Genomic DNA, 52,514 nt, shown 5'->3' on the forward strand with positions numbered 1-52,514 from the left:
GGGGTGAGGTTAGAAATCTATCAGGCGCTAATCGTGGCTGTTGGACTAGTCTTAGCCGCAATAATTGTCGTCTATTACAGTCCCTTTCGTACCTGCTTAAGGGCAATAGAAATAGAGTTCGAAGGTAAAAGGGACCTAAAGCCTCTCGAAGCACTCGATTTTTGTGAGGGTTACTGATCTATGGAATTTCTATTTGTTCGATCAATACGGGCATCGGCTTTTGGACTGCGTAGGGTGGGTGAAACCCACTTCCCCTGCGATAAAGTACACGCGGGTTTCACCCACCCTACGCAATTATGAAACGCCTCATCAAACACGGCCTCATGTTCGGCAATCTCTTCCATGTGGACTCGCCTGCGCTGGTCGACCGCTATAACCGTGCGCTGCATCATCTGACGGGCAAGCGTACCGAACAAACAGATTTCCACGTCGATATTTCTGGCTACTCGCCCGAGGTTGGCGATGAGTTGAGTGACCACCTCTACCTCAACCACGCAGGCGTGAACCGGCAGTTTATTTTGCTGAGCATGGAGCAGTGCACCGCACCGCTGCTCAACACCAAATTCTCGACCTCGCGGGGTATTTTGCAGCAGTTTTTCAAAGAGAACGAAGCGCAACTGTTTGCCCTGACGGCACGCGATGCGGTGGCGGGGGAATTGGTGAATTCGGTTTATGATGTGTCCACGCCAAAGCGGCTGTTTGACATAAGACGGATCAAGGTTGAGGCGGATACGACGGCGGGCACGGTACGTGACGCGGCCAAGCTGGGCGATCTGGTGGACCGATTCAAGACGGAACCCGATGGCTGGTTCGACGATGTACTGATTGCCGAGATGATCACGCTGGCGGGCAAGACCGGGGATGTGGTGCGCAATCCTGTAAAGCTGAAGCAAATGACCTTTGATCAGCGCAATTTCTGGACGGCACATTTTGGCGGGCTGTATCTTTTTCAGGACGTGGAACACCCGGCGTTGATTGCGCCAGCGGGTAAGGATGGGTTGGATGATCTGCCGATCAAATATGTGTTTGACGCAAGCAACCGAAACCAGATTGCCAAGTTTTTCGAATATAACGGGTTGACCGAAGCCATCACTGAGGCGCGTGGGATCAATGCCGCCGCGATCCTGCGGCAAAAGATGGATTTCATTCTGGTAGATGCGGTGGCCGATCAAGGCGTGGACCTGACCGGGGCCACGCGGGCCGATATGCGGCGGCTGGCGCGGGACCATGGCGACAAGCTGCCTGCCGAATTTCACGCGCTGGCAGCCTTGGTGAACTGGGCAGAGAATGGTGGGGCTTGGCCACGTATTTCATCGGACCATCCGGCGTATTTCTATACCTTGCGGGCATCTGATACAAAGGACGCAGCACTGGTGAACATGCTGCTGGCGGAACTTGCGCCCAAAGACGCACGGCAGATGTTCATCTGTCACAAGGAACTCTTTTACCGCACCTATGCGGGTTGGCCGGATAACAAGCGCGCCTATGTTGCTGATTTCCTTGTGGCCGAGTATCAGGTGGACAAAGCGGGCGCGCGCAGGGCGCTTTTTGGTCATGATGCGCCGCTCGAAGAACCAATACCTGCAAAACCGGACCCGGTGTCGGATATGATTGCCCGGGTTGGTCCGTGGGGCGCGGTGAGGGGGAAATAGGCGATGCTTGCACTGGCACGATTGGTGGTAATGGGGTTCGTCGTTCTGACGGTGATCTTTGTCTGCTTGTCACTTTATTCGCGTGCCGTCAGGCGCGGCAAGTTGCGCAAGAAATGGGAGGATGGCCCACGGAAGGTAGACCGGGAGACGTTTGTGCGGCGCGGCCTTGAAAGATACGATGACTCGATCCGTCGTAAATTGATTTGGGGTGTTTATATTGTACCTGTGGTGCTGATCAGCGTGATCATCTATCTGACCAATTTTTCGTAAGAAGGAACCTCGTGATGGCGATAGTTAAATGGGTCTTCTGGATCACAGTCTGGGTGCTGATTGGGGCGTTCTTTCATTACACGCTGCCGCAGGTCGATATTGTGCGGGTGACCGACACTTATGAAAAGCGGATCGATTTTGGTGAGAATTCGATTTTCTGGGCGCAAGCCGATATTGGAACGGACGGTGCCGCGGTCAACCGCGATGTGTTCTTTATCCAGACACGGCGGGCCAAAGGTGACGTCATGGTCTATCGCAACGAGGATACCGGCTGGGGCTGGCCGCCCTATTTCAAATTTGACACCTCAAACTTGCAGGCTGAGGCGGCGGACGCCAAATCAACCACCGGGGCACCGACCTATGTGGCGCTCAAGCATTATGGCTGGCGCAATGAATTTCTGACGATTTTTCCCAATGCGATTTCGATCCAAGCGGTGGAGGGGCCAGATTCGTCCAAGGGAATTCCGTGGCTCAACATCATCATACTGACGCTGTTTTTCGCGATTGTTTACGCGATCTGGGTGCGGTGGCGCAGATTCAGAATGGCCCGGATTGACCCGACGCTTGAAGCGATTGAGGATGATTTTGCCGAAAAAAGCGGACGGTTTTCCCGCTGGTTGGGGACGTGGCGCAAGAAGCCCTGAAGGAAGAAATCTGGCGTCAGTGGTTTATGCCGCGCGACTTCTTGGTCTGCGCCGCACTTCAATCCGCAAAGAGGTAATCCGTTGACGCAATCTCTCGGGCCTTTTCATGCGGTATTGCCAAGAATTGGCTCAGCATTTCCGCGTTCTGGTCCTCTGACGCGTTTTCGCGCAAACGCAGGTGGTTTTCGAAACCAGAATCTCTGATCTGGTCACTTTCATGCACCATGTCGTTGCGGATGGTGGGCAAGAGGCGTTCCAAAGTGTCTTGGGATGTCTGTTCCCCTGCAAGGCCCACACGCATTGCATGGCCGATCAAATAATCATCGGAAAACTGGCATTCGATTTCAAGCATGCGCGTCACGGACCGGTCCGACGCAAAATCATTCAGCAGGTCCAGATTTTCCGGATCCATGCACACAATGAGGCGGTCGGTTTCAAAATAATCAAACAACATCCGCATCAGCGCACGGCGGTGGCGCGTCCGTTTTTCCAGAGTGTTTTGAATGCCACCCAAATCGGGCAAAGGCGTGTCTTGTTCGTTAAAGATGTATTCGATTGCCGGAACATTGGTGACCTGGCGGATCCGGTCGAGCACGCGTTTGGCCACATGCCATTTCTTGCAGATTACGATCAGCAATTCTCGTTCGCGACCCAAGGTGCTTTCGGTTTCCCAGAACCGAGTGGCAAAGCGGCGCCCAATACGGCCCCGCCCCGACAAGAATTTGAACAGGCTGCGCCCTTCGTTGCTGATCTGAAAATGGACACCTTCGGCCGCATAAAGCAGTCCCAGACGCCGCTTGAGATCCTGCGCTTCCGCGCTGATCTTGCGGGCGAACAGGTAATCCTGTGCCATGAGCAGGTCATAGTGATCGTTGTAGAACGTGACCGGCATCCCGTAGTCGGTGAACATGAGAAAAGTCAGCGTGCGGGTGCGTATTTCATCCTCGGGCACGAGGTGGCGTACCAATGTTTGAAAAAATGTCTCATCCGGGATCCAGGTCGTGCGGAAAAAGCGGACGACATCCTTGCGCTGCTTTACGAAGTGCAAAAGCCATTCGACGGTGCGGCGGCGCAAGCACCACCATTGGCTGCCGATCTGGATCTGCAAATCTGCCGGAATTTCTCGGGTCAGGCCCAGCCGTTTTTGCACTTCGAACATGGCGTAGAACAGTCTTTTGTGGGCGCGCTCGTTCACCCAATGTCGGTAAATCAGGCGTTCCTCTTTCCAGCCTGTTTTGATCCAGTCACTTTCGAAATAGTCGAAGCTTTCGATGAAATCGGCATCGTTTTCATCCAGATACTGATGGGTGTATTCGGCCGATTTGATCGCCATGCAATCGCCAGACAGCATGTAGAAATGTGTGGCACGCGGAAAGGTTTTGGCGGCGGATTCAACGGCGTAAAGTGTGGCTTGAACCAGCGACCATTCTCCCCATCCGCATTTGATCCGCTTATGGGCAAATGTGACGTTTGGATTGTTCGCGAGGGCCGCCTTAATCTTTTTGAAATGCTCAGGATTTGCAGAGGCATCAAAGTGGATCGACATATAATCGCCGACCGCCGTCAAACGTTCCGCCTGCCGAATAATGGCGACCGGATCCTTGTGACAAAGCAGAATGTAGGCGATTTTTGCCATTTTGGAAACGAACTGACCCTTTACCTTGGTTTGTTTACCTAGATAATGATGAAGACCGATTGAATAAACACCATTTATTTGCTTTTTTGTAGCAGAGCCAAACTGTTGCCAAAAACAGTCAGGGCCAGCAGGAGGCGAATGAGCATGGGTTTCCCCGGAACGTGGATGACAGAGAGCGAAAGCGTGGTTTACCGCGTGGTGCCGAAATGCGCCTGTTCCAGCATCGGACAGATTATGTTTTATTCTGACCATGGTGGTTTTTTTGATGGTGATATTCACGATGCCAAGGCTGGTTTACACAAATGGGCGCTGGATGGTTCGCAAGAGCCGATCACCCAGAATGTGATCAACCACAAGTCTTACGCGTTCACCTGTGTGCGTAATCCCTACACGCGTATCCTGTCGTCATTCTTCGACAAAATCTGCGGGATTCAGCGTAACGGGAAGCGTTACCGCGGCAATTTGGTGCCGTTGCTGATCCAAAAGTATGGGATCGAGGTCGGTGGCGAGGATGGTAAACAGGAATTTGACCAGATCGCATCATTCCGGCGGTTTTTGCTGTTTGCCCGTGACACCATCCGCTGGCGCCGTCCCATGGACCCTGACATTCATTGGTCAGCGCAGTCGGGGCATGTGAGTACTTTCATCATCAATGGCGGTACCTATGACAAGATCGTCTGGACCGAAAGTTTCAACGAGGGGATGCAGGACGTCATGGACGCCATCGAAACACCGCACAAGGTGACCCTCGCCGACATCCCCCGCTTTAACGAAAGCGAAGGGCATGGACCCAAGCGGGCGCATCCTGTTGAGGATTATTTTGATGATCTGTCGATGCATCTGGTGCGCGAAATTTATAAGCGTGATTTTGACTTGTTCAAATATGACTTTGAGAATCCGGGCAACAAGATGCCCGTCGGTGAGATTGACTTGGCCGAGGTGCACGCAAAATTGGGCGACTGAAGTCCCCGGCGGGCTTATGACGGGTTCGGCTGAATGACGGACAGCACCCTACGCGCAGCGGCTGCACTGCCTTTGGGTGACGGGTGGATCATATCAAGGGCGTGAAAACTTGCGTCGCCGAAAGGCACCATGTCGGCCAGCGAGACAAACGTAATGTCACTGTCCAGCGCAGCCAATTTTGCGATGCGCGCTTCGAGTTTGTCCCCCAATGGCTTACATGCCTCGATTGGGGATCCTCTGCCGGGGCTGCGCAAGTATCCGACGTAGATGACCTTTGCACCATCCCGGCGGGCGCGCGCAATTGAATTAGGTATCGCCCCTTTGCGCCCATCGCTGGATATCAGCTTTTCCATTTTGCGGGTGCATTTGCCGCATCCGCAGCCCATCCAAAGGTCATTGCCGCCCCCGTTCATCACCACATAATCCCATTTTCCGGGGCGGTATTGTTTGGAAATATTCATCCCCAATCCACCCGAGATTGGCAGCGCATAAAGATGCCGAGCCCCTGCCACAGCTCTGCTTTTGACTTTGGTGCGCAGCAGGCCGGACAACACGTGTGGGAGCGATTTTTTGGCGGAACTATTTGAGGTCATGAACGAATCCCCCATCACCAGAACCCGCATCGGGCTTTCTCCTGTGGCGGGGGTGGTTATCATTAAACAAAGGGCCAGTGCGGCGCACAGGCGAACGAGCAGCATTACGTTTATCCTTTTTGACGCAGCAGCGCTTGATGCGCGGGCAGGTGCGTGTGTGGCAGACTTAGATTCTGTCAAAATTAGTACAATTTCGTGGCAAAAATGTGGCGAAGAGTGTTGAGTCCTGGTTGGGCAAAGATGGCAATTGCCTTGTAAAGCAGCCTTGCGCGAAGTGCCATGGCGGCCTAGATCAACACTATGAGTCAAGTAAAATCATCCTCCAAATCTGATCCCAATTACAAGGTGATCGCTGAAAACCGCCGGGCGCGGTATGACTATGCAATTGAGGATGATCTTGAATGTGGGATCATGCTGGAAGGGTCGGAGGTTAAATCCCTGCGCATGGGCGGGGCCAATATCGCTGAGAGCTATGCTGCGGTTGAGGATGGCGAGCTGTGGCTGGTGAATGGGTATATTGCACCCTACGCGCAGGCCAAGACCTTTTCGCACGAGGAGCGCCGCCGTCGCAAACTGCTCGTCTCGCGCAAACAATTGTCGCGGCTTTGGAATGAGACCCAGCGCAAGGGGATGACGCTGGTACCGCTGGTGATGTATTTTAACCATCGCGGCAAAGCCAAGATCAAAATTGGCATCGCCAAGGGCAAGAAAAACCATGACAAGCGCGATACAAGCGCCAAGCGTGATTGGTCACGGCAAAAGGCACGTTTACTCAAAGATCATGGATGATCGGCTTACTCTGATCGGCTTTCGGTATAGCGTTTGCACGCGCATTTTGCGGATGGAATTTTTGGAACTTGGACTTGAAGCCGCCTATGTTGAGGCCAATCCTTTTGCCGCAGAACCTGATGCTGAGCTGTCTCGTCATACGGCGTTTGGTCGGGTTCCTGTTTTGCGGCACGGGGCGTTTGCGCTGACAGAAACAGCCGCGATTATTTGGTATCTTGATGATTTGACTGCCGGCCAGGCATTGCGGCCCGAAGATGCCCAAGCCACCGCGCGGATGCTGCAGGTGATCGGTATCATTGATGCCTATGGCTATCAACCGATGGTAAAAGAGGTGTTTTCGCACGGTTTTTAGCGGCCACATTTGGGCGAAGAGTTTGACCCGGACAAAGTTGTCACAGGATTGGAGCGGTCTCGGCCTTGTTTGCAGACGTTGGACTTGATCGCCGCGGAAGGGCTGCAACTCAATGGCAACGACATAAGCCTGGCAGATATCCATCTGTCACCAATGATCGCCTATTTCGCAAAGGTTCCTAAGGCCGCAGATTTATTGAGCAAGCACCCTACTCTGTCAGCTTGGTGGGCACAGCTGTGCAACCGCCCCTCTTTGACCGCAACCGATCCCTTTGTGATGCGGTAAATGCGTTAACGGCACCTTTTTTCCCCTTTGTCACATCATCCGCCCGCCCTAGTGCTGAATGCGCTGCAAGCTGGGGCCACATGCGGCATCATAAAAATACGGCCCCAAAGGGAATGGAAATATGGAACTTGTTATTGGTCTCCTTTCGGGCGCTGTTGGTGGTAATGTTGTTGGTAAAACTCTGGGTCAGCTCGACCAAGGTACTTTGATCAACTCAATCTCGGGCGTCGTGGGCGGTGGTCTGGGTGCGGCGATCCTTGGTGGTCTGGGTGCAGGTGCCGCAGATGGTGGGCTGAATATCGGCAGTATCATCAGTCAGGTTGCTGGCGGCGGCGTCGGAGGTGCCGTTGTTTTGGCGATTGTTGGCATCGTTAAAAACATGATGGAGAAATAAGTGACTTTGGGCGGCGCGACAGCGTCACCCGGACTTGCCAGCCTGAACTAGCGGCGGTAGGCAATAGGAAACCTGACAAAAGAGGGCTTCCTGTGACCGATGATCCCAAAACACTGGTTTCAACTGACTGGTTGGCCAAGCATCTCAAAGACCCGGATCTGCGTTTGCTGGACGCATCGTGGTACCTGCCTGATACGGACCGGGATGCAAAAGCGGAATATGACGCGGCGCATATCCCAGGCGCGCGGTTTTTCGACATTGATGATATTTCAGATGCACGGTCAGATTTGCCCCACATGGCCCCGCCGGTTGAAAAGTTTATGTCGCGCATGCGCGCCATGGGGGTTGGTGACGGCCATCAGGTCGTTGTCTATGACGGCGATGGTTTGTTTTCTGCGGCGCGCGTGTGGTGGCTGTTCAAGTTGATGGGACAGAACAACGTTGCTGTTCTGGATGGTGGCCTGCCAAAGTGGATCGCAGAAGGGTATGCGACCGAAGATATGCCGCCGATCCCGCGTGATCGCCATATGACGGTGCGTTTGCAAAACCATCTGGTGCGCGATGTCACGCAGGTCGCCCATGCGTCAAAGCTTGGCGATCCGCAGATTGTTGATGCCCGCGCTGCAGCACGGTTCCGCGGTGATGCGCCTGAGCCCCGCGAGGGTCTGCGCGCAGGGCACATTCCCGGTGCGCGCAATGTGCCATACACCGAGCTGTTGAACGACGACAAAACGATGAAGTCCCCCGATGCCACGCGCGCAGCTTTCGAGGCGGCGGGTGTTGATCTGGGCAAACCCGTTATCACTTCATGCGGATCCGGCGTGACGGCGGCCATTCTGGCGTTGGCACTGGAACGTATGGGGCATGCGAATTGGTCCCTTTATGACGGCTCTTGGTCCGAATGGGGCATGTTTCCCACAGTGCCCGTCGCAACCGGAGAAGCATAATGTTCGAGACGCTCAAGGCGCAGCCTGCTGACAAAATTCTGACGCTTATGCAGATGTACAAAGACGACCCTCGTGCCACGAAGGTGGACCTGGGGGTTGGCGTTTACAAAGACGCGACTGGCCTGACACCAGTGATGCGCGCGGTAAAGGCGGCAGAACACCAGTTGTGGGAAACTCAGAACTCCAAGGTGTATACGGGTCTAGCGGGTGATCCGGCGTTTGCGGATGCGATGATTGCGCTGATACTGGACGATGCAGTGCCCCGTAACACCATTGCTGCGGCCGCCACGCCGGGGGGCACTGGGGCGGTGCGTCAGGGGTTTGAGATGATTCAGATGGCGCGGCCAGAGGCGCGGGTATTTGTGTCTGATCCTACCTGGCCCAACCACTTGTCGATCCTGAAGTATCTTGGGATTGAGGCGGTACCCTATCGCTATTTCGACGATGAAACACGTGGCGTTGATTTTGACGGTTTGATCGCAGACCTGAAAACGGCAGAGAAAGGCGACGTCGTCTTGCTGCACGGGTGCTGCCACAACCCGACCGGTGCCAATCTCAATGCGTCCGAATGGGATGCGGTGATCAAGGTGCTGCTTGAAACCGGGGCCACCCCGATGATCGACATTGCCTATCAGGGTTTTGGCGATGGATTGGAAGAAGACGCCGCCGCCACGCGCAAGGTTGTGGCTGCTGTGCCAGAATGCCTGATTGCAGCAAGCTGTTCCAAAAACTTTGGTATTTACCGCGAACGCACCGGGCTTTTGCTGGCCATCGCTGCGGATGCGTCAGCGCATGACCTGAACCAAGCGACGTTGGCGTTTTTGAACCGCCAGAACTTTAGTTTTCCGCCTGATCACGGGGCGCGGATTGTCACGATGATCCTGAATGACGACGTGTTGCGCAGTGATTGGATGGCAGAGTTGGAAGATGTCCGTACCGCCATGCTTGGTCTGCGCACACAGCTTGCGGGTGAATTGCAGCGTTTGTCTGGGTCAGATCGGTTTGGCTTTCTCGCGCAGCACCGTGGCATGTTCTCGCGCCTTGGCACGACACCGGAAAAGGTTGAAGAACTGCGCAGCAAACACGGAATTTACATGATCGGTGACAGCCGCATGAACATCGCGGGTTTGAACAGCGAAACGGTGCCAATTCTGGCGAAAGCAATCCTCGACGTTGGTATCTAGGCGTGGCGCGCCTATTACCCAGATGCAAAAAAGCCCGGACATAACGTCCGGGCTTTTTCATGTCTCATGTTGGCTCATCAGCCTTTTGAGAATTCAGGATAGGCTTCCATGCCCAGCTCTGACATGTCCAATCCGTTGATCTCTGCCTCTTCGCTGACGCGGATACCCACCGTGGCTTTCAGGATCGTCCAGACTATAAAGCTGACGATGAACACAAAACCACCCACTGCACCAAAGCCAATGATCTGTGTCACGAAGGACGTGTCGGCGGTATAGACCGGTACCACCAAGGTGCCCCAGAAACCCGCGATCAGGTGAACCGGAATCGCACCGACCACATCGTCGATCTTGAGCTTGTCGAGGAAGGGTACGGCGAAGACAACGATCACCCCGCCCACAGCACCAATCCAAAGCGCCCCAAACAGCGTCGGGTCAAGTGGACCGGCAGTGATTGACACCAGACCTGCAAGCGCACCGTTCAGCACCATGGTAAGGTCGACCTTGCCATAAAGCATCTGTGTCAGGATCAGCGCGGCAACGGCACCAGCGGCGGCAGCCATGTTTGTATTGGCAAAGATCTGTGCGACGGCGTCCACATCAGAGATTGTACCCATTGCGAGCTGGGATGCGCCGTTAAAGCCGAACCAGCCGAGCCACAAAATGAACGTACCCAGTGTCGCAAGGGCGAGGTTTGAACCCGGCATCGGTATCACACGGCCTTCCTTGTTGTATTTACCAAGGCGCGGCCCCAGCACAATCGCACCCGCAAGCGCGGCAAAGCCACCAGCCGCGTGTACCAGCGTAGAACCGGCAAAGTCGCTGAAGCCCATGTTGGCAAGGAAACCTGCACCCCACTGCCAGCTTGCTTCGATCGGGTAAATCACGCCTGTCAGCACAACAACGAAGATCAGGAAGGGCCAGAGTTTGATGCGTTCGGCCAATGTGCCGGACACGATGGAGGCTGTGGTTGCACAGAACATCAACTGGAAAAAGAAGTCAGATGCGTTGGAATAGCCGCCAGCATCAATCTCGGACTTGATATCCTTTGTGCCAATGCTGCCAAAAACATCCTGAATGATCCAGTTGCCGTCGCCGGGATACATGATGTTATAGCCGATGAGCCAATACATGATCGCAGCAATCGCAAACAACGCGATGTTCTTGGTCAACTGGGTCGTCACGTTCTTGGATCTGACGAGGCCGGCCTCAAGCATTGCAAAACCTGCAGCCATCCAAAAAACCAGAAAGCCACCGATCAAAAAGAGCAGCGTGTTAAAGATAAAGGTTGTATCGGCCAGCGTTGCAAATTCTGCATCCTGCGCTGCCCCCAGTGTCGGTACCAGTGCAAGCGCCGTGACCATGGGAATGATGTATCGTTTTTTCATGGATATATTCTTTCTTAATGCAGAGGGGTCAGATGGCGTCATCGCCGGTTTCGCCTGTGCGCACGCGGACGGCCTGTTCCACATCGATGACAAAGATTTTTCCGTCACCGATCTTGCCGGTTTTTGCCGTGCGGCTGATCACTTCGATCATCTGATCGGCAACTCCATCCGAGACGACCAATTCCAATTTGACCTTGGGAACAAAGTTCACGACGTATTCGGCACCGCGATAAATTTCGGTATGGCCTGACTGTGCGCCAAAGCCCTTGATTTCGGTCACCATCAACCCGCGCACGCCAGCGTCTGTCAGCGCCTCACGTACTTCTTCCAGTTTGAATGGTTTAATAGTTGCAATGATGAGTTTCACCTTCTGGATACCTCTTCCGGTTGGCAGGAGCGCCCTGCATTGTGCAGGTGCAGCAAAACCTGGCAGGACCTGAATTTGAAAGCGGTGGGTGGCCAAAACATGCCCAAAGTTGGCATGGCGTGCTTAAATATTAGACACACTTGTGGATGTGATTAAAAAATAGTCGAAAAATTGACGCTGTTTGTTCAATGGGACGCTAAACAATCGCGCTGGGTCAGGTTAGGATGCCGTAAAAATCAGGCCGGGCAGGCAATTTCATGAGTGATTCATCCAAGCGTAAGCGCCCTTTGGTGGCGGACAAGCGGTATCCTGGAAAAGGATCGGCTGTTCCGAAAAAGGCACCAAAAGGCAAAGCACCGGCGAAACGTAAACCGGCACGGGCCAAACGGCCAAAACGCAGCGGTATCATTGGTCTGCTCAACGCTTTTGTGGGCTGGGTATTCGGACTGATCTGGAAGATTACATGGCGGCTTACTGCGATTGGCATGGTCGTTCTGGCGGTTGCGATTGGATATTTTTATACAACTCTGCCCGCGCTTGATGACCTGTTGGATGGCCGTGCGCGTGGATCGGTCACAATGCTGGATCGAAACGGTGATGTCTTTGCGTGGCGGGGTGATCAATTCGGCGGTGTTGTAACCGCTGACAGCGTATCCAAACACCTGAAGAACGCGGTGGTCGCCACCGAGGACAAAAGGTTCTATCGGCATCTCGGGATCAGCCCGCGTGGTATCGCGTCGGCGATCCGCATCAACCTCAGCGAAGGGCGCGGTCCGTTGTCTGGCCATGGCGGGTCCACCATCACACAGCAGGTCGCCAAGCTCATTTGTTTCGGGGAGCCGTTCGACCCGTCCTCCGGTCAGACAGAAGCGGAATATGAGCGCAGTTGCCGCGCGGGCAACATCCAGCGCAAGGCCAAAGAAGCGCTTTATGCCATGGCGATGGAGGCAAAGTATTCCAAGGACGATATCCTGTCGATTTATCTAAATCGAGCCTATATGGGTGGCGGTGCCTACGGCGCTGAGGCCGCGGCGCAGCGGTTCTTTGGCAAGCCAGCCGCAGCGGTGAATGCAGCCGAAGCAGCCATGCTTGCCGGTCTGCTGACCGCGCCTAGCAGTTTTTCCCCAACATCCGACCTTGATCGTTCGCAAAACCGCGCTGCCACGGTCATTCGGTTGATGCGCGAGCAGGGCTATCTGACACAACCAGAGGCGGACGCGGCCCAAGCCAATCCGGCCGAATTGTCAGAGGCTGCCGAGGCCAAGGCGGGCGGGTATTTCGCCGATTGGGTCATGTCGACGGGTCCTGAATTCTTTACCCGCAACACCACCGAAGATGTGATCATCAAAACCACCCTTGATCAGCGTATCCAGCGCGCCGCCGAGGATGGGTTGAAGTGGGTTTTCGAGAATAAGGTGCGCGAAGGGTCAAAGGCGCAGGCCGCCATCGTCGTCATGTCGGCAGACGGTGCCGTGCGCGCCATGGTCGGTGGTCGCAAAAGCAAGGTGGCAGGTGCGTTCAACCGCGCGACGCAGGCCCTGCGCCAGACAGGCTCCGCATTCAAACCGTTTGTCTATGCCGCAGCGCTTGATCTGGGGTATTCACCAAATGATCTAATTGATGATGAACCGTATTGTTTGAACATTCCCGGTTCTGGCAAGTGGTGCCCACGAAACTATACCAATAATTTCAAAGGTTTGGTGACGCTTACCGACGCCCTCAAGAATTCGCTGAACATTCCTGCCGTCAAAGTTTCTGAAAGCGTTGGGCGTGAATTGGTCAGTCAGGTTGCCCTTCAGTTTGGCATAAAGAATGACCTGGCCGCAGGACCGGCGTTGGCGCTTGGTGCATCCGAAAGTACCTTGATTGAAATGACGGGGGCATATGCCGGTATCCTGAACGGGGGGTCATCAGTTACGCCATACGGTCTGATTGATTTGCGACTGATGGGCGATAATGAGCCTTTGATGGGAACCGGTGGCGGCATCGGTGAACGTGTGATTCAGGAAGAGGCCGCGCGCCAATTGGTTTACATGATGGAAAAGGTCATTTCCAAAGGCACTGGCCAACGCGGTCAATTTGGCGGACGCCAACTGGCAGGGAAAACGGGAACGACCTCAGCCGCCAAAGATGCCTGGTTTATCGGATTTTCAGCGGATTATGTTGCCGGGGTGTGGATGGGTTATGACGACAACACACCCCTCAAGGGCGTGACAGGTGGTGGTCTGCCAACTGAGATATGGCGTGAAACGATGAGCCGTGTGCACGAGGGTGTCCCGCTCAGCGATCTGCCAATGAGCCTGCCGAGCCCTGCAAGTGGCCAAGGCGAACAGCAAGTCGCCTCTGATCCCATTCCAGTCGGCAATGGCAGGGGCACACTGATCGATCAGGTGCTGCGCGAGATATTTGGTCCCTCTTCTGGGGGTGGGGGTCAAAAAAACACGCCGGTGCGTGGTGAAGACCGCTGAGCATCACAAATTGTGATTGAACGCCGCACATACGGTCGTTTTTGATTGGATGGTGTTTGTGTCATCAGGGGATTGTTCAGAAAATGAGGTCCCCCATGACACCCCTTCGCATCGCATCTTTTTCGTCAGACGGCAGCGGCGGCAATCCCGCCGGCGTTGTCATTTCAGACCACCTGCCTGACCCCGATCAGATGCAATCTATCGCTGCAGAGCTTGGGTTTTCCGAGACCGCGTTCGCCACCCCAGAGGGCGATGCCTGGCGCGTCAGGTATTATGCGCCTGTCGGTGAGGTCGCTTTTTGCGGCCACGCCACAATCGCACTGGGGGCCGCGCTGGGTGCGCAAAAGGGGGCAGGACAGTTTGATTTGAACCTGCGGGACGCAAAGATCACCGTTGAGGCGATAGAGAAAAACGGTACTTGGCAGGCTGCGCTCCAGTCACCTGAAACATGGTCAAGGCAATTGGATGACAAATTGGGTGTGCAGTTGCTATCGCTCTTTGCTCTGACGGGTGAGGACCTTGATCCCATGTTGCCACCAACATTGGCCTTTGCAGGGGTCAAACACGCCATTCTTACCCTGAAGGACCGCACCAAGCTTGGGCAGATGTCCTATCCATTTGAAGCGATGCGCGCGCTGATGGCCGAACATGCTCTGGTTACCGTTAGTTTGCTTTACATCGACGGGCCGCGTCTTTTTGAGGCGCGCAATGCGTTCGCCAGCGGTGGGGTGGTCGAGGACCCTGCAACCGGCGCTGCCGCTGCCGCTTTGGGCGGCGCGTTGGTTGACATTAATTGGGATGGATTGCGCACAGGCGGTTCATTCGAGATCAGTCAGGGAATGGATATGGGTGCCCCATCAAGGTTGACGGTGAATGTGACAGGAACGCCCGGGGCGTCTGTTCGTGTGAGTGGCGCTGTCAGGTGGATGTGACCGGCAACCATATGTCCCGGCAAGTGGACTGACTTAAATTTTTCGAAAAAAATCCAGATACTAATCGAAAGCGCAATGAAGATTTAACACCCATCGCACTATCCCCTTATGCGGACATGTGCGCTGACAGATGACAGATGACAGCGAGTTGTTGACCGCCACTTAATGAAGGTTCCAATGCGCGACGAGGTCATCAAACGTGGGCAGAGTGAGTTGCGCAATGTGTGCAGCCGCAGCTGGACGTTGTTTTGGGTGGTCGGTCTGTTCAGCTTGTTTGCAAACCTGTTGATGCTGACGGGACCGCTGTACATGCTGCAAGTCTATGACCGAGTTCTGGGTTCTGGTTCACAAGAGACGTTGATCGCGCTGTCGATTCTGGTCGTGTTTCTGTATGGTTCGATGGGCATTCTGGATCATACGCGCGGCCGGATCATGGCGCGGGTAGGTGCGCGCTTTCAGGCTGATCTGGATCGCCGCGTATTTGATGCTGTCGTGCGCAAATCTGCGGTGGCACCGGATGTTAAAACCGACGCGGGTCTGGCCGATCTGGAAGCAGTGCAGCGGTTGATCACATCCCCAGTGCTTATGGCGGCCTTTGATATTCCGTGGTCGCCAATTTTCTTTGCGACGATCTTTGTGTTCCATCCGTTCTTGGGATGGATGGCGTTGGGTGGTGCCGCGATATTAATTCTGATTACGGTTGCAAATCAGGGGTTGTCGAGTAGCAGCCAGGCCAGGGCGGGCATCGCCAGTCAGACGGCTGTCGCTATTTCGGATCAGATCAGGTCCGAAGCGGAAATGGTGCAGGCCATGGGCATGCGCACTGCCGCTTTTGACCGCTGGCAAAAGTCGCGTCGCGAGGCATTGGAACAACACGTTCGTGCCACGGATGTTACTGGCACATTTACGTCAATGAGCAAGACACTACGCCTGTTTTTGCAGTCCGCCATGTTGGGGCTGGGCGCATGGCTGGTGCTGCAAGACCAGATGACACCGGGCGCGATGATTGCAGGGTCAATCTTGTTGGGTCGCGCGCTGGCCCCTGTTGAGATGGCGCTTAACCAATGGCCTGTTGTGCAAAGAGGGCGTATCGGGTGGGAAAACCTTGTGCTGCTTTTGGGGATGGTTGCCCTTGAGGCGACGCGCACTGCATTGCCGCAGCCACGTGCCAAGCTGACTGCCAAGGGGCTGACCGTGGTTCCACCAGGTGAAAAACAGGCATCGCTCAAGTCGGTCAATTTCGAGGTTGAGCCGGGTCAGGCTGTCGGTGTGATCGGGCCATCCGGTTCTGGCAAATCGACCCTGGCGCGGGCTTTGATGGGAGTCTGGCTTCCTGCTGGTGGATCTGTCCGATTGGATGGTGCAGCGCTGGATCAATACGGGCCAGAAACCTTGGGACGTCACATCGGGTATCTGCCGCAACGCATTCAGCTTTTTGATGGCAGCATTGCCGAAAATATCGCCCGGCTCTCCGACACGCCCGATGATACGAAAGTTGTTGCCGCGGCCAAAATGGCCGCAGCACACGAGATGATCCTTGAGCTGCCGCAAGGCTATGACACTCAGATACGATCGGGTCAGGTGCGCCTGTCTGGTGGCCAAATGCAGCGGATCGGCCTCGCCCGTGCACTGTATGGCGATCCCATGATTGTGGTGCTGGATGAACCTAATTCAAATCTCGATAACATTGGGTCACAGGCTCTGAACCAAGCGATCCGGCAGATGAAAGCGAACAAGCGGTCGGTTTTGATCATGGCACACCGACCTGCGGCCATTCAGGAATGTGACACGCTGTTGGTCCTAGACAACGGGATGCGCATGGCCTTTGGACCCAAAGATGAGGTTCTGGCAGGCATGGTCAAGAACCATCAACAGCTCAAACAGGCACCCGTTGATGCGGGAGGCGTGACATGAACGAAACACCTGACGAACGCTGGTCTGCAAAACGCCAGGTCATGATCGGTCTGTTGTGCTTGGCGCTGCTATTCGGTGGTTTTGGTACCTGGGCTATGATGACTGAGATCGCTGGCGCAATTGTCGCATCCGGCAAGATTGAGGTCGACCGGAACCGTCAGATTGTTCAGCACGAAAAGGGCGGTGTCGTGGCGGCAATTCTGGTGGATGAGGGCGACAGTGTGGCGGCCGGTGACCTGTTGATCCAGCTTGATCCACAAACTTTGGCCTCGCAATTGGCCATTACGGAAGGCCAATTGTTTGAACTGATGGCCCGACGAGGACGCCTTGAGGCACAGCGCGATGAATCGGACGTCATGGTTTTTGAAAAAGAGCTGATCGCCGTCGGCGCGATAAACTCGGATGTGCAGGAACTGATGGGGGGGCAGCGCAATTTGTTTGAGGCGCGCCGCGCATCCGTTGTGCAAGAGATTGATCAACTGGGCAAGCGCCGTGATCAAATCGGCTCGCAGGTTGCCGGTATTCATGCGCAAGAGGCGTCGATTGCCCGTCAGCTTGAGTTGATTGAAGAAGAGTTGAGCAATCAGCAATCGCTGTTGGACCGCGGCTTGGCCCAGGCATCGGTTGTGTTGTCGTTGCAGCGTGAACAAGCAAGATTGGAAGGACGGATTGGCGAATTGTCGGCCAGCAAGGCAGAAGCGCAAGGGCGGGCCACTGAAATTGTTATAGAGGTATTAAAACTTGGCGCTGCGGGCCGCGAAGAAGCGATCACTCGGCTGCGCGATCTTCGCTATCGCGAGCTGGAATTGGTGGAACAGCGTAGCGCGCTCAAGGCAGAGATCGATCAGCTTGATATTCGTGCGCCCGTGTCGGGCATCGTGTACGCGATGCAGGTCCAGACGCCGCGTTCCGTCGTGCGCCCGGCAGATCCGGTGTTGTATCTGGTCCCCCAAGACCGCCCGCTGGTTATCGCGGCGCGTGTCAGCCCGACCAACATCGATCAGATTGCAATCGGTCAGCAAGTAAAACTGCGCATGTCCGCGCTGGACCAAAGAACCACGCCAGAGCTCTTGGGGCAGGTCATGCAAATCTCTGCTGATGCGATAGAAGAGGAACAAACTGGGTTATCATATTATCGGGCGGAAATCACGTTGAACCCCGGTGAGATGGAAAAGCTGGCCGCGGGTATCATTCTGCTGCCCGGTATGCCAGTTGAAGCGTTCATTCGGACGGGGGACAGATCGCCTATGGCTTACCTGATCAAGCCGATGGCAGATTATTTTGCGCGCGCTTTTCGCGAAAGTTGATCCTGCCTCTTTCTCATCTCGCCTATCCCGGATAGCGTCTGATAAACCTCAAACCGCTAAGGAAATACGCCATGAACATCACCGCACGTCTGACCGAATTGGGTGTCACTTTGCCCGATGCACCTGCACCCGCTGCGAATTATGTACCGTTCGTGACGGTGGGTAATATCGTCTATGTCTCGGGGCAGATATCAAATGGCCCGAATGGGTTCATCACGGGCAAGTTGGGCGAGAATATGGACGTTGATGCTGGGGCAGCGGCAGCAAAATCCTGTGTGATCAGTTTGCTTGCGCAGGTCAAAGCAGCCTGTGGCGGCGATATTGAGCAGTTGGTCCGGGTGATCAAGCTGACCGGTTTTGTGAATTCCACAGCTGAGTTCACCGACCAGCCCAAAGTGATTAATGGCGCTTCTGATTTTTTGGTCGAGGCGCTGGGCGACAAGGGGCGTCATTCCCGTTCGGCGGTTTCTGCCGCGTCCTTGCCATTTGGCGTTGCAGTTGAAATTGAAGGCATTTTTGAGATCAAATGAGTTTGCCGCATGCGTTTTATGATCGACCGTTGGCTCATCGCGCATTGCACGACGTGCGTGATGGACGTCCCGAGAACAGCCGCGCTGCCGTTCGGGCTGCGATTGCGGCCGGATATGGTATTGAGATCGATGTTCAACTCAGCGCGGATGGCGCGGCGATGGTGTTTCACGACTATTCGCTGGACCGGCTGACAGGCGCAAAAGGTACCATACGGTCGTGTCGTGCTGATGAACTGGCCCAGATCCACCTGACCGGTGGCGAAGAGGGTGTTCCGACCTTGCCAGAAGTGCTTGATCTGGTCGCAGGCCGCGTCCCCTTGGTGATCGAAATAAAGGACCAGGACGGCGATATGGGCCCCGCGATCGGTCCGCTTGAAGAAGCAACTGCTGCGGCCGTGCGGGGATACGAGGGCGACGTGGCCGTGATGTCATTCAACCCTCATGCGGTTGCAAGAATGGCTGAACTGGTGCCGGATGTGCCGCGCGGTTTGGTCACAAGCGCCTACCGTTACGACGAATGGCCGTTGTCCAAGACGACTTGCGACCGTTTGCGTGGCATTCCCGATTATGATCGGGTCGGCGCATCTTTTATCAGCCACGAGGTCGATGATCTGACGCGCGCACGCGTTTCCGAATTAAAAGCACTGGGCGCAATGATCTGTTGCTGGACCGTTCGGACAGTTGAAGAAGAAAAGATCGCGCGCCAGATCGCCGACAATATTACCTTTGAGGGCTACCGCGCCGCCCTTACCGCTTGATCCTGCGCGGGTAAGCCACAGATAAGGCACGAAGGCAGGAAATAATATGAGTGCGCAGGACGTAGAGATTAGGGTGGTGCCTGAGCTTGCCGATATCGGGCAGGCCGATTGGGATGCCTGCGCATGCCCCGAGGCGCAGAGTGGCGCGCGCGCGCGCGATCCATTTACCACCTTTCGATTTCTTGCGGCACTTCAGAAAAGTGGCAGCGTCGGCCCCGGTACGGGGTGGCAGCCACAATATCTGACTGCCACGGTTGCGGGTCAGGTTATTGCAGTGGCCCCGATGTACGTCAAATCGCATTCGCAGGGTGAGTATATCTTTGACCATAACTGGGCGCATGCCTATGAGCGCGCGGGGGGACGGTATTATCCAAAGCTGCAAATCGCGGTGCCACATACACCCGTGACAGGTCGGCGTTTTCTTACCCGTCCCGGGTTTGAAGAAACCGGGATGGCAGCGCTTGTTCAAGGTGCCATTCAGCTTACGGAATCAAACAATTTGTCGTCTTTGCATGTAACCTTTTGCACCGAAGATGAAGTTGAAGTCGCCAAAGAACTGGGGTTGATGCCGCGCAAGAGCCAGCAATTTCACTGGCGCAATGATGGTTATGTCAACTTTGATGGCTTTCTGAGCAGCCTTAACTCGCGCAAAAGAAAGAACATTCGCAAAGAACGCATGACGGCCCAAAGCTTTGGGGGACACATTCGGGTCCTTACCGGTGATCAGATCAAACCGGAGCATTGGGATGCTTTTTGGCGGTTTTATCAGGACACGGGCGCGCGAAAATGGGGGACGCCTTATCTGACGCGGTCGTTTTTTGATATCGCCCATGAAACACTGCGTGACGATATCGTTTTGGTTCTGGCAAAGCGTGACGGTGAATATGTGGCGGGGGCCCTGAACTTTATCGGTGCTGATGCGTTGTATGGTCGGTATTGGGGCTGCTCTGAGCATCATCCCTGCCTGCATTTCGAGCTGTGTTACTATCAGGCGATAGATATTGCCATCGCATACAAGCTCAAAACGGTTGAAGCTGGTGCGCAGGGCGAGCACAAACTGGCGCGAGGCTATTTGCCAACGCCGACCTGGTCGCTGCATTGGATGCGGGACGCGGGGTTTGCCAATGCGATTGGTGATTATCTGGCGGCAGAACGTGCAGCCGTTGACGAAGAGATTGAGATTTTGACAGATTATGGGCCATTTAGACGCGCCCAAGTTGAGGAGCAGGAATGACAGAACGATTAAGCGACGAAACCCGAAACACGTTACTACAGCCGCTTTTTGACACTGGCTGGGAGATGGAAGAGGGGCGTGATGCCATCCACAAAACGTTTAAGTTTCCCGATTTTGCAGATGCGTTTGGCTGGATGACCCGTGTGGCGATATGGTCGGAAAAATGGAACCATCATCCAGAATGGATCAATGTCTATAACAAGGTGAACGTGACCTTGATTACCCATGATGTTGATGGCTTAAGCACGCTTGACGTCAAGTTGGCGCGCAAAATGGACGGCTTGTTCGAGGCCAAGAAAGACTGACGGAATACACATGCAAAATCTAATGAATACTGAGCTTTGGCAGGGCAAGACCCTTGGCGATCTTTTGACACTTGAATTCTTGGCCGGCGCAGTGGGGTCGGTCCTTGCAGCCATTGCGATCCTGCTGGTGGGTTGGATCGTGTCAGCCTGGCTGCAACGTCGTGTGCAGCACCTTGGAAAGAAACACAAACATCTGGATGAGATGTTGTTCGATTTTCTTGCGTCCATCGTGCGGTATGTCGTGCTGGGATTCGCGGTGCTGTTTGTGCTGAACACTTTTGGTGTTCAAACGACATCAGTTGTAGCGCTTATCGGTGCGGCAGGTTTGGCAATTGGTCTGGCCCTGCAAGGCACGCTTTCAAATGTCGCAGCGGGTGTGATGCTGATCATGTTCCGGCCCATCAAAATCGGCGATTTTGTGGATATCGGCGGAGAAATGGGAACGGTCAAACAGATCAACCTCAACTTTACCGAATTGGCAGATCTCAGCAATGTTCAGGTGATTGTGCCAAATTCCAAGGTTTGGGGGAACGTCATCACCAACTATTCCGTGAACGAAACGCGGCGCGCTGAATGGACGTTTGGCGTTGGCTATGGGGCCAATCTGAAAAGCGCGGAGGAGATAATTCGCAAAACCATTATGGCCGATGCGCGCGCACATGCCGACCCCGATCCGTTTATTCAGGTTACAAATCTTGGCGACAGTTCTGTCGATTTTCTGGTGCGTGTCTGGTGTGACGCGGGGGATTATTTTGCGTTCAAGGCGGATATGACGCGGCAGGTCAAAGAAGCGTTGGATGCGGGGGGCGTCGACATTCCGTTCCCCACCCGCACGATCGTTCAGGCGGCAGAGTAGCGTATTGGTGTAAGGCGGCAGGCCATCGCATTGGCCTGCCGCGTTTGTATTACATGCTGGCCAGCAGCGCTTCACCGCCGGAAACGTCACAGACGCCGGGGGTTTCTTCGGCTTGGAACAGCGTCACTTTGCCGTCGTCCACCAACATCGCATAGCGTTTCGAACGTGCCATCAACCCGGCAGGGGGTGCGTCAAAATCCATGCCGATGGCACGGGTGAATTCGGATGACGCATCGGCCAGCATGGTGATGCCTGCCGCAGTTGCACCCGTCGCTTCGCCCCATGCTTTCATCACGAAAGGATCGTTGCAGGACACGCAGATGATCTCATCCACGCCTTTGGCATCAAACTGATCCTTGGTGCGCACAAAACTGGGTACATGCGCGGAATGGCACGTCGGTGTAAATGCACCAGGCACCGCGAATACAACCACTTTGCGGCCTTTGAGTTTGTCTGACATTTTAACTGGCGATGGTCCGTCAGCGCCCAATTCGACCAGAGTCGCGTCGGGCAGAATGTCCCCTTGGGATATTGTCATAGGCTACACCTTTCATGTCATTGCGTTTGTCCTGAGCAAGCATATAGGTTTTGTCATAGGTACGACCAGTAATATCGGGGAAAATTGGCTATGCGGCATGTGGTTGTGATCGGGGCGGGGCAGGCGGGGTCGTCCTGTGTGGCCAAGCTGCGCAATGGTGGTTTTGAAGGTCGCGTGACGTTGATTGGTGCAGAACCCGTGCCCCCATATCAGCGGCCGCCCCTGTCCAAGGCATACCTGATGGGTGACATGGCACTTGAACGCCTGTTTCTGCGCCCTGAGGCGTTTTATGCAGAGCACGATATCGATCTCATGATGGGCGCGCATGTCGATGCGATTGACACAGCCGCGCAACGCATCTCGGTGCAGGGCAAGACGGTGCAGTATCATGATCTGGTCCTGACCACGGGATCAGAGCCGCGTCATTTACCGGCCAGCATAGGTGGTGATCTGGACGGAGTGCATGTTGTGCGCGATCTGGCGGATGTGGATGCGATGGCCCCAAGTTTTGTCAAAGATGCGAAGGTGCTCATTGTTGGCGGGGGTTATATTGGGCTAGAGGCTGCATCGGTTGCCGCCAAGCTGGGCCTGCGCGTCACGCTTGTTGAAATGGCAGATCGCATTTTGCAGCGCGTTGCCGCACCCGAAACAAGCGACTTCTTCCGTAATCTGCATCAAGAGCATGGGGTCGATATCCGTGAGGGTATCGGCCTTGAACGGCTGTTGGGTGATGGGGCTGTGCGTGGTGCGCGCCTGTCTGACGGGGCTGAGGTTGATGCGGATTTCGTAATTGTCGGTGTCGGGATAGCGCCGTGTACGGCCTTGGCCGAGGTGGCAGGGATCGAGATCGACAATGGCATCAAGGTTGATGCGCAGGGCCGGACCTCAGCGCCGCATGTATGGGCGGCGGGTGATTGTACGTCGTTTCCCTATCGCGGTGGGCGCATTCGGCTGGAGTCCGTTCCCAACGCCATTGATCAGTCAGAATGCGTGGCTGAGAATATCATGGGTGGAAACAAAGACTATGTTGCGAAGCCATGGTTCTGGTCCGATCAATACGATGTGAAGCTGCAGATCGCCGGGCTGAACACAGGCTATGACCGGGTGATCACACGGCGCACGGATGCCGATAGCGTGGCGTTCTGGTACTTTCGCGGGTCCGAATTGTTGGCGGTTGATGCCATGAATGATCCGCGCGGATTCATGGTTGGCAAGCGCTTGATTGAGGCTGGAAAATCGCCAGACGCTGCGGTAATCGAAAACCCGGAAACGGATTTGAAATCGTTGCTAAAGCTGTGAGGATCATCGCCGGAAAATACCGTGGATCGGTGTTGGCCGATGTGGGCGAAGGCGACGTGGGCGCGCACCTGAGGCCCACGTCTGACCGGGTGCGAGAAAGCCTGTTCTCGATGCTGACACATCACGATGTGATCATCGGCGCAAGGGTGCTTGATCTGTTCGCGGGGACCGGCGCGCTGGGGTTGGAGGCGTTATCCCGCGGTGCGGAAGACGTATGTTTTGTTGAGAATGGCCGTGTCGCGCAACGCCTGATCACTCAGAATATCGAGAAATTGAGAGCAACAGCTGAGACCACGTTGATGCGCAATGATGCGACCGGTTTGGGTGCGTGGATTGCGGCACCTTTCGATCTGGTCTTTCTAGATCCCCCCTACGGTAAAGGGCTGGGGCAGCTGGCGTTGACAACTGCACGAGACGGCGGATGGTTCGCACCGGATGCCATGATTGTCTGGGAAGAAAACGCACCGATGAACGCGCCAGACGGGTTTAAGCGGATTGATAAACGCAAGTATGCCGATACCCATGTGACCTTGCTGTGCAGAACGGTTTAGGCCGCCGCCCGAATAAGCGCTGCCAAACGTTTGATGCCTTCATCGATTTTGGCATCATCTGCCAATGAATATGCAAGGCGCAGGGTGTTTGCCCCGGATCCATCGGCAAAAAAGGCCTGACCTGGAACAAAGGCGACCTTTTGCGTTTCAAGCGATTGCAGCAACAGATCACCGCAATCCAGATGTTTTGGCAGTGTGACCCAGACAAACATCCCGCCTTCGGGTTTGGTCCAGACCACGCCATCGGGCATATGGGTCTCCAGGGCATGCAGCATCGCATCACGGCGCGCGCCGTAGACTTTGCGCAGTTTGGCGGTGTGTTCGCCAAAAATCTGCTGCGCCACGGTGGCGATTGCCATTTGGTTAAGCGTTGATGAATGCAGATCGGATGCCTGTTTCATCAGCACCAGCTGGGAAATGACGGGTGTCGCGCCACACACCCAACCAACCCGCAAACCCGGTGCTAGTGACTTGGAAAAGCTGCCGCAATACAGCGTCCGACAGGCGTCGATACTGCCTTTGCGTTCAATTTCCAGCGCCAGTACGGGTGGGATCGGGGTGCCATCATAGCGCAGTGCCTGATAGGCCGCGTCCTCGATCACCGCGATGTCCATCTCATCTGCAAGATCAAGGATATTTTTGCGCGCCGCCAGATCAAGCGTCTCGCCCGTGGGATTGGCAAAATCAACCGACATATAGGCAAACTTTACCTGCCCGCCTTTTTGAGCAGCAGCGTCTGCATAATCAGCGGCAGACCGATTGCCGCGGGGGATCAGGCGATCATAATTTGGTTCATAGGCATTGAAGGCACCCAATGCACCCAGGTACGTGGGCCACCCCAAAAGTGCCGTATCGCCCGGTGACAGCATCAGTTTGCCTAAATAATCCAGCGCTTGTTGCGATCCGGAGGTGATCAGCACGTTATCACGGGTGCATGGGATACCGATTGCATCCATTTGCCCGACGATCCAATCGCGCAAGGGACCGTGGCCTTCGGAAACGGAGTATTGCAGCGCCGTGGCTTGTTTGGTCGGGGAAAGGGCATCCGCCAATGCCACCTGAAACGCTTCGGTTGGGAACAGAGCGGGGTCAGGAATGCCACCTGCAAAGGAAATGATATCGGGCTGATCCAAGAGCTTGAGCAGCTCGCGAATTTCGCTGGCTTTCATGCGTTGCATGCGCGTCGCGAATATCTGTTCCCAATGCATGCTGTTGTCCCCCTTGGTTTGGCGACAACAGCACGAATCTAAATGTATGGCAATACTTCTTACCTATTTGTACGTAAATTGGGCTGCATGCGCGAACCTTCTTTAAGTTTGGTAGGTGGGGTGAAAGATATTGGCGGGCGACAGGGTGAATATCTCACATCCGGTTTCCGTAACCCCTACGGAATGTTCAAATTGCGCTGACAAGGATTTGTCACGGGTCACAGCCGTCCAGTCATCGGAGAGCGTCTTGGTTTCTGCCCGTCCAAGGTTCACCATCGGCTCAATTGTGAAGAACATGCCAGGCTCCAGAACAGCGCCGGTACCGGGGCGGCCGTAATGAAGGACGTTCGGTGGTGCATGGAATACACGCCCCAACCCGTGTCCACAGAAGTCTGTGACCACGCTCATCCGATGGCCTTCGACATAGGTCTGGATTGCATGGCCAATGTCGCCAAAAGTATTGCCGGGTTTTACGGCCTCAATTCCCCGCATCAGGCTGTCGTGTGTGACTTGGATCAGACGTTCAGCTTTGCGGGACAGTTTGCCTGCCACATACATGCGTGATGTATCGCCAAACCAACCATCAACGATCACGGTAACATCGACGTTCAGGATATCCCCATCTTTCAGCTTCTTGTCGCCGGGGATACCGTGGCAAACAACGTGATTCACCGATATGCAGCTCGCGTGTTTATAGCCCTTGTACCCGATCGTCGCTGATTTCGCCCCGGCTGCTGTCACCTTTTCCTCAATGATGCGGTCAATCTCTTTGGTAGTTTGACCAACAAAGACGTGTTCGGCGATTTCGTCCAGAATGGCTGCGGCCAACCGGCCAGCGGCGTGCATGCCGGCAAAATCAGAAGGATCGTAAATGCGAATGCCGTCTTTGGTCTGACGGCCACGGTGTTCTGTATTCACCGGGTTCTCCAATATCTTTTGTTTGGCCCTACTTAGCGTGCGGGGCGGCCAAGGGCCAGAGGGGCGGCGAGGCTCACTTCCAAAGGGCTGATGTGGGTGCCAATGGCCAGGGTTTCCAGACCAGAGGCGGTTGCCGCGTGGTGGGCCGAGGCATAAGCGGGGTCAATGTCGTCGGCAATTGTGACATGGCTACAATCGGTGCGTTGCACAAGGTAGAGCAGAATGGCCCGGTGCCCTGCGGCTGCCATCCTGGCCAATTCGCCCAGGTGTTTTACGCCTCGGGCGGTCACGGAATCAGGGAATTCGGCCAAACCGGGTTTCCGGGAGAGCGTGACAGATTTCACTTCGACAAAGGCATCTGGCAAACCCGGTTCGCTCAGCAAAAAGTCTATGCGGGAGTTTTCGCCGTATTTCACTTCTGGTTTTACAGTTCCATAGGCGGCAAGCGGTGCTAATTCACGGGCTTCAAGAGCGGCCCGCACCGCGCGGTTCGGAAGCGCGGTGTCGACACCGGTGAAATGACCATTCTCGTGATCAACCAACCGCCAGCCGTACTTCAGCTTTTTCTTGGGGTCATCATTTGGTTCAAGCCAGATTCGCATCCCCGGTTCTGCCAATCCCATCATTGAGCCTGGGTTCGCACAATGTGCCGTTACCTCGCGCCCATCCTCAAGCATACAATCGGCCAAAAACCGTTTGTAGCGGCGGATCAGGCGGGCGGGGACAAGTTCGGTTTGAAAGCGCATGGGGCGCGGCCTATACCGTAGTGTAAGCAACCTCAAGGATACAAGCATATGCTCAACCCCACCGCCGCGATGCTGGTCATCGGAGACGAAATTCTGTCAGGTCGCACCCGCGATTCAAATATGCATTATCTTGCGGGACAACTGAATGATATCGGTATCGACCTAAAAGAAGTGCGCGTCGTCGGTGATGAGAACGGCAGAATTATCGCGGCGGTTCAGGCGCTGTCAGCCGCGTATAAATACGTGTTTACCAGTGGTGGCATCGGACCAACCCATGATGACATTACGGCCGACTGCATTGCAGCAGCGTTCGACCGAAACATAGATGTGCGCGATGATGCCCGTGCCATTTTGGCAGAACATTATGAAAAATCAGGGACAGAGCTGAACGCATCGCGGCTGCGCATGGCGCGGATTCCGGATGATGCGACCCTGATTGAAAATCCGGTATCGGCGGCCCCCGGTTTCAAACTGGAAAATGTGCATGTCATGGCAGGGGTGCCGTCGGTCTTTCAGGCGATGGTCGCCTCCGTGATCCCGACACTGACCGGGGGGTCGGCGCTGATCAGTAAAACAACCAGAATTGACCGGGGTGAGGGCGATATTGCGGGGCCGTTGGGCGATTTGGCGGCGGCGTTTCCGGCACTGGTGATGGGGTCTTATCCGTTTCAAAAAGATGGAAAATACGGCGCGCATATTGTGATCCGGGGCAACGATGAGGCTGAGATTGATGCGGCGATGGATCAACTCAAAGATACCTTTAAGTGAATGTGACGGCGCATCATCTATATGAGGTCTGCGACCAGACATGGCCCGCCGCGCGGCGCTTAGTTCTGGGCAAATGGACGCTGCGTGAAGGGCGGGGCGGCGGTAAACGGGTCTCTGCGGCGACTGCGCTTGATGCGGTGGGCGCAGAAGACGTCGCGCAGGCTGAAATCGCCATGCGAGAGATGGGGCAGCAGCCGTTGTTCATGATCCGGCAAGGCGATGATGCGCTGGATGCACTGCTTGAAGCACGAGAGTACCCGATCGTCGATCCTGTCACCCTTTATACACTTCCCATTGAAAACCTGACCGACGTGCCAATCCCTCGGGTGACGGCGTTCACAATCTGGGAACCTCTGGCCATCATGACCGAGATATGGGCCGAAGGCGGCATCGGTCCGGCACGATTGGATGTCATGTCTCGGGCGCATATCAAGACCGGCGTGCTCGCCCGTTGGAACGAACAGCCTGCCGGCGTGGCCTTTGCCGGGGCTCATGACAATGTGTGCATGGTCCATGCTGTCGAAGTTTTGCCACATCAGCGCAGGCAAGGCGTGGCGGAATGGATGATGCGGGCGGCGGCATTCTGGGGGCAGTCACAGGGTGCCACGCATGTGTCGGTCTTGTGTGTGGATCAAAACGTGGGTGCAAATGCGCTTTATCGTTCTCTGGGCTTTGCACCTGCAGGGCGTTATCATTACCGACAATCCCCCGACTAAAGGAGCCACCGGATGGCTGAAAAGATGCCCACTGCCCTTGATTTGCCGATGGTTGATCCGCTTCCGGAGGCCACGCAAAAGTACTTTGACGTCTGTCAGGACAAATTGGGAATTATCCCGAATGTCTTACGTGCACATGCCTTTGACATCGATAAATTGAACGCCTTTACAGCACTTTACAACGACCTGATGTTGGGCACGTCCGAATTGACCAAACTTGAGCGCGAGATGATCGCGGTTGTCGTGTCGTCGGTGAATAAATGCTACTACTGTCTGGTGTCGCATGGTGCTGCGGTGCGGGCCTTGTCCGGTGATCCGACGCTGGGCGAACAACTGGTGATGAACTACCGCGTGGCCAAGTTGGACCCACGACAGCGTGCCATGCTGGATTTCGCGCACAAGCTGACAACAGCAAGCGCCACGATTGAAGAGGCAGACAGGCAAGTGTTGCGCGACCATGGGTTTAGCGAGCGGGACATTTGGGACATCGCCAATGTCACTGGGTTCTTTAACATGACCAATCGGGTTGCCAGTGGCACCGACATGCGACCGAACGACGAATATCACGCTCAGGCGCGATGAGAACCGCATGGCGCATTCTGGCGATCACAGTCCTATTGGGCTGGGCGAACGTTGGTAACGCGCTGGACCTGTCGTTGCCGGCCAATGCGGTGCAGACAGCAGCGCGGAACACCTCGCCCGATCTCTACGCAGCTCCGGTGGGCGTATTTGCTGATGGCAAGGTTGAAAAAATCAACATTGAAGGTGACGTGCGCCGTAAGGCATGGCGCCTCGACCAGCCTGGGCTGACCCCCCTACAGGTGATGCGCCCGCTGCGCGCCCAGTTGGACGCCGCCGGTTTTGAAATTGTCCTTGATTGCGCCAGCCAGACGTGTGGCGGATTTGACTTTCGATTTGCCGCTGAAACGCTGCCAGGACCGAACATGTATGTGAACATTCGGGCGTTTCATTTTGTGACCGCAATGCGCCCAACGGCAGCGGCCCCGAATGAGGTGATCACGGTTCTGACAAGCACCTCTGCCACGTCCGCTTATGTGCAGGTTATCCAGGCGGGTGCCTTGGACGACGTTGCAGTTGCTGTCGCAGCAACCGTTGATGTGCCTGTCACAACGCCAGTTGCCGCGCCCCAGGATATGTCGGGTCAGCTGTTGAGCGTGGGTCATATGGTGCTGAAAGACCTTGATTTTGATACGGGTACTTCTGACTTGGGTACCGGGAATTTTGCCTCGCTCGATGCCTTGGCCGCATTCCTCAGGGCGCAACCGGGGATCAAAGTTGCGTTGGTTGGGCATACTGATTCTATTGGTAGTCTCGACGGGAATATTGCATTGTCCCGCCGCCGCGCGCAGTCGGTGCGTGCACGGTTGATTGATGCGTATGGCCTCGACCCCGGGCGCATGGATGCGCAAGGTATGGGGTATTTGTCGCCCATTGCATCAAACCTCAATGCGGCAGGTCGAGAAGCGAACCGCCGGGTCGAGGTGGTTGTGCTGTCATCGGAATGAATTTGAGCCAAAAAGCCCCGATACCAAAAGGCATCGGGGGCTTAAGTCCATCAAGGGTAGATGGTGTTACTTTTACCAGTCACTTGGACCTTTATCGGCAAATTCGTGCACCAGGAAATCAATGAATGCGCGCACTTTGGGCTGTGTGAAACGACCTGGCGGATAGACGGCATAGATGCCTTGGGTTTCCAACGGCAGATCAGGGATCGCATCCTCAACCAGACCCTTTTCCATCGCTTCTGAATAAAGGAAACTGGGCAGATACGCGATGCCAAGTCCGCTGATCGCGGCATTCAGCAAAGATTGCCCATCGTTGACCGAAAGCCAGCCAGCGGTGCGTACCTGACGTTTTTCGCCAGAGGGTGCGGTTAATTTCCAAACGTTTCCTGAGGATTGGTTTGAATAATGTAATAGCTTGTGATCGTTCAGATCATCGATCTTTTCAGGCCGCCCGTATTGTTCAAAATACTTCGGTGACGCGATCATCCGTTTGGTCGTTTCTGTCAATTTGCGGGCCCGCAGGGTGCTGTCTTCCAGCTCACCAATCCGCACGGCCATATCAAAACCTTCGCTGATCAGCTCAACATAACGGTTGTTCAGGACCATGTTCACCGTAATATCTGGGAAATCGCTGAGGAATTCCGACAAAGCCGGAGACAGGTGGTTTACCCCGAAATCGGTCGCTACCGAAATGCGCAGAAGGCCAGATGGTGCGGATTGCATTGACGTAACCAATGCGTCCGCTTCACCGGCGTCGTTCAACACCCGGCGGGCACGGTCATAATAGGCAAGACCGATCTCTGTTGGGGACACACGGCGTGTCGTCCGGTTCAAAAGGCGTGCGCCAAGACGGGCCTCAAGTGACGAGACGTGTTTGGACACGGCCGATTTTGAGATTCCCATTTTTTTAGCGGCATCGGTAAAGCCCCCTTGATCCACCACGGTGGCGAATGCTTCCATTTCAGTGAGGCGGTCCATGCCCGATCCCTTCAAGATACTTACTTCAAGCATCAGCTATGGCGGTGAATTGGGGCGGGTTCGGGGCAGGGTTAAGACAGTTACAAGGTAATTGCTGGGATCGTTCAAGGCATGGAAACGGCAGCGCGACCGATTTTCAATCATTCTCAAAGCCAGCGAAATGCCTTTAGCACCAGATACATTAACCCCGCCAACCCAACCAGTGAGATGCAAAGAATGGCAAAACCCCATGCGTTTTCAATGCCAGGCATGCCGCCAATGTTCACGCCAAACAGACCGGTCAGGAAACCGAGCGGTAAAAATATTGCTGCCACAATCGACAGAGCATAGCCGTTTCGCGCCTGACGGCGTGCCACATCTAAGTCGTGATCATCCTGCACGGCAATCAAACGTTCCTGAAGCGCGTCAAGCTCTTCGACCGCAATTGTGGTGCGGTTGGCTAGTTCACGCAGTTTCAGGGCGTCGTTTTCAGGTACAATCGGTAGGTCAATGGTCGACAGTGTGACCAGTGCATTTTTCTGAGGCTCAAGATAGCGGCGCAACTTGATCACACTGCGCCGGGTCGCTGGCAAGTCCTTTGGCAATGGTGTTGTATCGTTCTCAAGGTCCGCTTCGAAAAACTCGGTCAGCTTGGAAATGCGCATCACCTCGTCCTGAACCCGTGCGGTCAGGCGGCCAACCAGCGCTTCGATAAAGGCGGCAGTTGTAAGAGGCGGTGCTTGGGCGATGACCATCTGGCGGATTTCATCAAGCGCAAAAACTCTGCGCAGTCGCACGGTGATGATGACATTACCTTCAACCCACATACGCACCGACACCATTTGATCAGCACGCTGGCCCGCATTCATATTAATGCCACGCAGGTTCAGAATGAGCCCTTCTTTATAAAGGTCACACCGTGGTCGCGTTTCGGGCTGCAACAAAGCACCTGCAGGGATCGCTGGCAGTCTATTCGTGGCCCAGTCAGCCAGATCGGGATCGCTCAGGTCATAGTGCCACCAACGATAGGTGCCGGGGCCGGTAAGGGCGGCATCATCCGGCACCTTTGCTGTGCCGTCAGGGAATATGTCAAAGACGCAAATGGGCATTGCGGCATCTTTACTGCGACCCGTGATTTACGCAATGGCCCGATCAGGGCTGGTGGGCAGATCACCCACCCCTGTCACAACGATGCGGCCAGTCGGGTACCTTGATTGATCGCGCGTTTTGCGTCCAGCTCTGCTGCGACATCCGCGCCACCGATGACGTGGCAGGAACGGCCTTTTGCCTCTAATGCATCAGCGAGCGAACGATCAGAAAGTTGCCCGGCGCATAGAACGATCGTGTCCACCTCAAGCAAGGTGGGGTTTTCGCGCGCCTCGCCAAAGCTGATGTGCAGGCCGGTCTGGTCTATTTTTTCATAGTTCACACCGGCAATCATTTTAACCTCTTTCATGGTAAGTGAAGCGCGGTGTATCCACCCGGTTGTCTTGCCCAAGCCTTTGCCGACCTTTGACGGCTTGCGCTGCAGCATTGTGACCTGACGGGCGGGCGCATGTGGCTGTGGCCCTTCTGGGGCCAGTCCGCTGCGGTGTTCTGCGGGGTCTGTGACACCCCATTCACGCATCCATTCGGGCAGGTTGAGTGTGGTGCTGTCGCCGTCATGCACAAGGTGTTCACTGACGTCAAAACCGATACCGCCCGCACCAATCACGGCGACACGGTTGCCTACTTTCGCTTTGCCATTCAGCACATCGATATAGCTGACCACGTTGCCGCCATTCTGGCCGGGGATTTGGGGGTCACGCGGTACGACGCCTGTGGCGATAACGATCTCGTCAAAGCCGTCAAGATCATTTGCCGACACTTCGGTGTTCAGCTTTACTGTTACGCCCCGTTCGGTGACCATGGCGCGATACCAGTCGACAAACCCCCAGAATTCCTCTTTGCCCGCAACTTGCTTTGCAAGGTTAAGCTGTCCGCCAATTTCAGACGCGCGGTCGAAAACGGTGACGTCATGACCGCGTTCCGCTGCTGTAATGGCGGTGGACAGGCCTGCGGGACCCGCCCCCACGATGGCAATGGATTTTGGTCGGTCCGTTTTTTCGATTTTCAGTTCAGTTTCATAGCAGGCGCGCGGATTGACCAGACAAGTCGAAATCTTGCCATTGAACGTGTGGTCAAGACAGGCTTGGTTACATGCGATGCAGGGCGCGATCTGGTCGGAATTTCCCGCCATCGCTTTGGAAACAAATTCGGGGTCGGCCAACATGGGCCGTGCCATCGAAACCATATCCGCGCATCCATCGGCCAGAATTTCCTCGGCGACTTGCGGGGTGTTGATCCGGTTTGACGTGATGATCGGGATACCCACCTTGCCCATCAGTTTTTTTGTGACCCAGGCAAAAGCGGCGCGGGGTACGGATGTCGCGATTGTCGGAATTCGGGCCTCGTGCCAGCCAATTCCCGTGTTGATGATGGTTGCACCTGCTTTTTCAATCTCTTGAGCAAGTTGAACAACCTCATCATGGGTCGACCCGTTGGGAACCAGATCAATCATCGACAGGCGGTATATGATGATGAAATCCTTGCCGACGGCTTTGCGCGTGCGGCGCACGACCTCAATCGGCAGGCGCATGCGGTTTTCATATGACCCGCCCCATTCGTCGGTGCGTTTGTTGGTGTGGGTCACAAGGAACTGGTTCAGGAAGTATCCTTCGGACCCCATGATCTCGACCCCGTCATAGCCCGCCTCTTTGGCGCGTTCGGCACAGGCGACGATATCGCTGATTTGCTTTTCGATGCCTGCCGCATCTAACTCTTTGGGCGCAAACAAAGAGATGGGCGATTTGATCGCAGAGGGGGCGACGCAATCAGGTGAATAGGCATAACGGCCCGCATGCAGGATCTGCATTGCGATCTTGCCACCCGCCTCATGAACGCGGTTTGTAACCACTCTGTGATTTTTCACGTCTTCATCAGTGGTCATCATCGAAGCACCGTGCATGACCGACCCTTCGGGATTTGGGCCGATGCCGCCAGTGACCATCAATGCCACGTCCGCCCGCGCACGGGTGGCATAAAACTCAGCCACGCGGTTCCAGTCTTTTGTTTCTTCCAGCCCGGTGTGCATTGACCCCATAAGCACGCGGTTTTTGAGTGTTGTGAAGCCCAGATCAAGAGGGGCAAGCATATGGGGGTAATCAGACATGGGAACCTCACGGGGATCGGGAATGGGATGGCATTTGCATGACCTTAGAACGTGGTTCTGTCACGCACAACGCCACGTCATAGGGGGCCAGCAGGATCCTGAAAGGCACAAGGCAGCTTTAGACCATTTGGCTTTCGTGATATTTGATGACAAAGCGGGTTTGGCCAAACTGGAATTATGCCCCGCGCCACAAAAGCCCGCACCAGTAAAGAAAGTGCCCTGATGACGCCTGAAGAGATTTCCAAATTGCCCTATCGGTCCTGCGTGGGGGTGATGCTGGTGAACGAGGTGGGCGATGTGTTCGTGGGTCAACGCAAAGATCGCGATTTTGATGCCTGGCAGATGCCCCAGGGTGGCGTGGACAAAGGTGAAGCAGCGGATGAAGCCGCCTTGCGGGAGTTGGAAGAAGAAATAGGTGTGGGCCGTGAATTGGTCAGCATTATTGCGCAATCGGACGGCTGGCTGGCTTATGATTTGCCGCATGATCTGGTGCCTAACATATGGAAAGGGCGCTATCGGGGGCAGCAACAAAAATGGTTTCTGATGCGGTTTACTGGTCGGGACGATCAAGTGAACATTGAAACGGACCACCCGGAATTTTCAAAGTGGCGTTGGTTGCCGGTGGATGAGCTGGTGGACGGGATCGTTCCGTTCAAACGCGAAGTATATGAGGCGGTTGTGAAAGAGTTCAGGGCATATTTATGATGCGTATTATTGCGTTTGTCTTAGCACTTGCTGCACCTCTACCGGCATTGGCGCTGTCTTGTGTCCAGCCGTCGGTTGTGGCCACCTATGAACGGGCGCAGGATTCAACCGATGCCTATGTGGTTGTTCATGGCAGATTGGTTGTGGATCAGCGCAAATTTCCACGTGCTGGGGCCTCCTCGCATAATCCAGCCGAAATGACCCGCATCCCCGCGACGATTGATGGGCGTGTCCTGTTGAAGACCGGGTTTCACGCGCCATTCAAGAGGGGGATCACACTGGAGGTTGCTTGTTTTGGTCCGTGGTGTGGATCGGTCGAAAATGGGGCGGATGTGTTGGCTTTTCTCAGGCGTGACGCGGCGGGTTACTTTTTGGCCATCGATCCATGTGGCGGCGATGTGTTCGCCACGCCTCAGTTCGCAATGTTGAAACAGGTTGAGCGTTGCTTCAAGCGCGGACAGTGTTAGGGCCGAATGATCGGTACATGCGGTGCCGCAGCTTCGGGCAAAAGGCCGATAAGCCGCGGGTCTTCATCAATTTCGACTTGCTGGCGGTAAGGGGTGAACCCGCTGCGAATATAGAACGACAGTGCCAGGTGGCTGTCGATGGTGCATGTGTGAACGTGAAAGCGGGTGATCGGCTGCATCCAGGCAAGGCGAATGGCTTCATTCATCAAGAAACGCCCGGCCCCGGTGCCAATCAATTCTGAAGTCAAACCAAAGTAGGCCAGTTCGCATTGGCCCTCTTGACGGAAATCGAGTTCCAGCATCGCTTCGTCCCGTCCGTCGCGCGTGAGGGTGTAAAAGGCAACCTTTGGGTCGGCCAGAATGGCGGACAAATCGGTATCTGCCATCTTAAGACGTCCGTACCAAAGCCAATCAAGCGCGCCAACGCGGCTAAAGATATCGCGGTACCACGCAAGATCAGGCTGAAGCTGCCGGAAAGTGATGCCCTTTTGGATCGGCTGAGGACGCGTCGGCGCAGGTGCATGCATCTCAAGATGTGTGACCACCATCGCCACTTTGCCTCGTGGCACATCGTGCAGCCCATCCGTCAGCACGATCAGACGAGGCCTTGCGCTTTGAAAAGGTCCATGATGGCAACCTCTGGCCGCGGCCCCACATGGCTGATGACCTCGGCCGCGCAGACATTGCCCATCCGCCCACAAACATCCAGATCGCGCCCGGTTGCCACTCCATAAAGAAAGCCAGCGGCAAACTGATCCCCTGCACCAGTTGCGTCCACCGGCACCACTTTATTCACCGGAACATCCACGCGGATGCCGCCCTGAATAATCGTCACCCCATCACCGGACCGCGTACAGACGACAAGCGGGCACATCGCGGCGGTTTTGCTCAGTGCGCCCTCAAGATCGTCAGTCTCATAGAGGGATCTGATTTCGGCTTCATTGCCAATCACGTAGTCCAGCTCGTTGCCGATCATTCGCAAGAAATCGGCGCGGTGACGGTCCACACAGAACGGATCAGAGATGGCGATGCCCGCCTTGCCGCCTGCGGCGCGGGTCAGGCGCGATGCCTCCAGAAAGGCTTGTTTGCCCTGATCTTTGTCGAACAGATAGCCTTCGAGAAACATAATCTTGGCACCGGATGCGACCTGATCGGGCACATCATCGGGTCCTAAATCGGTGGAAATGCCCAGATAAGTGTTCATGGATCGCTCCCCGTCGGGGGATACAAAAATCATCGACCGTGATGTGGGCAGATGGCCGCCCGCGACAGGATGGTTCACAAATGCGGTGCCGCCATCACGCATTGAATTGGCATAAAACCTGCCCAAAGCATCGTCGTGTACCCGCCCGATAAATGCGGTCGGCAGGCCCAGTGATCCGATCCCCGCAACCGTATTCGCAACCGAACCACCCGGCGTCTGAAGCCGGTCTTCCATTGCGCCAAAAAGCACCTCTGCGCGGTCGCGTTCGATCAGCTGCATGATGCCTTTTTCAATACCCATATGGTCCAGAAAGCTGTCATCGGCATGGGATATCACATCAACAACGGCATTCCCGATGCCAACAACTTCGTATTTGGTCATTCTGTTTTTTCCTCATAGGGACAAAGATCACGGATGATACAGGTGCGGCACAACGGTTTGCGCGCCTTGCAATGATAGCGGCCGTGCAGGATCAGCCAATGGTGGGCATGGTGTTGAAAATCTGCAGGCACATTATCTTCGATGGCCCGTTCGACAGCCTCGACGGTTTTGCCCGGGGCCAGCCCTATCCTGTTTCCGACGCGAAAAATATGGGTATCCACGGCCTGTGCGGGCTGGTGCCACCACATGTTCAGCACGACATTGGCTGTCTTGCGCCCCACGCCCGGCAGTGATTGCAGGGCGGCACGAGAATTGGGAACCTCGCCGCCATATTCATCAACCAATATCTGGCTAAGTTTGATGACGTTCTTGGCCTTTTGCCGAAAAAGACCAATTGTTTTGATATGCTCGGTGACCCCGTCGATACCCAAGTCCAACATTTTATGGGGGGTATCAGCAATTTTGAACAACGCACGTGTGGCTTTGTTCACGCCCGCGTCAGTGGCTTGTGCGCTCAGCGCTACGGCGACCACCAGGGTATAGACATTCACGTGCTCCAATTCGCCTTTCGGCTCAGGCTCTGCGCGATGAAAGCGCGTAAAGATTTCGCGGATGGTATGATAGTCGAGCTGTTTGGTCATGGGCCGTGGTATGTGCGGATTTCTTGTTCAGGGCAAGGTTAAGCGGCCAAATTTGTCTGCGCGGGGCGCATTGAATTTAGCGCAAGTTTCGGGTCGATTGGAAGACGTCAATTGCCTAGATTGGGGCCATGACACAGATTAAACCGATATCCACCCCCAACACTGATGATGGCTATCATTATCAGGTGATGCGCCGCGCGATCGATTTGATCGACAAGGCGGAGGATCCGATGCAGCTGGAACAAATCGCTGGCGAAATGGGGATGAGTGCCGCCCATTTCCAGCGGTTGTTTTCGCGTTGGGTTGGCGTGTCGCCCAAGCGTTATCAACAATATCTGATGCTGGGTCATGCCAAGACGTTGATGCGCGACCGGTTCACAACATTGGAAACAGCACATTCGCTGGGGTTATCTGGGACAGGCCGATTGCACGATTTGTTCTTGCGATGGGAATCGATGAGTCCAGGTGAATTTGCACGCAAAGGGGCCGACCTGACCATCTATTGGGGCTGGTTTGACAGCCCCTTTGGATTGGCTTTGGTAATGGGTACGCAAAAAGGCATCTGCGGGTTGGCGCTGGCTGCTGAAACGGGCGAAGAGGCTGCGATGCAGGATCTGACCGCGCGATGGCCACTGGCGACCTTTGTTGAGGATCCGATGATGCTGCGCCCATGGGTGTTGACGGCGTTTGGCGCGCAGGACGGGACACTAGACAAGGCACCGCTCTATCTGATTGGCGCGCCATTCCAAATCAAAGTGTGGGAGGCATTGTTGAGCATTCCATCAGGTCAGGTCACCACCTATTCGGAGATTGCCAGTGCAGTTGGCAAGCCAAAAGCAGTGCGCGCCGTTGGCACTGCTGTAGGGCGTAATCCGGTGTCGTGGCTGATCCCCTGTCACCGTGCCCTGCGTAAATCGGGGGCGCTGGGGGGGTACCATTGGGGTTTGCCGGTGAAACGAGCAATGCTCGCATATGAGGCCGCCCGCGCAGAGGCTTGATGCTCATGCGCGGGATACTGCCGATGAAAAATTCCCCCTGATTTTATCAGCGGTCAACAGCCTATATACTGCAGATACTAAGATGCCCCGCCCGAACGGGGCCACACATATGAAAGCAGTAACTATGATTTCTTCGAAACTTACTTTGGCCAGCGTTTTGGTCGGTGCGATGACGCTCGGTGCATGTACAGAAACCGGTCAGATCGGCGCGGGTCCGAATGATCCGAACCAAAAAACCAAGAATGGTGCCTTGATCGGTGCCGGTGCTGGTGCCTTGATCGGTGCGCTGTCCAAGGGCGATGGCAACCGTGGTGATGCCGCCCTCAAAGGTGCGCTGATCGGCGGTGCGATCGGTGGCGGTGTCGGCTATTCGCTGGACAAACAAGAGGCTGACTTGCGTCGCCAGCTGGACAGCAATGTGATCATTACCAACACCGGTGATCGTCTGATTGTGACGTTGCCCCAGGATATCCTGTTCGCAACGGACAGCACGACGGTGAATGCAGGTTTGCGTGATGACCTTCGCGCACTGGCGAACAACGTGAATGTCTATGCCAATTCCACATTGCAGATTATCGGCCACACCGACAGCGATGGCGAAGCCGCATATAATCAGCAATTGTCAGAAGGCCGCGCCTTTGCAGTGGCAAACGTGTTGGTCGCCGACGGTGTTCCACCATCACGGATACAATCCATCGGACGTGGTGAATCCCAACCCATCGCAAGCAACCTCAGCGCTGCGGGTAAGGCACAAAACCGTCGGGTTGAAATTGTAATTCTGCCCAACGCAAGATAATTTCTATCTTGAAAAAAACCAAGAAGCCTCTGTGTTATGCAGGGGCTTCTTGCCTTTTGGGGTCGGCGCACAACATTATGGTCATCGAAACCAAGTATGGGCTTCACGCATATGACAACCGCAAAAATAATCGGCATCTCTGGATCGCTGCGCACTGAGTCGACAAATCGTAAACTTCTGCGCGAAGCGGCGCGGCTGTTTGGTGATTGTGATTATTCCGAAGCTGAAATTCAGTTCCCGCTTTATGACGGCGATGATGAAGACAAGACCGGTATCCCTGATGCAGTCAAAAAACTGCATGCGCAGATTGGAGCTGCGGATGCGGTCCTGGTCTCTACTCCTGAGTATAACAAAGGGCCATCTGGCGTGTTGAAGAATGCTCTGGACTGGGTGAGCCGCGTGGAAGGCAACCCTTGGAACAACAAACCACTGGCGGTGATGTCTGCGGCAGCAGGTCGTGCGGGTGGCGAACGGGCACAAATGATATTGCGTGGGTTCATGGTGCCATTTCGTCCGATGATCCTGCAAGGTCCTGAAATTCATCTGGCTGCTAGTCAGAAGGAATTTGACGAAAACGGGCGGCTGACTGGTGAAATCTATATCAAGGAATTGTCAGCACTGATGCAGGCTTTGAAGGCGTTGATTGATTAGATGTCGTGATCGGCGCGGCCTAATAACTGTCCTCAACCCGAAATCCATCCGGGATTCTGTCGCGCCCTTCCAGTATCAGGTCAGCCATCACGTCTGCGATTTTTGGGGCCATCCCAAATCCGATCTTGAAACCGCCATTAGCGATGAAATGTCCTGGCCTTTCGGGCCATGGGCCAAGCATGGGCGCGCGGCTGCGACTGCGCGGGCGCAGGCCTGCCCAGCGTTGAATGACACGGGCATCCTGTAAGGAGGGCACCGCGACGCGTGCAGCGGCAATGACGGCGTCCAGTTGATCATCAGTTTCTGTTGCGCTGTCGTACGCGCGTTCAGAGGTTGACCCGACTGCTACGGTTCCATCCAGATGCGGAATAATATGAACGCCCCCAGCGAACAGTTGCGCATGGCCCGCCGCGTTATGATCAAGCAGGGCGGCTTGCCCCTTTTCACCGCTGCCAACCTGACGATGGTGGCCTTTGTTCAGTGCCTCAAGCCCCGCAATCCCTGTCGCCCAAAGCACATGACCCCGGTCAGCGCTATCCGCCGCGACCTGAACTCCTTGCGCCGCCAAAGCCCTTACCAATGCATCACAAGCCTTGCGTGGATGTATCAAGGCGCTGAGCGTGTCGTGGATCAGCCAGCCCGTGGCGCTGACGGGTTCCCAAGGTGCGCCTGTCGCGCGGACGACATGCCATTGTGCATTGTCCTGCCACAAGCTCGCGGCGGTTTCAGCGCGTTTTCGGGCCAAATCAAGGGCGTTTTCATCATGAACGGGTTGCAACCTGCCGTTCCTTACATAGCCAGATGCGCCCCCGCCGACGTGTTCAATATCTGACCAGAAATCCTTTGCCATCAATAAGCTGTCCAGTTGGTAGGCCTTTTTGGTGTTCCATTTTTCCGGCACATGGGGGGCCAATGCTCCGACAATACCACCGCTGCTGCCTGCAGCGGGGCCGTATGGGTCAATCACCTGTACCCGCGCACCCCGTTTCACACAGGTCCAAGCCACTGAAAGGCCGAAAATCCCAGCGCCTCTGATGGTGATATCGACCATTGCTAATGGGTCCCTCTTTGCGCAAGGTCTGCGCGATACCATACCCATACAAGGTGCCACTGTGCAGAACCAGAGCGATCAGATTGAGTGGCGGGATGGTGATGTGCCTGTATCTACCCGATTTGACGATCCGTTTTTCAGCCTGGATAATGGCGTTGCCGAGACAAGGCATGTGTTTTTGGCTGGAAATGACCTGCCTGACCGTTTTGTGGATGGTTTTCATATTGCAGAACTTGGGTTTGGGACGGGGTTGAACATGCTCGTCGCATGGGACGCATGGGAAAAGGCGGGCTGTTCCGGCGCGTTGTCCTTCACCAGCTTTGAGGCGTTTCCCTTATCAAAGGCCGATATGGAACGGGCGCATTCGGCCTTTCCTGATTTTGACGGAAAACGGGATATCCTGAAAGATGTGTGGCAACCATACGGTGGCGTATTTAACCTGCCGGGCGTGCAGGTCGACGTGATTGTCGGCGATGCGAGAGAGACAGTTGGTCGCTGGAAAGGGCGCGCGGATGCGTGGTTCTTGGACGGCTTTTCGCCAGCAAAAAACCCTGAGCTTTGGGGTGAAGAGTTACTGTGTGATGTGGCAAAGCATACGCAGTCGTATGGAACGGCAGCAACGTACACTGCTGCAGGATTTGTACGGCGCAACCTTGCAACGGCGGGTTTTGCCGTCGAGCGGACAGAAGGGTACGGCCGCAAACGTCACATGATCCGGGCAAAGCTAACCTCATGACGCAATCCAATAATATACCGTTCGGCATTGGATTGATGGTTGCCACGACCTTTGTATTTGCTGTGCAAGACGGTTTGTCGCGGCATCTGGCCTCTGAATACAATGTGATGATGGTTGTGATGATCCGGTATTGGTTCTTTGCAGCCTTTGTCATTGCAATTGCTCGGCGCAAGGCCGGTGGAATCCGTGCTGCAGCGCAGACGTCGCAGCCGATCTTGCAATCATTGCGGGGATTGCTGCTTGCCGCTGAAATCTGCGTCATGGTGGCCGGTTTTACCATTCTGGGTCTGGTCGAAAGCCATGCTGTCTTTACCTGTTATCCCCTGTTGGTCGCGGCCCTGTCCGGGCCCATTTTGGGCGAAAGCGTCGGCTGGCGGCGTTGGGCTGCAATCGGGGTTGGTTTCATTGGCGTGCTTATTATCTTGCAACCTGGTATGACGGTTTTTGAACCTGCTGCCGCTATTCCTTTGCTCGCCGCAGCGATGTTCGCGGTTTACGGTTTGCTTACCCGGTTTGTCGCTCGCAAAGACAGTACAGCAACCAGCTTTTTCTGGACCGGTGTGATGGGATCAATTGCCATGACATTCGCTGGCGTATGGTATTGGCAGCCAATGTCATCAACCGACTGGATATACATGGGGTGCCTGTGCATCACGGGCGTCACAGGTCATTGGCTTTTGATCCGCTGTTATGAGGTCGCAGAAGCAAGTGCGGTGCAGCCTTTCGCCTATCTGCAACTGGTGTTTGCCTCGATCATCGGGATCACATTGTTTGGCGAAACGGTGCGCATGAATGTCGCTATTGGTGCCGGGTTGATCGTTGCGGCGGGGTTATTCACCTTTTGGCGCGAAGCCCTTCAGCGTCGAGCCCACTAACTCTTTGGAAAAAGGCACAGGCAGCGGGTCTTTGCCCAACCGTGCCCGATAGACTGGCAGGCTTTCGGTAACCCGCATCACGTAATTCTGGGTTTCGCGGAATGGGATCATCTCAACCCAATCGACGATGTCAATCTTGCCTTTACGGGGATCACCGTAGTCTGCCATCCAGCGAATAGGGCGACTTGGGCCGGCATTGTAGGCAGCGGCCATCATCGAGACATTACCATCGAACCGTCCCGCCATTTGCGACAGATATTTGGCCCCCAACCGCGCGTTGTAGTCGGGATCGGCGGTCAGCCGGTCCGTTGTGTGCAAGGCGGTGATTGCCAGATCAGACGCCACTTCGCGCGCTGTGGCGGGCATGATCTGCATCAGACCACGTGCGCCGACGGCACTTTGCACCACAGGATCAAATTCGCTTTCCCGCCGGGCAATGGCGAGGGTCATTTCCGGGGCCATTGGCAAATCCAGTTCGACCAGAGAATGCAACGGATAATAGGGGGCTGCGATGGTTAACCCGCGCTGCGCGGCCCGTTTGCCAATCATCACTGCCAGATGCGGCTGGTCGGTGTCGATTGCGGCCTGACCCAATAAGGCCAGATCGTCAGAAACAAGTTGATCCGCCAAATGGGTCCAAAACCGTTCTGCGACGGACAATTCGCCAGAGGCCTGAAGCAACATTCCAGCCTCAAACAATGGGGCAGATGCCAAGGCTGAGCTGCGCCAGTTCTGCGCCGGTGTTTCGCCCGCAAGGCTCATGTCAAAAGGCAGACCGGCGCGTTCGGCAGCCAGCAATCCATAAAATGATGTCTGGAACTGAGCACCCATTGCATAGGCTTTTGCAGCTCCTTCCGCATCACCCAACGCCTCTAGCGCCCGGCCCTGCCAATATCCGGCACGTCCTTGGCTGATTGGGGATTCAACAGCACTATCGTGGTTCAAAAAATGTTGATAGGCCGCTTTTGGATCGTCCAGAAACCGCAACGCGATATACCCTGACAGCCATTCAAGATCAGCATAATCTGATCCCGGTTCCAGAAAATGTTGCGATGAAATTTCATAGGCACGTCTCTTATTTCCAGACCGCATCTCGTCGCGCGCCAACGCACGGCGGCGATTGCTCCATTTTTCGGGCTGGCCCAATGCTTCAGCCGAGGTGGATTTTTCCAGCAAAAGCGTTTTTGCATCAGCCGCCAGATTCTTACGTATCCGCCATTCAAACCGATCATGGGCCAGACCGGGATCAGCAGCCTTACTTTCCGGCAGTGCATTGATCAGCTTGTTTACATCGCTCTCTCGTTTCTGCAATGCAATGCGGGTCTTCGCGAGCGCCACGTCATCCTTGCCAACCAAATCAAACATCTGCTGTGCTTCGGCGTGTTCACGTTGCCAAAGCATTTCATCCAATCGCGCCTGATGATGCGGCTTTAAGACACCCTCGTGTTCGGCCAGAAACAGTGCCTGAGACGTGGCATTCATCGGCATTGTGCGCCAAGCCAGAACGACATCGGCCTCTGCCTCGCCGCGTTGGTTGGCCCGGATCAATGCCGCGGCATGGGCCAACACACCCTGCGGGGTCTGTGGTGGCATTTCGGCGAAAAAGGACAAAACTGCGGGGTCATCCTGCTGGATCACATCGTCCTCGACCTGTTTGCGCAAATAGGCCTCGCCCGGCCAGTCAGGCCGTCGATCCAGAAATGCGCGGGCCTCGGCGTAGGTGCCGCGCCCCGCACGCAGGCGATGCCATTCGATCACGTCCGTCGCAATCGGGCCATCGCGTTTGGCGATGAGTGCTGCAGTGTCCCAGTTTCCGGCGCGCATCGCGTCCATCGCCCACCCCAAGGGTCGCGGACGTTCGGCATTTGCGGGCAAAGCAAGCGCAAAAACCAGAGCAATAGTGGCCGTAATGCGTGTGATCACTTGCATTTCCCTTTGTTCAAAGGCTAGAGCCTTGCAACATATGACAAGCGTTGGCGTAATCAACTCACGATCCCGCCACAAGTACACCCCAGACCGGTTCGCGCCGGCCAGCACAACAAAGGAGCGTGCACATGTTCAACGGCTCACTGCCTGCCCTCGTCACGCCGTTTCGGAACGGCGAGCTGGATCTGGAGACTTTGAAGAATCTTGTGGAATGGCATATTGGTGAAGGCAGCAATGGGCTTGTGCCTGTGGGCACCACCGGCGAATCGCCAACATTGACCCACCGCGAACATGAGATTGTCGTGGAAGAGGTTGTGAAAGCCGCAGCAGGTCGGGTGCCGGTCATTGCCGGTGCCGGGTCAAACAACACGATTGAAAGCATCCGCTTGGCGCAGCACGCAGAAAAAGTCGGTGCCGACGCGGTTCTGGTTGTGACGCCTTATTATAACAAACCTACGCAGCGCGGCATGATTGCGCATTTCACGGCTGTTCATGATGCCTGTAATTTGCCGATCATTATTTACAATATCCCGCCGCGGTCTGTTGTCGATATGACACCCGAAACGATGGGCGACTTGTCCAAACTGCCGCGCATCGTTGGCGTCAAGGATGCCACCGCGGATCTTTCTCGCGTATCAGCGCAGCGGATTACCTGCGGCAAGGATTTCATTCAGCTGTCTGGGGAAGATCCAACGGCACATGGGTTTAACGCCCAAGGTGGCGTCGGCTGTATCTCTGTCACGGCAAATGCCGCACCGCGCTTGTTGTCACAGATGCAGGCGGCCTGTGCGTCCGGGGATTATGCCGCAGCTCTCGAAATCCAGGACCGGCTAATGCCGCTGCACAGAGCAATCTTTACCGAACCGGGTTTGGTTGGTGTGAAATACGCGATGTCGCGGCTTGATCTTTGCTCTGACGAAGTGCGCTTGCCGTTGAGTGGCCTGTTGGACGAGACCAAAGCGCAGATTGATGCTGGGTTGCGGCACGCAGGCCTGCTGAACTGATCAGCAGGGACCGGTTTGGGGTTGCAGAAAGGTGGGGTTTGACCCCACCCTTGCGTCTGACCCAGACCGGAGCCTGACCCATGAATATCCTGCCGATCATCGCAGACAGCAAAAACGAGCTTGAAACGATCTTTCGCGATCTGCACGCGCATCCTGAGATTGGCTTCACCGAAGTGCGCACCAGCGGTATCGTCGCAGAGGTGCTCCGCAGCTATGGTGTGGATGAGGTTCACACTGGCCTCGGCAAGACGGGTGTTGTGGCACTGATCAAGGGCAAAGGAAACGGCAACCGCCGCGTCGGTCTGCGTGCTGATATGGACGCGCTGCCGATCCATGAGGCCACCGGGCTGGCCTATGCATCGCAAAACGATGGGGTTATGCATGCCTGTGGGCATGACAGCCACACCACGATGCTGCTTGGGGCCGCGAAACATCTGGCCGCAACCCGCGACTTTGATGGCACCGCGGTGGTCGTTTTCCAACCCGCCGAAGAGGGCTTGGGTGGCGCGCGTCAAATGTTGGCGGAGGGTTTGTTTGAGTTATTCCCGGTGGACGAAATCTTCGGCATGCACAATTCGCCCAATGGCAAACCGGGTAAGGTGGGCATTTGCAAAGGACCGGCGATGGCGGGGGCCGCGTTTTTTGACATTCACATCAAGGGCAAAGGCAGCCATGCTGCGCGGCCAAGCGATTCAAAAGACGCGCTGATCGTAGCGGCGTCTTTGGCGAGCGAGCTGCAAACCATCCTCAGTCGCAACATCCCGGCCCAAGACGTGGTGGTGCTGTCGGTGACACAACTGCATTCGGGGGTGGCTTATAACGTTGTACCGGAAACGGCGACGCTGGCCGGGACGGTGCGGTATTTCAACGATGACATGTACACACTGGCGGCAGCACGGATGCAGTCCATCTGTGACGGGATGGCCGCGATGCACGCGGTTGAGATCACGCTTGATCTGCGCAATGTCTTTGACGTGTTGATCAATGATGATGCATTGTCCGACGCCTACATGCAGGCTGCAGGTGATATCGTGGGAGTAGAGAACCTTGATCCGAACACGCCGCCCGTGACAGGATCAGAAGATTTCGCGGATATGCTAAAAGTGGTGCCAGGGGCTTATTGCACGGTGGGGCACGCAGGCACGATGCCGCTGCACAACCCGGAATATGTGCTCGACCCGTCAATCTTGCCCGTGGGGGCGTCGATAATGGCGCGTATTGTTGAGCGTCGGTTGCCCCTCAATACGTAAGGCGGGGCGCATCCCGGCATTGGTCAGATTTCAGCGCTTGCCATAATAGAGGCCAACAACATGTTCGGCTTCGGCGAAGAAGAGCCAACGGGCAGTTAGCACGCCAGCCACATGTGCCAGGACCGCAACGACGGCGATGATGTGGTTGAACGGTAACAGCAGCAGAATAACCGGCAGCACCACCATCAGACCCAGCGCAATGATACGCAGTTTTTCGCTGTGCTTGCGACCGATGACATGCACAAATTCGCGCAGCAAATAGTTGGTACCGGTGTGCGGGGGTTCAAATGCACGGACTTTTCCAATACCACCCAACTGCGTCGCACTTGCCATATCCGTGCCTGAAGATGCCAGCGCTTTGTCTCCAATGACCCATGTGGCGGCCTGGATGACGCCGGATAATACCAACAAGACGATTGACCACATCACCTGTCCCGCAAGGAGCGCGCCACCAGCGATACTGAGCGACAGAAAATTAAAAGGTGTGAGCGGCTGATGCCACCGTGGAATGGTTTTCAGCTGAGTGTAAATCATCGAAGTGGTGAACACTGTCGCCAGCGAGAAAAACGCGCCGAGCAAACCCAGCAAGGTCCATTTTGCACCAAAAAATACAAGCCCGGCCCCGTAGAGCGCCATGAGGACCAGTGCGGCAACAGCGCACCATCCTTCGCGGCTGAGCCAGCTTGTCTTCCATTGCGTAAAGGCTTTGAGCGCCCGTTCAGGGTGGCCGAGATGGAAGGTCGACGATATCAGTCCACCAACCGCAAGAAGATAGGCGATCGCAAAAAACGCAAAGGCGGACCAGCCGGAAACCTCTGGTACCCCAAGGCCAAGCCAGATCAGAAGGCCAAACCCCAAGCCAGAAAAGGTGCTGAAAAAGATAACGGACGGTGCAGGGTGCATCAGATTTTCTCCAGCGCTTTGTCGAGCCAGCCAAGGAACCCCTTGGGTTCATCCATGACGGGTTCAAGGAAAGGGGCCAACACGTCAAATTCAGGCAGTGCGTCCTTAGGCCGTGGTGGCAGGTATTTGTTGACAGGTTTGGTGCCCTGTTCCGGCATAAGATCGACACCGCCACGTTCCGCAACCAGTTGGCTGACATCGCTGTCAGGATCGCCGAGATCGCCAAAATGACGCGCGCCAGCGGGGCAGGTCCGCACGCAAGACGGCACGCGGTCCACCTCCGGCAGGTTCTCGTTATAAATCCGGTCTACGCAGAGGGTGCATTTTTTCATCACCTTCTCTTCCTGATCCATCTCGCGTGCACCATATGGGCAGGCCCACGCGCACAACCCACATCCAATGCAATCGCTCTCATTGACCAGAACAATGCCGTCTTCGACACGTTTATAGCTGGCCCCGGTGGGACAGACGGTAACGCAAGGGGCATCTTCGCAATGAAGACAGGACTTGGGGAAGTGGATCAGTTGGGCCGCGCCCTGCTCTGGCTGGACTTCATAGCTGTGCACGCGGTTCAGAAACGTGCCGGACGGGTTTGCGCCATAAGGATCCTGATCAGACAACGGCGCACCGTAGTTCTCGGTGTTCCAGCCCTTACAGGAAATTACGCAGGCATGACAGCCGACACAGGTATCAAGGTCGATGACGAGGCCGAGTTTCTTGTCGGTGGATTGAGGGAGAGTGGTCATTTACGGCCTCCGAAATCGGCGTCGGTATTACGTCGGTTTTGCGTCGGTATTACGTCGATGCTTGGTGCCGGACTTTTTGAAAAGTCCGGGCAAATTTCTTTGAAGAAATTTGGAGCGCTCATTTCCCCACCTTCCAAGCAAGATTTTTCGGACCTTGACCAACCGGTGACTTGATTGGTGGATATTCGGGGCGGGCCTCCTTGGGGGCAGCTGCTTTTTCGATCCGCACTTTGAGGTCAAACCACGCGGCTTGTCCGGTGATGGGATCAGAGTTTGCCCATCGCATGCCGTCGCCTTTGGGCGGCATCAGCTCGTGAATCAAATGATTCAGCAGGAAGCCTTTGGTCGCTTCGGGCGCGTCGTTATCCAAAGCCCACGCGCCCTTGCGTTTGCCAATCGCGTTCCAGGTCCAGATGGTATTTTCGTTCAGCGCGGCCATTTCCATCACAGGCACTGTAATCTCGCCATGTGGCGAGGAAACCCGCGCCCAATCGCCATCCGCAAGATCATGTTGGCGCATCAGCTTGGTGGGCAGGTAAAGCGGGTTGCGGCCATGGAGTTGGCGCAACCACGCGTTCTGGCTGCCCCATGAATGGTACATTGCCATCGGGCGTTGAGTCAGAGCATTCACGGTGAAGCCTTCGTTGCCCTGTTGATCTGTTTCGTACCAGATGGGCAGCGGTGACATGGTTGCTTTTATCCGCTCGCGCAGGTGATCTGGGGGTTGTCGATCACCGTGCCCTTCGGCGGCCAGCTGGAATTTGCGCATCGGTTCGACATAAAGGTTGAACAGATAGGGCTGGGGCGCGTCATAAAGGCCCATCTTCACGGCCCAGGCCTGATAGGCTTTGTTCCACGGTTTGTAATAGTTCGACCCGGCGGGGATGTGCTCGACAAAGAAGCCGCCGTTTTCGATGTAGTTGTCCAATTGGCTGGCGTTGACGTCGCCACGGCCTGATTGCAGACCGTTTTCGCCCATGCGCCAGCCTGCCAATGGGCCGATGCCCGGACGGCGCTGATGATTGACGATGTAATCGGCGTAGTCGGCAAACTTCTGGCTGCCATCATCGTTTACAAAACCCGGCAAGCCCAGTTTTGCGCCCAGATCACAGAGCGCGGATTGAAAGCCTTTCACATTTCGATCTGGTTCGACCACAGGCCAACGGATCGCATCCGCCGCCGCGTCAGCCTCGCAGATGGGTCGGTCAAGCAGGGATATGCAATCGTGGCGTTCAAGGTAGGTGGTGTCTGGCAGGATCAGATCGGAATAGGCAACCATTTCAGACGAATAAGCATCTGAATAGATGATATGCGGGATCACATAGTCGCCGTTTTCATCCTTGTCGGTCAGCATCTCCATCACGCCGCCGGTGTTCATCGACGAATTCCACGACATGTTCGCCATGTACATGAACAGCGTGTCGATTTTGTAGGGATCACCTGCATGGGCATTGGAGATGACCATATGCATGAGGCCGTGCGACGACATCGGGTTTTCCCATGTGAACGCTTTGTCGATGCGCGCGGGTGTGCCGTCTTCCTTGAGTGCCAGATCATCGGGGCCGTGCACAAAGCCAAGGTGCGGTCCGTTCAGCGGTGCACCCGGTGTCATGCCGATGTGCGGTTTTGGATGCGCCTTGGCAGGTTTTGGATAGGGCGGCTTGAATCGGAAACCGCCAGGTACCTCAACGGTGCCGAGGATGATCTGCAACACATGCAGCGCGCGACAGGTTTGAAAGCCGTTGGCATGGGCGGAAATACCGCGCATCGCATGGAAAGAGACGGGACGTCCCGTCATAGTCTTATGCATCTCCCCTCGGAAATCGGTCCATTCGTGATCAAGTTCGAACGATTCCTCGAACGCCACACGCGCCAGTTCGGCGGCAATCGCACGGATGCGTTTGGCGGGGATTCCACAGCGATCTGCAACCGCTTCGGGCGCGTATTCATCGCTCAGATACTTCTCGGCCATCTGGTGGAAGACAGGCTTGTGTGTGACACCTTTGGCGCGGTGTGTGGCGGACAGATCCGGTTTCACGCCCGGTTTGTCGAATGCGGTGAGTTTGCCAGTGACGCGGTCAATAACCAATTCCTTGCCATCGTCATCACGCAGAAACAGGCCGTAGTTTGGTGATTTGGGATCGTTGTTTACCAGCACCGGCGCGTCGGTGTATTGGGCGAGGTAGTTCAGGTCCATCTTGCCGGCTTTCATCAGGCAATGGATCATCGCGAGGATGAACAAGCCATCCGTTCCCGGCGTGATGCCCACCCAATCGTCCGCCACGGCGTTGTATCCGGTGCGGATCGGGTTCACGCCGATGACACGCGCACCGCGACCCTTGATCTTGCCAATGCCCATCTTGATCGGGTTTGAATCGTGATCCTCTGCCACGCCGAACAGCATGAATAATTTCGTATGGTCCCAATCGGGTTGACCAAATTCCCAGAACGCGCCGCCCATCGTATAGATACCAGCGGCGGCCATGTTGACCGAACAAAATCCACCATGCGCGGCGTAATTTGGCGTGCCAAAGGCCTGCGCCCAGAAGCTGGTAAATGATTGCGACTGATCGCGACCGGTAAAGAACGCCAGCTTCTCCGGGTTGTCTTTGCGGATCGGCTCAAGCCAGTCGGCGGCGATTTGATAGGCTTCTTCCCAGCTGATTTCTTCAAACTCGCCCGATCCGCGCGGTCCAACGCGTTTCAATGGGCTGCGCAGGCGGGACGGTGCATTGTGCTGCATGATCCCGGCAGAGCCTTTGGCGCAGAGCACTCCTTGATTGACCGGATGGTCGCGGTTGCCTTCGATATAGGCGACTTTCAACTCACCATTGTCGCCCTTTTTCATATGCACATTGATTCCGCAGCGGCAGGCACACATATAGCAGGTCGTCTTGCGGATTTCGTCGGACACCTTGGGCGACAGATCGAGGACGGGCTGTTTGTGCGTCATGGTGTTTCCTGACTTACTATCATAGGGCCGCCTGAAGTGTGGTGACGGCAATCATGTTCGTTACGTCCTGGGCGGTGCACCCACGAGACAGATCATTTGCAGGCTTTGCAAGACCCTGAAGGACTGGACCAATGGCATCTGCTCCGCCAATACGTTGTGCGATCTTGTAGCCGATGTTGCCTGCATCGAGATTTGGAAAGATCATCACGTTTGCATGCCCCGCCACCTCAGATCCCGGCGCTTTGGATGCGCCGACCTCTGGCACGAAAGCCGCATCAAATTGCAATTCTCCGTCCGCAGCCAGATCGGGGTGGTTCGCGTGTAAGATTGCCACCGCGTCTGACACTTTGGTCACGTTGGCATGACGCGCAGAGCCCTTGGTCGAGAATGACAGCAAGGCCACGCTCGGTGTGTCGCCCAGCAATTTCTGGCAAGATGCAGCAGAGGCGACCGCGATGTCCGCCAATTCCTCTGCATTTGGATCAATGACCAAACCACAATCCCCAAACACCATGGCGTTGCGGCCTGATGGGTGGTTAGCGGGCAGGATCATCAAGAAAAAACTGGATACCAAGGCCGCGTCTTTTGCTTTGCCAATGATCTGCAACGCGGCACGCACGGTATCGGACGTTGTTGAAACAGCACCGCCGACGGTTCCGTCTGCATGGCCATTGCGCACCATCATCGCGGCAAAGACCAAAGGGGCATGCGCCTGAGTGTTGGCCACATCTTCGCTGACGCCTTTGTGCTGGCGCAGTTCAAAGTATGATTTGGCAAATTCTGCGGTCAGCTGAGATGTTTCGGGGTCTTGAATGGTGATTTTGTCGGCATCCGTTGCTCCGGCTTTCTTCAGTTCTGCGGAAACTTCAGCAATGGGACCGACAAGTGTAATGCGCGCAATGCCGCTGCGCAGAGCTTCAAGCGAGCCGGCCACGATCCGGGGATCGTGGCCTTCGCTTAGGACGATGTGGGCGGGCCTGGCGGCTGCGCGATCTCTTAAACCCTGCAGCACGTTCATGCCTCA

54 protein-coding genes are annotated in these 52,514 nt (G+C 55.5%); 34 read left to right on the top strand and 20 right to left on the bottom strand.

Annotated features, from left to right (window positions below; translation table 11 throughout):
• The first annotated feature begins 296 nt into the window (after positions 1 to 296).
• From ACEWL3_RS16970 to ACEWL3_RS16980, 3 genes are read left to right on the top strand one after another with little or no spacing between them, the layout of a single operon-like run.
• Positions 297 to 1,652 carry a DUF6638 family protein gene (locus ACEWL3_RS16970; RefSeq protein ID WP_386182231.1) on the top strand — a complete coding sequence of 452 codons (1,356 nt, stop codon included), beginning with the start codon at positions 297 to 299 and terminating at the stop codon, positions 1,650 to 1,652.
• Between the two features lie 3 nt (positions 1,653 to 1,655).
• Complete coding sequence (locus ACEWL3_RS16975; RefSeq protein WP_386182229.1) at positions 1,656 to 1,922, top strand: hypothetical protein; 267 nt, start codon at positions 1,656 to 1,658, stop codon at positions 1,920 to 1,922.
• Positions 1,923 to 1,936: 14 nt separating this feature from the next.
• Positions 1,937 to 2,566 (top strand): DUF1523 family protein, encoded by a 630-nt coding sequence (locus tag ACEWL3_RS16980; RefSeq protein ID WP_386182227.1) that lies wholly within the window; start codon positions 1,937 to 1,939, stop codon positions 2,564 to 2,566.
• Positions 2,567 to 2,624: 58 nt separating this feature from the next.
• Here the strand turns inward: ACEWL3_RS16980 and ACEWL3_RS16985 are convergent, their stop codons facing one another.
• Positions 2,625 to 4,202: a DUF5928 domain-containing protein gene (locus ACEWL3_RS16985; RefSeq protein WP_386182225.1), complete on the bottom strand. Its 1,578-nt coding sequence runs from the start codon at positions 4,200 to 4,202 to the stop codon at positions 2,625 to 2,627.
• Between the two features lie 144 nt (positions 4,203 to 4,346).
• Between ACEWL3_RS16985 and ACEWL3_RS16990 the strand changes: the two genes are divergently transcribed.
• Positions 4,347 to 5,165, top strand: coding sequence for a sulfotransferase family protein (locus ACEWL3_RS16990; RefSeq protein ID WP_386182508.1), 819 nt, complete (start codon positions 4,347 to 4,349; stop codon positions 5,163 to 5,165).
• Between the two features lie 14 nt (positions 5,166 to 5,179).
• Here ACEWL3_RS16990 and ACEWL3_RS16995 read toward each other — a convergent pair whose 3' ends face one another.
• Positions 5,180 to 5,863, bottom strand: a complete 684-nt coding sequence (locus ACEWL3_RS16995) for an SGNH/GDSL hydrolase family protein (RefSeq protein WP_386182223.1) — start codon at positions 5,861 to 5,863, stop codon at positions 5,180 to 5,182.
• Positions 5,864 to 6,058: 195 nt separating this feature from the next.
• Here ACEWL3_RS16995 and smpB point away from each other — a divergent pair, with 195 nt between their 5' ends.
• From smpB to ACEWL3_RS17025, 6 genes are all read left to right on the top strand, one after another.
• Positions 6,059 to 6,547, top strand: coding sequence for an SsrA-binding protein SmpB (smpB, locus tag ACEWL3_RS17000; RefSeq protein WP_386182221.1), 489 nt, complete (start codon positions 6,059 to 6,061; stop codon positions 6,545 to 6,547).
• The gene (locus ACEWL3_RS17005) at positions 6,540 to 6,899 is read left to right on the top strand and encodes a glutathione S-transferase family protein (RefSeq protein WP_435001247.1); all 360 of its coding nucleotides are present in this window, start codon (positions 6,540 to 6,542) and stop codon (positions 6,897 to 6,899) included. Before smpB ends, ACEWL3_RS17005 begins: the two co-directional genes overlap by 8 nt.
• 84 nt (positions 6,900 to 6,983) lie before the next feature.
• Positions 6,984 to 7,184, top strand: coding sequence for a glutathione binding-like protein (locus ACEWL3_RS17010; protein WP_435001249.1), 201 nt, complete (start codon positions 6,984 to 6,986; stop codon positions 7,182 to 7,184).
• Positions 7,185 to 7,305: 121 nt separating this feature from the next.
• The gene (locus ACEWL3_RS17015) at positions 7,306 to 7,578 is read left to right on the top strand and encodes a hypothetical protein (protein ID WP_386182215.1); all 273 of its coding nucleotides are present in this window, start codon (positions 7,306 to 7,308) and stop codon (positions 7,576 to 7,578) included.
• Between the two features lie 92 nt (positions 7,579 to 7,670).
• Positions 7,671 to 8,525: a 3-mercaptopyruvate sulfurtransferase gene (gene sseA, locus ACEWL3_RS17020; protein ID WP_386182213.1), complete on the top strand. Its 855-nt coding sequence runs from the start codon at positions 7,671 to 7,673 to the stop codon at positions 8,523 to 8,525.
• Complete coding sequence (locus ACEWL3_RS17025) at positions 8,525 to 9,709, top strand: amino acid aminotransferase (protein ID WP_386182211.1); 1,185 nt, start codon at positions 8,525 to 8,527, stop codon at positions 9,707 to 9,709. Before sseA ends, ACEWL3_RS17025 begins: the two co-directional genes overlap by 1 nt.
• Positions 9,710 to 9,786: 77 nt before the next feature.
• Here the strand turns inward: ACEWL3_RS17025 and ACEWL3_RS17030 are convergent, their stop codons facing one another.
• Together ACEWL3_RS17030 and ACEWL3_RS17035 are read right to left on the bottom strand one after the other, a co-directional pair.
• The gene (locus ACEWL3_RS17030) at positions 9,787 to 11,094 is read right to left on the bottom strand and encodes an ammonium transporter (protein WP_386182210.1); all 1,308 of its coding nucleotides are present in this window, start codon (positions 11,092 to 11,094) and stop codon (positions 9,787 to 9,789) included.
• Positions 11,095 to 11,122: 28 nt separating this feature from the next.
• Positions 11,123 to 11,461, bottom strand: a complete 339-nt coding sequence (locus tag ACEWL3_RS17035; RefSeq protein WP_386182208.1) for a P-II family nitrogen regulator — start codon at positions 11,459 to 11,461, stop codon at positions 11,123 to 11,125.
• A gap of 257 nt (positions 11,462 to 11,718) precedes the next feature.
• Here ACEWL3_RS17035 and ACEWL3_RS17040 point away from each other — a divergent pair, with 257 nt between their 5' ends.
• The 9 genes from ACEWL3_RS17040 to ACEWL3_RS17080 all read left to right on the top strand — a co-directional run bounded on the left by ACEWL3_RS17040 (position 11,719) and on the right by ACEWL3_RS17080 (position 21,765).
• On the top strand, positions 11,719 to 13,929 hold the full coding sequence (locus ACEWL3_RS17040; protein WP_386182206.1) for a transglycosylase domain-containing protein: 2,211 nt from the start codon (positions 11,719 to 11,721) through the stop codon (positions 13,927 to 13,929).
• Between the two features lie 95 nt (positions 13,930 to 14,024).
• On the top strand, positions 14,025 to 14,861 hold the full coding sequence (locus tag ACEWL3_RS17045; protein WP_386182205.1) for a PhzF family phenazine biosynthesis protein: 837 nt from the start codon (positions 14,025 to 14,027) through the stop codon (positions 14,859 to 14,861).
• A gap of 177 nt (positions 14,862 to 15,038) precedes the next feature.
• On the top strand, positions 15,039 to 16,775 hold the full coding sequence (locus tag ACEWL3_RS17050) for a type I secretion system permease/ATPase (RefSeq protein ID WP_386182203.1): 1,737 nt from the start codon (positions 15,039 to 15,041) through the stop codon (positions 16,773 to 16,775).
• Entirely contained in the window at positions 16,772 to 18,082 is a 1,311-nt protein-coding gene (locus ACEWL3_RS17055; RefSeq protein WP_386182202.1) for an HlyD family type I secretion periplasmic adaptor subunit, read from the top strand. The genes ACEWL3_RS17050 and ACEWL3_RS17055 overlap by 4 nt, the downstream gene beginning before the upstream one ends.
• A 71-nt stretch (positions 18,083 to 18,153) precedes the next feature.
• The gene (locus tag ACEWL3_RS17060) at positions 18,154 to 18,612 is read left to right on the top strand and encodes a RidA family protein (protein ID WP_386182200.1); all 459 of its coding nucleotides are present in this window, start codon (positions 18,154 to 18,156) and stop codon (positions 18,610 to 18,612) included.
• Positions 18,609 to 19,370 (top strand): glycerophosphodiester phosphodiesterase family protein, encoded by a 762-nt coding sequence (locus tag ACEWL3_RS17065; protein ID WP_386182198.1) that lies wholly within the window; start codon positions 18,609 to 18,611, stop codon positions 19,368 to 19,370. The genes ACEWL3_RS17060 and ACEWL3_RS17065 overlap by 4 nt, the downstream gene beginning before the upstream one ends.
• A gap of 46 nt (positions 19,371 to 19,416) precedes the next feature.
• Positions 19,417 to 20,604 carry a GNAT family N-acetyltransferase gene (locus ACEWL3_RS17070; protein WP_386182196.1) on the top strand — a complete coding sequence of 396 codons (1,188 nt, stop codon included), beginning with the start codon at positions 19,417 to 19,419 and terminating at the stop codon, positions 20,602 to 20,604.
• On the top strand, positions 20,601 to 20,909 hold the full coding sequence (locus ACEWL3_RS17075) for a 4a-hydroxytetrahydrobiopterin dehydratase (protein ID WP_386182194.1): 309 nt from the start codon (positions 20,601 to 20,603) through the stop codon (positions 20,907 to 20,909). The genes ACEWL3_RS17070 and ACEWL3_RS17075 overlap by 4 nt, the downstream gene beginning before the upstream one ends.
• Positions 20,910 to 20,919: 10 nt before the next feature.
• Positions 20,920 to 21,765, top strand: coding sequence for a mechanosensitive ion channel family protein (locus tag ACEWL3_RS17080; RefSeq protein WP_386182192.1), 846 nt, complete (start codon positions 20,920 to 20,922; stop codon positions 21,763 to 21,765).
• Between the two features lie 49 nt (positions 21,766 to 21,814).
• Here ACEWL3_RS17080 and ACEWL3_RS17085 read toward each other — a convergent pair whose 3' ends face one another.
• Entirely contained in the window at positions 21,815 to 22,303 is a 489-nt protein-coding gene (locus tag ACEWL3_RS17085) for a peroxiredoxin (protein ID WP_386182190.1), read from the bottom strand.
• 90 nt (positions 22,304 to 22,393) lie between these two features.
• Here ACEWL3_RS17085 and ACEWL3_RS17090 point away from each other — a divergent pair, with 90 nt between their 5' ends.
• Together ACEWL3_RS17090 and rsmD are read left to right on the top strand one after the other, a co-directional pair.
• Positions 22,394 to 23,602, top strand: coding sequence for an NAD(P)/FAD-dependent oxidoreductase (locus tag ACEWL3_RS17090; protein WP_386182188.1), 1,209 nt, complete (start codon positions 22,394 to 22,396; stop codon positions 23,600 to 23,602).
• The gene (gene rsmD, locus ACEWL3_RS17095; RefSeq protein ID WP_386182187.1) at positions 23,599 to 24,153 is read left to right on the top strand and encodes a 16S rRNA (guanine(966)-N(2))-methyltransferase RsmD; all 555 of its coding nucleotides are present in this window, start codon (positions 23,599 to 23,601) and stop codon (positions 24,151 to 24,153) included. Before ACEWL3_RS17090 ends, rsmD begins: the two co-directional genes overlap by 4 nt.
• Here rsmD and ACEWL3_RS17100 read toward each other — a convergent pair.
• From ACEWL3_RS17100 to sfsA, 3 genes are all read right to left on the bottom strand, one after another.
• The gene (locus ACEWL3_RS17100; protein ID WP_386182185.1) at positions 24,150 to 25,361 is read right to left on the bottom strand and encodes an aminotransferase-like domain-containing protein; all 1,212 of its coding nucleotides are present in this window, start codon (positions 25,359 to 25,361) and stop codon (positions 24,150 to 24,152) included. The two genes, rsmD and ACEWL3_RS17100, sit on opposite strands and share 4 nt — an antisense overlap.
• A gap of 102 nt (positions 25,362 to 25,463) precedes the next feature.
• Positions 25,464 to 26,279: a type I methionyl aminopeptidase gene (map, locus tag ACEWL3_RS17105; RefSeq protein ID WP_386182183.1), complete on the bottom strand. Its 816-nt coding sequence runs from the start codon at positions 26,277 to 26,279 to the stop codon at positions 25,464 to 25,466.
• Between the two features lie 32 nt (positions 26,280 to 26,311).
• On the bottom strand, positions 26,312 to 27,025 hold the full coding sequence (gene sfsA / locus ACEWL3_RS17110; protein WP_386182181.1) for a DNA/RNA nuclease SfsA: 714 nt from the start codon (positions 27,023 to 27,025) through the stop codon (positions 26,312 to 26,314).
• Between the two features lie 48 nt (positions 27,026 to 27,073).
• Here sfsA and ACEWL3_RS17115 point away from each other — a divergent pair, with 48 nt between their 5' ends.
• The 4 genes from ACEWL3_RS17115 to ACEWL3_RS17130 are packed head-to-tail and all read left to right on the top strand — an operon-like array spanning position 27,074 to position 30,035.
• Complete coding sequence (locus ACEWL3_RS17115) at positions 27,074 to 27,793, top strand: competence/damage-inducible protein A (protein WP_386182179.1); 720 nt, start codon at positions 27,074 to 27,076, stop codon at positions 27,791 to 27,793.
• The gene (locus ACEWL3_RS17120) at positions 27,790 to 28,509 is read left to right on the top strand and encodes a GNAT family N-acetyltransferase (protein WP_386182177.1); all 720 of its coding nucleotides are present in this window, start codon (positions 27,790 to 27,792) and stop codon (positions 28,507 to 28,509) included. The genes ACEWL3_RS17115 and ACEWL3_RS17120 overlap by 4 nt, the downstream gene beginning before the upstream one ends.
• A 12-nt stretch (positions 28,510 to 28,521) precedes the next feature.
• A complete protein-coding gene (locus ACEWL3_RS17125; RefSeq protein WP_386182176.1) occupies positions 28,522 to 29,091 on the top strand; it encodes a peroxidase-related enzyme in 570 nt (189 codons plus the stop codon).
• Positions 29,088 to 30,035 (top strand): OmpA family protein, encoded by a 948-nt coding sequence (locus ACEWL3_RS17130; protein WP_386182174.1) that lies wholly within the window; start codon positions 29,088 to 29,090, stop codon positions 30,033 to 30,035. The genes ACEWL3_RS17125 and ACEWL3_RS17130 overlap by 4 nt, the downstream gene beginning before the upstream one ends.
• Before the next feature lie 72 nt (positions 30,036 to 30,107).
• On the opposite strand, the gene ACEWL3_RS17135 is transcribed toward ACEWL3_RS17130, so the two are convergent.
• From ACEWL3_RS17135 to ACEWL3_RS17145, 3 genes are all read right to left on the bottom strand, one after another.
• Positions 30,108 to 31,013: a LysR family transcriptional regulator gene (locus tag ACEWL3_RS17135; RefSeq protein WP_114880049.1), complete on the bottom strand. Its 906-nt coding sequence runs from the start codon at positions 31,011 to 31,013 to the stop codon at positions 30,108 to 30,110.
• Between the two features lie 146 nt (positions 31,014 to 31,159).
• Positions 31,160 to 32,101: a zinc transporter ZntB gene (locus tag ACEWL3_RS17140; RefSeq protein WP_386182172.1), complete on the bottom strand. Its 942-nt coding sequence runs from the start codon at positions 32,099 to 32,101 to the stop codon at positions 31,160 to 31,162.
• A 74-nt stretch (positions 32,102 to 32,175) separates the two neighbouring features.
• Positions 32,176 to 34,203 (bottom strand): FAD-dependent oxidoreductase, encoded by a 2,028-nt coding sequence (locus ACEWL3_RS17145; protein ID WP_386182170.1) that lies wholly within the window; start codon positions 34,201 to 34,203, stop codon positions 32,176 to 32,178.
• A 222-nt stretch (positions 34,204 to 34,425) separates the two neighbouring features.
• Here ACEWL3_RS17145 and ACEWL3_RS17150 point away from each other — a divergent pair, with 222 nt between their 5' ends.
• A complete protein-coding gene (locus ACEWL3_RS17150) occupies positions 34,426 to 34,908 on the top strand; it encodes an RNA pyrophosphohydrolase (RefSeq protein WP_386182168.1) in 483 nt (160 codons plus the stop codon).
• Complete coding sequence (locus ACEWL3_RS17155; RefSeq protein ID WP_386182166.1) at positions 34,905 to 35,375, top strand: hypothetical protein; 471 nt, start codon at positions 34,905 to 34,907, stop codon at positions 35,373 to 35,375. Before ACEWL3_RS17150 ends, ACEWL3_RS17155 begins: the two co-directional genes overlap by 4 nt.
• On the opposite strand, the gene ACEWL3_RS17160 is transcribed toward ACEWL3_RS17155, so the two are convergent.
• From ACEWL3_RS17160 to nth, 3 genes are read right to left on the bottom strand one after another with little or no spacing between them, the layout of a single operon-like run.
• On the bottom strand, positions 35,372 to 35,968 hold the full coding sequence (locus ACEWL3_RS17160) for a GNAT family N-acetyltransferase (protein ID WP_386182164.1): 597 nt from the start codon (positions 35,966 to 35,968) through the stop codon (positions 35,372 to 35,374). The two genes, ACEWL3_RS17155 and ACEWL3_RS17160, sit on opposite strands and share 4 nt — an antisense overlap.
• A 2-nt stretch (positions 35,969 to 35,970) precedes the next feature.
• Positions 35,971 to 36,960 carry an adenosine kinase gene (locus tag ACEWL3_RS17165; RefSeq protein WP_386182162.1) on the bottom strand — a complete coding sequence of 330 codons (990 nt, stop codon included), beginning with the start codon at positions 36,958 to 36,960 and terminating at the stop codon, positions 35,971 to 35,973.
• A complete protein-coding gene (gene nth / locus ACEWL3_RS17170) occupies positions 36,957 to 37,601 on the bottom strand; it encodes an endonuclease III (protein WP_386182161.1) in 645 nt (214 codons plus the stop codon). The genes ACEWL3_RS17165 and nth overlap by 4 nt, the downstream gene beginning before the upstream one ends.
• Positions 37,602 to 37,729: 128 nt before the next feature.
• On the opposite strand from nth, the gene ACEWL3_RS17175 reads away from it, so the two are divergent.
• The 3 genes from ACEWL3_RS17175 to ACEWL3_RS17185 all read left to right on the top strand — a co-directional run bounded on the left by ACEWL3_RS17175 (position 37,730) and on the right by ACEWL3_RS17185 (position 40,046).
• A complete protein-coding gene (locus ACEWL3_RS17175) occupies positions 37,730 to 38,599 on the top strand; it encodes a methylated-DNA--[protein]-cysteine S-methyltransferase (protein ID WP_386182159.1) in 870 nt (289 codons plus the stop codon).
• A gap of 124 nt (positions 38,600 to 38,723) precedes the next feature.
• Positions 38,724 to 39,395, top strand: coding sequence for a YiaD family glycine zipper/OmpA-like lipoprotein (locus tag ACEWL3_RS17180; protein WP_114880040.1), 672 nt, complete (start codon positions 38,724 to 38,726; stop codon positions 39,393 to 39,395).
• Positions 39,396 to 39,506: 111 nt separating this feature from the next.
• Positions 39,507 to 40,046, top strand: a complete 540-nt coding sequence (locus tag ACEWL3_RS17185; protein WP_386182157.1) for an NADPH-dependent FMN reductase — start codon at positions 39,507 to 39,509, stop codon at positions 40,044 to 40,046.
• 19 nt (positions 40,047 to 40,065) lie between these two features.
• Here ACEWL3_RS17185 and ACEWL3_RS17190 read toward each other — a convergent pair whose 3' ends face one another.
• Positions 40,066 to 41,097 (bottom strand): NAD(P)/FAD-dependent oxidoreductase, encoded by a 1,032-nt coding sequence (locus ACEWL3_RS17190; RefSeq protein ID WP_386182155.1) that lies wholly within the window; start codon positions 41,095 to 41,097, stop codon positions 40,066 to 40,068.
• Between the two features lie 61 nt (positions 41,098 to 41,158).
• Between ACEWL3_RS17190 and mnmC2 the strand changes: the two genes are divergently transcribed.
• The gene (gene mnmC2 / locus ACEWL3_RS17195) at positions 41,159 to 41,833 is read left to right on the top strand and encodes a tRNA (5-methylaminomethyl-2-thiouridine)(34)-methyltransferase MnmC2 (protein WP_386182153.1); all 675 of its coding nucleotides are present in this window, start codon (positions 41,159 to 41,161) and stop codon (positions 41,831 to 41,833) included.
• Positions 41,830 to 42,708: a DMT family transporter gene (locus ACEWL3_RS17200; protein WP_386182151.1), complete on the top strand. Its 879-nt coding sequence runs from the start codon at positions 41,830 to 41,832 to the stop codon at positions 42,706 to 42,708. Before mnmC2 ends, ACEWL3_RS17200 begins: the two co-directional genes overlap by 4 nt.
• On the opposite strand, the gene ACEWL3_RS17205 is transcribed toward ACEWL3_RS17200, so the two are convergent.
• Entirely contained in the window at positions 42,664 to 44,637 is a 1,974-nt protein-coding gene (locus ACEWL3_RS17205; RefSeq protein WP_386182149.1) for a lytic transglycosylase domain-containing protein, read from the bottom strand. The genes ACEWL3_RS17200 and ACEWL3_RS17205 overlap by 45 nt on opposite strands.
• Before the next feature lie 125 nt (positions 44,638 to 44,762).
• Here ACEWL3_RS17205 and dapA point away from each other — a divergent pair, with 125 nt between their 5' ends.
• Complete coding sequence (gene dapA, locus ACEWL3_RS17210; protein WP_386182147.1) at positions 44,763 to 45,638, top strand: 4-hydroxy-tetrahydrodipicolinate synthase; 876 nt, start codon at positions 44,763 to 44,765, stop codon at positions 45,636 to 45,638.
• An 80-nt stretch (positions 45,639 to 45,718) separates the two neighbouring features.
• Positions 45,719 to 46,888, top strand: coding sequence for a M20 aminoacylase family protein (locus ACEWL3_RS17215; RefSeq protein ID WP_386182145.1), 1,170 nt, complete (start codon positions 45,719 to 45,721; stop codon positions 46,886 to 46,888).
• 30 nt (positions 46,889 to 46,918) lie between these two features.
• On the opposite strand, the gene ACEWL3_RS17220 is transcribed toward ACEWL3_RS17215, so the two are convergent.
• The 4 genes from ACEWL3_RS17220 to pta all read right to left on the bottom strand — a co-directional run bounded on the left by ACEWL3_RS17220 (position 46,919) and on the right by pta (position 52,508).
• Positions 46,919 to 47,791 (bottom strand): dimethyl sulfoxide reductase anchor subunit family protein, encoded by an 873-nt coding sequence (locus tag ACEWL3_RS17220; RefSeq protein ID WP_386182143.1) that lies wholly within the window; start codon positions 47,789 to 47,791, stop codon positions 46,919 to 46,921.
• Positions 47,791 to 48,537: a 4Fe-4S dicluster domain-containing protein gene (locus tag ACEWL3_RS17225; RefSeq protein WP_386182141.1), complete on the bottom strand. Its 747-nt coding sequence runs from the start codon at positions 48,535 to 48,537 to the stop codon at positions 47,791 to 47,793. Before ACEWL3_RS17225 ends, ACEWL3_RS17220 begins: the two co-directional genes overlap by 1 nt.
• A 118-nt stretch (positions 48,538 to 48,655) precedes the next feature.
• Positions 48,656 to 51,490 carry a molybdopterin oxidoreductase family protein gene (locus ACEWL3_RS17230; RefSeq protein WP_386182139.1) on the bottom strand — a complete coding sequence of 945 codons (2,835 nt, stop codon included), beginning with the start codon at positions 51,488 to 51,490 and terminating at the stop codon, positions 48,656 to 48,658.
• 19 nt (positions 51,491 to 51,509) lie between these two features.
• Entirely contained in the window at positions 51,510 to 52,508 is a 999-nt protein-coding gene (pta, locus tag ACEWL3_RS17235) for a phosphate acetyltransferase (RefSeq protein WP_386182137.1), read from the bottom strand.
• Positions 52,509 to 52,514 lie beyond the last annotated feature (6 nt).

It is taken from the genome of Sulfitobacter sediminivivens (assembly GCF_042611115.2).
Classification (GTDB): Bacteria; Pseudomonadota; Alphaproteobacteria; order Rhodobacterales; family Rhodobacteraceae; genus Sulfitobacter; species Sulfitobacter sediminivivens.

Excerpts from the sequence above, each read along its gene's own strand:
- ACEWL3_RS16970 (WP_386182231.1), top strand. The coding sequence starts at position 297 with ATGAAACGCCTCATCAAACACGGCCTCATGTTCGGCAATCTCTTCCAT.
- ACEWL3_RS16975 (WP_386182229.1), top strand. The coding sequence starts at position 1,656 with ATGCTTGCACTGGCACGATTGGTGGTAATGGGGTTCGTCGTTCTGACG.
- ACEWL3_RS16980 (WP_386182227.1), top strand. The coding sequence starts at position 1,937 with ATGGCGATAGTTAAATGGGTCTTCTGGATCACAGTCTGGGTGCTGATT.
- ACEWL3_RS16985 (WP_386182225.1), bottom strand. The coding sequence starts at position 4,202 with ATGGCAAAAATCGCCTACATTCTGCTTTGTCACAAGGATCCGGTCGCC.
- ACEWL3_RS16990 (WP_386182508.1), top strand. The coding sequence starts at position 4,347 with ATGGGTTTCCCCGGAACGTGGATGACAGAGAGCGAAAGCGTGGTTTAC.
- ACEWL3_RS16995 (WP_386182223.1), bottom strand. The coding sequence starts at position 5,863 with ATGCTGCTCGTTCGCCTGTGCGCCGCACTGGCCCTTTGTTTAATGATA.
- smpB (WP_386182221.1), top strand. The coding sequence starts at position 6,059 with ATGAGTCAAGTAAAATCATCCTCCAAATCTGATCCCAATTACAAGGTG.
- ACEWL3_RS17005 (WP_435001247.1), top strand. The coding sequence starts at position 6,540 with ATGGATGATCGGCTTACTCTGATCGGCTTTCGGTATAGCGTTTGCACG.
- ACEWL3_RS17015 (WP_386182215.1), top strand. The coding sequence starts at position 7,306 with ATGGAACTTGTTATTGGTCTCCTTTCGGGCGCTGTTGGTGGTAATGTT.
- ACEWL3_RS17025 (WP_386182211.1), top strand. The coding sequence starts at position 8,525 with ATGTTCGAGACGCTCAAGGCGCAGCCTGCTGACAAAATTCTGACGCTT.
- ACEWL3_RS17030 (WP_386182210.1), bottom strand. The coding sequence starts at position 11,094 with ATGAAAAAACGATACATCATTCCCATGGTCACGGCGCTTGCACTGGTA.
- ACEWL3_RS17040 (WP_386182206.1), top strand. The coding sequence starts at position 11,719 with ATGAGTGATTCATCCAAGCGTAAGCGCCCTTTGGTGGCGGACAAGCGG.
- ACEWL3_RS17045 (WP_386182205.1), top strand. The coding sequence starts at position 14,025 with ATGACACCCCTTCGCATCGCATCTTTTTCGTCAGACGGCAGCGGCGGC.
- ACEWL3_RS17050 (WP_386182203.1), top strand. The coding sequence starts at position 15,039 with ATGCGCGACGAGGTCATCAAACGTGGGCAGAGTGAGTTGCGCAATGTG.
- ACEWL3_RS17055 (WP_386182202.1), top strand. The coding sequence starts at position 16,772 with ATGAACGAAACACCTGACGAACGCTGGTCTGCAAAACGCCAGGTCATG.
- ACEWL3_RS17060 (WP_386182200.1), top strand. The coding sequence starts at position 18,154 with ATGAACATCACCGCACGTCTGACCGAATTGGGTGTCACTTTGCCCGAT.
- ACEWL3_RS17065 (WP_386182198.1), top strand. The coding sequence starts at position 18,609 with ATGAGTTTGCCGCATGCGTTTTATGATCGACCGTTGGCTCATCGCGCA.
- ACEWL3_RS17070 (WP_386182196.1), top strand. The coding sequence starts at position 19,417 with ATGAGTGCGCAGGACGTAGAGATTAGGGTGGTGCCTGAGCTTGCCGAT.
- ACEWL3_RS17075 (WP_386182194.1), top strand. The coding sequence starts at position 20,601 with ATGACAGAACGATTAAGCGACGAAACCCGAAACACGTTACTACAGCCG.
- ACEWL3_RS17080 (WP_386182192.1), top strand. The coding sequence starts at position 20,920 with ATGCAAAATCTAATGAATACTGAGCTTTGGCAGGGCAAGACCCTTGGC.
- ACEWL3_RS17085 (WP_386182190.1), bottom strand. The coding sequence starts at position 22,303 with ATGACAATATCCCAAGGGGACATTCTGCCCGACGCGACTCTGGTCGAA.
- ACEWL3_RS17090 (WP_386182188.1), top strand. The coding sequence starts at position 22,394 with ATGCGGCATGTGGTTGTGATCGGGGCGGGGCAGGCGGGGTCGTCCTGT.
- ACEWL3_RS17100 (WP_386182185.1), bottom strand. The coding sequence starts at position 25,361 with ATGCATTGGGAACAGATATTCGCGACGCGCATGCAACGCATGAAAGCC.
- sfsA (WP_386182181.1), bottom strand. The coding sequence starts at position 27,025 with ATGCGCTTTCAAACCGAACTTGTCCCCGCCCGCCTGATCCGCCGCTAC.
- ACEWL3_RS17115 (WP_386182179.1), top strand. The coding sequence starts at position 27,074 with ATGCTCAACCCCACCGCCGCGATGCTGGTCATCGGAGACGAAATTCTG.
- ACEWL3_RS17125 (WP_386182176.1), top strand. The coding sequence starts at position 28,522 with ATGGCTGAAAAGATGCCCACTGCCCTTGATTTGCCGATGGTTGATCCG.
- ACEWL3_RS17130 (WP_386182174.1), top strand. The coding sequence starts at position 29,088 with ATGAGAACCGCATGGCGCATTCTGGCGATCACAGTCCTATTGGGCTGG.
- ACEWL3_RS17135 (WP_114880049.1), bottom strand. The coding sequence starts at position 31,013 with ATGGACCGCCTCACTGAAATGGAAGCATTCGCCACCGTGGTGGATCAA.
- ACEWL3_RS17140 (WP_386182172.1), bottom strand. The coding sequence starts at position 32,101 with ATGCCCATTTGCGTCTTTGACATATTCCCTGACGGCACAGCAAAGGTG.
- ACEWL3_RS17145 (WP_386182170.1), bottom strand. The coding sequence starts at position 34,203 with ATGTCTGATTACCCCCATATGCTTGCCCCTCTTGATCTGGGCTTCACA.
- ACEWL3_RS17150 (WP_386182168.1), top strand. The coding sequence starts at position 34,426 with ATGACGCCTGAAGAGATTTCCAAATTGCCCTATCGGTCCTGCGTGGGG.
- ACEWL3_RS17155 (WP_386182166.1), top strand. The coding sequence starts at position 34,905 with ATGATGCGTATTATTGCGTTTGTCTTAGCACTTGCTGCACCTCTACCG.
- ACEWL3_RS17165 (WP_386182162.1), bottom strand. The coding sequence starts at position 36,960 with ATGACCAAATACGAAGTTGTTGGCATCGGGAATGCCGTTGTTGATGTG.
- nth (WP_386182161.1), bottom strand. The coding sequence starts at position 37,601 with ATGACCAAACAGCTCGACTATCATACCATCCGCGAAATCTTTACGCGC.
- ACEWL3_RS17175 (WP_386182159.1), top strand. The coding sequence starts at position 37,730 with ATGACACAGATTAAACCGATATCCACCCCCAACACTGATGATGGCTAT.
- ACEWL3_RS17180 (WP_114880040.1), top strand. The coding sequence starts at position 38,724 with ATGATTTCTTCGAAACTTACTTTGGCCAGCGTTTTGGTCGGTGCGATG.
- ACEWL3_RS17185 (WP_386182157.1), top strand. The coding sequence starts at position 39,507 with ATGACAACCGCAAAAATAATCGGCATCTCTGGATCGCTGCGCACTGAG.
- ACEWL3_RS17190 (WP_386182155.1), bottom strand. The coding sequence starts at position 41,097 with ATGGTCGATATCACCATCAGAGGCGCTGGGATTTTCGGCCTTTCAGTG.
- ACEWL3_RS17200 (WP_386182151.1), top strand. The coding sequence starts at position 41,830 with ATGACGCAATCCAATAATATACCGTTCGGCATTGGATTGATGGTTGCC.
- ACEWL3_RS17205 (WP_386182149.1), bottom strand. The coding sequence starts at position 44,637 with ATGCAAGTGATCACACGCATTACGGCCACTATTGCTCTGGTTTTTGCG.
- dapA (WP_386182147.1), top strand. The coding sequence starts at position 44,763 with ATGTTCAACGGCTCACTGCCTGCCCTCGTCACGCCGTTTCGGAACGGC.
- ACEWL3_RS17215 (WP_386182145.1), top strand. The coding sequence starts at position 45,719 with ATGAATATCCTGCCGATCATCGCAGACAGCAAAAACGAGCTTGAAACG.
- ACEWL3_RS17220 (WP_386182143.1), bottom strand. The coding sequence starts at position 47,791 with ATGCACCCTGCACCGTCCGTTATCTTTTTCAGCACCTTTTCTGGCTTG.
- ACEWL3_RS17225 (WP_386182141.1), bottom strand. The coding sequence starts at position 48,537 with ATGACCACTCTCCCTCAATCCACCGACAAGAAACTCGGCCTCGTCATC.
- ACEWL3_RS17230 (WP_386182139.1), bottom strand. The coding sequence starts at position 51,490 with ATGACGCACAAACAGCCCGTCCTCGATCTGTCGCCCAAGGTGTCCGAC.
- pta (WP_386182137.1), bottom strand. The coding sequence starts at position 52,508 with ATGAACGTGCTGCAGGGTTTAAGAGATCGCGCAGCCGCCAGGCCCGCC.